Source organism: Ningiella ruwaisensis, from assembly GCF_004798935.1.
GTDB classification, from domain to species: domain Bacteria; phylum Pseudomonadota; class Gammaproteobacteria; order Enterobacterales; family Alteromonadaceae; genus Glaciecola; species Glaciecola ruwaisensis.
In genome coordinates this window covers 346030-403700 of record NZ_RAHT01000004.1, presented here as the reverse complement: position 1 = coordinate 403700, position 57671 = coordinate 346030, and the positions used below count along the sequence as shown (strand labels likewise).

General features: G+C 42.2%; 55 protein-coding genes and 1 pseudogene (2 of these 56 only partly in view). 16 read left to right on the top strand and 40 right to left on the bottom strand.

Translation table 11 applies throughout. The features are described 5' to 3' along the window. The 7 genes from D6V41_RS10885 to D6V41_RS10855 all read right to left on the bottom strand — a co-directional run. Positions 1–201, bottom strand: the 5' portion of a protein-coding gene (locus D6V41_RS10885; protein WP_136251526.1) for a cation transporter. 165 nt of this gene lie to the left of the window's left edge; the window shows 201 of its 366 coding nt (coding positions 1–201); it begins with the start codon at positions 199–201; its stop codon lies off the left edge, out of view. Positions 202–260: 59 nt separating this feature from the next. Next, on the bottom strand, positions 261–914 hold the full coding sequence (locus D6V41_RS10880; RefSeq protein ID WP_136251525.1) for a methyltransferase family protein: 654 nt from the start codon (positions 912–914) through the stop codon (positions 261–263). Continuing rightward, entirely contained in the window at positions 904–1200 is a 297-nt protein-coding gene (locus tag D6V41_RS10875) for a DUF2933 domain-containing protein (protein ID WP_136251524.1), read from the bottom strand. The genes D6V41_RS10880 and D6V41_RS10875 overlap by 11 nt, the downstream gene beginning before the upstream one ends. Before the next feature lie 29 nt (positions 1201–1229). Next, positions 1230–1583 carry a cupredoxin domain-containing protein gene (locus tag D6V41_RS10870; RefSeq protein ID WP_136251582.1) on the bottom strand — a complete coding sequence of 118 codons (354 nt, stop codon included), beginning with the start codon at positions 1581–1583 and terminating at the stop codon, positions 1230–1232. Positions 1584–1595: 12 nt separating this feature from the next. Further along, positions 1596–3947, bottom strand: coding sequence for a heavy metal translocating P-type ATPase (locus D6V41_RS10865; RefSeq protein ID WP_179952553.1), 2352 nt, complete (start codon positions 3945–3947; stop codon positions 1596–1598). Between the two features lie 473 nt (positions 3948–4420). Continuing rightward, positions 4421–5065 carry a hypothetical protein gene (locus D6V41_RS10860; protein ID WP_179952552.1) on the bottom strand — a complete coding sequence of 215 codons (645 nt, stop codon included), beginning with the start codon at positions 5063–5065 and terminating at the stop codon, positions 4421–4423. Position 5066: 1 nt separating this feature from the next. Continuing rightward, entirely contained in the window at positions 5067–6071 is a 1005-nt protein-coding gene (locus D6V41_RS10855; RefSeq protein WP_136251523.1) for an ImmA/IrrE family metallo-endopeptidase, read from the bottom strand. A 417-nt stretch (positions 6072–6488) separates the two neighbouring features. On the opposite strand from D6V41_RS10855, the gene D6V41_RS10850 reads away from it, so the two are divergent. Continuing rightward, positions 6489–7061, top strand: coding sequence for a sce7726 family protein (locus D6V41_RS10850; RefSeq protein WP_136251522.1), 573 nt, complete (start codon positions 6489–6491; stop codon positions 7059–7061). A 29-nt stretch (positions 7062–7090) separates the two neighbouring features. On the opposite strand, the gene D6V41_RS10845 is transcribed toward D6V41_RS10850, so the two are convergent. From D6V41_RS10845 to D6V41_RS10790, 12 genes are all read right to left on the bottom strand, one after another. After that, a complete protein-coding gene (locus D6V41_RS10845) occupies positions 7091–8041 on the bottom strand; it encodes a beta family protein (protein WP_136251521.1) in 951 nt (316 codons plus the stop codon). Positions 8042–8262: 221 nt separating this feature from the next. Continuing rightward, positions 8263–8616: a cupredoxin domain-containing protein gene (locus D6V41_RS18520; protein WP_136251520.1), complete on the bottom strand. Its 354-nt coding sequence runs from the start codon at positions 8614–8616 to the stop codon at positions 8263–8265. Between the two features lie 166 nt (positions 8617–8782). Next, positions 8783–9136, bottom strand: coding sequence for a hypothetical protein (locus tag D6V41_RS10835; RefSeq protein ID WP_136251519.1), 354 nt, complete (start codon positions 9134–9136; stop codon positions 8783–8785). Between the two features lie 94 nt (positions 9137–9230). Then, positions 9231–9650 carry a hypothetical protein gene (locus D6V41_RS10830; RefSeq protein WP_136251518.1) on the bottom strand — a complete coding sequence of 140 codons (420 nt, stop codon included), beginning with the start codon at positions 9648–9650 and terminating at the stop codon, positions 9231–9233. Between the two features lie 286 nt (positions 9651–9936). Continuing rightward, positions 9937–10419 carry a YybH family protein gene (locus D6V41_RS10825; RefSeq protein ID WP_136251517.1) on the bottom strand — a complete coding sequence of 161 codons (483 nt, stop codon included), beginning with the start codon at positions 10417–10419 and terminating at the stop codon, positions 9937–9939. A 46-nt stretch (positions 10420–10465) separates the two neighbouring features. Next, complete coding sequence (locus D6V41_RS10820) at positions 10466–11392, bottom strand: copper resistance D family protein (protein ID WP_136251516.1); 927 nt, start codon at positions 11390–11392, stop codon at positions 10466–10468. A 28-nt stretch (positions 11393–11420) separates the two neighbouring features. Then, the gene (locus D6V41_RS10815; RefSeq protein ID WP_136251515.1) at positions 11421–11843 is read right to left on the bottom strand and encodes a copper resistance CopC family protein; all 423 of its coding nucleotides are present in this window, start codon (positions 11841–11843) and stop codon (positions 11421–11423) included. A gap of 182 nt (positions 11844–12025) precedes the next feature. Then, positions 12026–15163 (bottom strand): efflux RND transporter permease subunit, encoded by a 3138-nt coding sequence (locus D6V41_RS10810; protein WP_136251514.1) that lies wholly within the window; start codon positions 15161–15163, stop codon positions 12026–12028. Continuing rightward, positions 15160–16992, bottom strand: coding sequence for an efflux RND transporter periplasmic adaptor subunit (locus tag D6V41_RS10805; RefSeq protein WP_136251513.1), 1833 nt, complete (start codon positions 16990–16992; stop codon positions 15160–15162). The genes D6V41_RS10810 and D6V41_RS10805 overlap by 4 nt, the downstream gene beginning before the upstream one ends. Next, a complete protein-coding gene (locus D6V41_RS10800) occupies positions 16989–18350 on the bottom strand; it encodes a TolC family protein (protein WP_136251512.1) in 1362 nt (453 codons plus the stop codon). The genes D6V41_RS10805 and D6V41_RS10800 overlap by 4 nt, the downstream gene beginning before the upstream one ends. After that, positions 18350–18874: a DUF411 domain-containing protein gene (locus tag D6V41_RS10795; protein ID WP_136251511.1), complete on the bottom strand. Its 525-nt coding sequence runs from the start codon at positions 18872–18874 to the stop codon at positions 18350–18352. Before D6V41_RS10795 ends, D6V41_RS10800 begins: the two co-directional genes overlap by 1 nt. A 96-nt stretch (positions 18875–18970) precedes the next feature. Next, on the bottom strand, positions 18971–19237 hold the full coding sequence (locus D6V41_RS10790) for a hypothetical protein (protein WP_136251510.1): 267 nt from the start codon (positions 19235–19237) through the stop codon (positions 18971–18973). Between the two features lie 398 nt (positions 19238–19635). On the opposite strand from D6V41_RS10790, the gene D6V41_RS10785 reads away from it, so the two are divergent. Together D6V41_RS10785 and D6V41_RS10780 are read left to right on the top strand one after the other, a co-directional pair. Continuing rightward, positions 19636–20319 (top strand): heavy metal response regulator transcription factor, encoded by a 684-nt coding sequence (locus D6V41_RS10785; protein ID WP_136251509.1) that lies wholly within the window; start codon positions 19636–19638, stop codon positions 20317–20319. Next, positions 20303–21700, top strand: a complete 1398-nt coding sequence (locus D6V41_RS10780; RefSeq protein WP_136251508.1) for a heavy metal sensor histidine kinase — start codon at positions 20303–20305, stop codon at positions 21698–21700. The genes D6V41_RS10785 and D6V41_RS10780 overlap by 17 nt, the downstream gene beginning before the upstream one ends. Positions 21701–22030: 330 nt before the next feature. On the opposite strand, the gene D6V41_RS10775 is transcribed toward D6V41_RS10780, so the two are convergent. From D6V41_RS10775 to D6V41_RS10760, 4 genes and pseudogenes are all read right to left on the bottom strand, one after another. Then, positions 22031–22537 carry an N-acetyltransferase gene (locus D6V41_RS10775; protein ID WP_136251507.1) on the bottom strand — a complete coding sequence of 169 codons (507 nt, stop codon included), beginning with the start codon at positions 22535–22537 and terminating at the stop codon, positions 22031–22033. Between the two features lie 32 nt (positions 22538–22569). After that, positions 22570–23886, bottom strand: coding sequence for a HEPN domain-containing protein (locus D6V41_RS10770; protein ID WP_136251506.1), 1317 nt, complete (start codon positions 23884–23886; stop codon positions 22570–22572). Positions 23887–24062: 176 nt separating this feature from the next. Further along, the gene (locus D6V41_RS10765) at positions 24063–25445 is read right to left on the bottom strand and encodes a PhoH family protein (protein WP_136251505.1); all 1383 of its coding nucleotides are present in this window, start codon (positions 25443–25445) and stop codon (positions 24063–24065) included. A 190-nt stretch (positions 25446–25635) separates the two neighbouring features. Further along, positions 25636–26478 (bottom strand): annotated as a pseudogene (locus D6V41_RS10760) (PIN domain-containing protein); the annotation flags it as partial. A 507-nt stretch (positions 26479–26985) separates the two neighbouring features. Between D6V41_RS10760 and rapA the strand changes: the two are divergent. From rapA to D6V41_RS10740, 4 genes are all read left to right on the top strand, one after another. Next, positions 26986–29880 (top strand): RNA polymerase-associated protein RapA, encoded by a 2895-nt coding sequence (gene rapA, locus D6V41_RS10755; RefSeq protein ID WP_136251579.1) that lies wholly within the window; start codon positions 26986–26988, stop codon positions 29878–29880. Positions 29881–29915: 35 nt separating this feature from the next. Then, positions 29916–30611, top strand: a complete 696-nt coding sequence (locus tag D6V41_RS10750; protein ID WP_136251504.1) for an RluA family pseudouridine synthase — start codon at positions 29916–29918, stop codon at positions 30609–30611. A 78-nt stretch (positions 30612–30689) separates the two neighbouring features. Beyond that, entirely contained in the window at positions 30690–31718 is a 1029-nt protein-coding gene (locus D6V41_RS10745; protein ID WP_136251503.1) for a DUF3530 family protein, read from the top strand. A gap of 126 nt (positions 31719–31844) precedes the next feature. After that, a complete protein-coding gene (locus tag D6V41_RS10740) occupies positions 31845–32171 on the top strand; it encodes a hypothetical protein (protein WP_136251502.1) in 327 nt (108 codons plus the stop codon). Positions 32172–32186: 15 nt separating this feature from the next. Here the strand turns inward: D6V41_RS10740 and D6V41_RS10735 are convergent, their stop codons facing one another. The 7 genes from D6V41_RS10735 to rppH form a co-directional block, all read right to left on the bottom strand. Further along, positions 32187–33152 carry a sensor domain-containing diguanylate cyclase gene (locus D6V41_RS10735; RefSeq protein ID WP_136251501.1) on the bottom strand — a complete coding sequence of 322 codons (966 nt, stop codon included), beginning with the start codon at positions 33150–33152 and terminating at the stop codon, positions 32187–32189. After that, positions 33149–34177, bottom strand: coding sequence for a response regulator (locus D6V41_RS10730; protein ID WP_136251500.1), 1029 nt, complete (start codon positions 34175–34177; stop codon positions 33149–33151). Before D6V41_RS10730 ends, D6V41_RS10735 begins: the two co-directional genes overlap by 4 nt. Positions 34178–34367: 190 nt before the next feature. Then, positions 34368–35219 (bottom strand): thymidylate synthase, encoded by an 852-nt coding sequence (locus tag D6V41_RS10725; protein WP_136251499.1) that lies wholly within the window; start codon positions 35217–35219, stop codon positions 34368–34370. Positions 35220–35223: 4 nt separating this feature from the next. Next, a complete protein-coding gene (gene lgt / locus D6V41_RS10720) occupies positions 35224–36072 on the bottom strand; it encodes a prolipoprotein diacylglyceryl transferase (RefSeq protein ID WP_136251498.1) in 849 nt (282 codons plus the stop codon). Between the two features lie 3 nt (positions 36073–36075). Beyond that, the gene (locus D6V41_RS10715) at positions 36076–36882 is read right to left on the bottom strand and encodes a sulfite exporter TauE/SafE family protein (protein WP_136251497.1); all 807 of its coding nucleotides are present in this window, start codon (positions 36880–36882) and stop codon (positions 36076–36078) included. Then, positions 36882–39179 (bottom strand): phosphoenolpyruvate--protein phosphotransferase, encoded by a 2298-nt coding sequence (ptsP, locus tag D6V41_RS10710; protein WP_136251496.1) that lies wholly within the window; start codon positions 39177–39179, stop codon positions 36882–36884. The genes D6V41_RS10715 and ptsP overlap by 1 nt, the downstream gene beginning before the upstream one ends. A gap of 42 nt (positions 39180–39221) precedes the next feature. After that, complete coding sequence (gene rppH, locus D6V41_RS10705) at positions 39222–39806, bottom strand: RNA pyrophosphohydrolase (protein WP_136251495.1); 585 nt, start codon at positions 39804–39806, stop codon at positions 39222–39224. A 93-nt stretch (positions 39807–39899) separates the two neighbouring features. Here rppH and mutH point away from each other — a divergent pair, with 93 nt between their 5' ends. Both mutH and D6V41_RS10695 read left to right on the top strand, forming a co-directional pair. Beyond that, positions 39900–40577: a DNA mismatch repair endonuclease MutH gene (gene mutH, locus D6V41_RS10700; RefSeq protein ID WP_421907804.1), complete on the top strand. Its 678-nt coding sequence runs from the start codon at positions 39900–39902 to the stop codon at positions 40575–40577. Positions 40578–40709: 132 nt separating this feature from the next. Next, a complete protein-coding gene (locus D6V41_RS10695; RefSeq protein ID WP_136251493.1) occupies positions 40710–40955 on the top strand; it encodes a YfhL family 4Fe-4S dicluster ferredoxin in 246 nt (81 codons plus the stop codon). A 19-nt stretch (positions 40956–40974) separates the two neighbouring features. On the opposite strand, the gene D6V41_RS10690 is transcribed toward D6V41_RS10695, so the two are convergent. Both D6V41_RS10690 and metF read right to left on the bottom strand, forming a co-directional pair. After that, the gene (locus D6V41_RS10690; protein ID WP_136251492.1) at positions 40975–41970 is read right to left on the bottom strand and encodes a virulence factor BrkB family protein; all 996 of its coding nucleotides are present in this window, start codon (positions 41968–41970) and stop codon (positions 40975–40977) included. 185 nt (positions 41971–42155) lie between these two features. Continuing rightward, entirely contained in the window at positions 42156–43043 is an 888-nt protein-coding gene (gene metF / locus D6V41_RS10685; RefSeq protein WP_136251491.1) for a methylenetetrahydrofolate reductase, read from the bottom strand. Between the two features lie 136 nt (positions 43044–43179). On the opposite strand from metF, the gene metJ reads away from it, so the two are divergent. Together metJ and D6V41_RS18360 are read left to right on the top strand one after the other, a co-directional pair. Further along, positions 43180–43503 carry a met regulon transcriptional regulator MetJ gene (gene metJ, locus D6V41_RS10680; RefSeq protein WP_136251490.1) on the top strand — a complete coding sequence of 108 codons (324 nt, stop codon included), beginning with the start codon at positions 43180–43182 and terminating at the stop codon, positions 43501–43503. 115 nt (positions 43504–43618) lie between these two features. Further along, complete coding sequence (locus D6V41_RS18360; RefSeq protein ID WP_136251489.1) at positions 43619–44257, top strand: Rho termination factor N-terminal domain-containing protein; 639 nt, start codon at positions 43619–43621, stop codon at positions 44255–44257. 75 nt (positions 44258–44332) lie between these two features. Here the strand turns inward: D6V41_RS18360 and D6V41_RS10670 are convergent, their stop codons facing one another. The 3 genes from D6V41_RS10670 to D6V41_RS10660 form a co-directional block, all read right to left on the bottom strand. Continuing rightward, the gene (locus D6V41_RS10670) at positions 44333–46630 is read right to left on the bottom strand and encodes an efflux RND transporter permease subunit (protein ID WP_241664517.1); all 2298 of its coding nucleotides are present in this window, start codon (positions 46628–46630) and stop codon (positions 44333–44335) included. A gap of 159 nt (positions 46631–46789) precedes the next feature. Then, positions 46790–47515: a tetratricopeptide repeat protein gene (locus D6V41_RS10665; RefSeq protein ID WP_136251488.1), complete on the bottom strand. Its 726-nt coding sequence runs from the start codon at positions 47513–47515 to the stop codon at positions 46790–46792. A 33-nt stretch (positions 47516–47548) separates the two neighbouring features. Further along, on the bottom strand, positions 47549–48208 hold the full coding sequence (locus D6V41_RS10660; protein WP_136251487.1) for a DUF2959 domain-containing protein: 660 nt from the start codon (positions 48206–48208) through the stop codon (positions 47549–47551). A 181-nt stretch (positions 48209–48389) separates the two neighbouring features. Here D6V41_RS10660 and pip point away from each other — a divergent pair, with 181 nt between their 5' ends. The 3 genes from pip to D6V41_RS10645 all read left to right on the top strand — a co-directional run bounded on the left by pip (position 48390) and on the right by D6V41_RS10645 (position 50779). Continuing rightward, a complete protein-coding gene (pip, locus tag D6V41_RS10655; protein ID WP_136251486.1) occupies positions 48390–49322 on the top strand; it encodes a prolyl aminopeptidase in 933 nt (310 codons plus the stop codon). Positions 49323–49359: 37 nt separating this feature from the next. Next, positions 49360–49797: a D-aminoacyl-tRNA deacylase gene (dtd, locus tag D6V41_RS10650; protein ID WP_136251485.1), complete on the top strand. Its 438-nt coding sequence runs from the start codon at positions 49360–49362 to the stop codon at positions 49795–49797. A 76-nt stretch (positions 49798–49873) separates the two neighbouring features. Further along, on the top strand, positions 49874–50779 hold the full coding sequence (locus D6V41_RS10645) for a bifunctional GNAT family N-acetyltransferase/hotdog fold thioesterase (protein ID WP_136251484.1): 906 nt from the start codon (positions 49874–49876) through the stop codon (positions 50777–50779). 4 nt (positions 50780–50783) lie between these two features. Here D6V41_RS10645 and D6V41_RS10640 read toward each other — a convergent pair whose 3' ends face one another. Then, positions 50784–51290, bottom strand: a complete 507-nt coding sequence (locus tag D6V41_RS10640; RefSeq protein WP_136251483.1) for a DUF3087 domain-containing protein — start codon at positions 51288–51290, stop codon at positions 50784–50786. A 93-nt stretch (positions 51291–51383) separates the two neighbouring features. Next, entirely contained in the window at positions 51384–52235 is an 852-nt protein-coding gene (gene rpoH, locus D6V41_RS10635) for an RNA polymerase sigma factor RpoH (RefSeq protein WP_136251482.1), read from the bottom strand. A 261-nt stretch (positions 52236–52496) separates the two neighbouring features. Here rpoH and D6V41_RS10630 point away from each other — a divergent pair, with 261 nt between their 5' ends. Both D6V41_RS10630 and D6V41_RS10625 read left to right on the top strand, forming a co-directional pair. After that, positions 52497–53741, top strand: a complete 1245-nt coding sequence (locus D6V41_RS10630) for an EAL and HDOD domain-containing protein (RefSeq protein WP_136251481.1) — start codon at positions 52497–52499, stop codon at positions 53739–53741. Further along, on the top strand, positions 53738–55000 hold the full coding sequence (locus tag D6V41_RS10625; RefSeq protein ID WP_136251480.1) for an EAL and HDOD domain-containing protein: 1263 nt from the start codon (positions 53738–53740) through the stop codon (positions 54998–55000). The genes D6V41_RS10630 and D6V41_RS10625 overlap by 4 nt, the downstream gene beginning before the upstream one ends. A 34-nt stretch (positions 55001–55034) precedes the next feature. Here the strand turns inward: D6V41_RS10625 and ftsX are convergent, their stop codons facing one another. From ftsX to ftsY, 3 genes are all read right to left on the bottom strand, one after another. Then, positions 55035–56015: a permease-like cell division protein FtsX gene (ftsX, locus tag D6V41_RS10620; RefSeq protein ID WP_136251479.1), complete on the bottom strand. Its 981-nt coding sequence runs from the start codon at positions 56013–56015 to the stop codon at positions 55035–55037. Continuing rightward, positions 56012–56701, bottom strand: coding sequence for a cell division ATP-binding protein FtsE (gene ftsE, locus D6V41_RS10615; RefSeq protein WP_136251478.1), 690 nt, complete (start codon positions 56699–56701; stop codon positions 56012–56014). The genes ftsX and ftsE overlap by 4 nt, the downstream gene beginning before the upstream one ends. Before the next feature lie 94 nt (positions 56702–56795). Next, positions 56796–57671: the 3' portion of a signal recognition particle-docking protein FtsY gene (ftsY, locus tag D6V41_RS10610; protein WP_241664516.1), read on the bottom strand. 420 nt of this gene lie beyond the right edge of the window; only the last 876 of its 1296 coding nucleotides appear in the window; the start codon falls outside the window, past its right edge; the stop codon is at positions 56796–56798.

Here is a 57671-nt window from a genome sequence, read left to right as displayed (position 1 = left end):
ATCGAGTTCACAATGTGTGGCATCATAACCAACATGAAGGGTGTTAGATGACTCCTCAAACGACACTGCGTCAACACCAATAGTTGAATCGATATCTCTGATAATTAAATCGATATTGTCGGAAGTCACCCCGGTCAACCGAAGGTGACGAATAACCAAATTTAATTCATTCACACCAACTCTATGATGTTTATTACTCATTGTTTTCTCCTGCCTATTAAAATGTTGAATTGTTTGACGGAAGCGATTTATCAAAAACGCTAATTGTCGTATTGGAGGTTTGAGCTGCTGAATTTAGGTAACCAGGCAGGCGTGGTCTCTTTATATGCTAAATAGCGCTCCCCAAATTCGGCTATCGCTGTTTTTTCTTCACGTTTGGCTAAGCGAATGTAGACTAATGTTAATATTGGAAACATGATTAACGTTGGGATTGTGGGCCATTGCAATAAAAAGCCAAACATAATGATAATAAAAGCTAAATACTGTGGATGGCGACATCTTGCATACCAACCTGTATTGGCGAGCGAATGGCTTTTCTGCGCACGATGAAGAACATTCCATGCAGAAGATAAAATAAAGAAACCAGCAATGATAAGTATATTGCTAATGATATGCAGTATGCTCCAATGAGCATCCCCCTCAAAACCTAAAATCGTTTGTAGCAAATGTCCATTTTCATGTGCTAGAAAATCTATGTTCGGATAAAGCTCTGTTAGCCAGCCTGACAAAAAATAGATGGTGAGCGGAAAGCCATACATTTCTGTAAACAATGCAAGAATAAAAGCGGAAAAAGCTCCTAAGCTTCTCCAATCAGTCTTTGATTGTGGTTTTACAAAGCTGAATGCAAAAAAAATAAAAATGGCAGAGTTTATGAAAACTAAACCCCATAGACCATAGTCAGACTCACCGTGCATCGTTTTCTCTCTTTTCTTCAATGTTGGTAGTTGTCTTTTGTTGACGCTCTTCTGTAAGTGTCATCTGCTCTTCTGTCTTTCTATGCTCGCCATCATGATGGCCGTGTCCATGACTCCCGTGCATAAAAAAATGCATAAAGGGGCAAAGTAGAAGGATCAGGTAAGGCAAATACGGCCACACATGCTCGCCATGCTCAAAAAATAAAAAGTAACTTGCCGCAGCAATAAGTCCCAGTGCAGCCCAGCCTGAGGGCGTTTTCCAAAATGATAATTTTGAGTCGCTCATATTTACTCTCCTATTTGAATGCTAACCATCTATTGAACAGTTATCTTCCCTTTATACATTTGCATTTGGCAGTGAAATGCGTACTCACCTGCTGGCAGCCCCGGAAGCGAAATGACTGTCTTTTTATTTAAAGGTAGTCGTTCTGAAATATCTAATTCGGGTATCGAAAGCATTTCTGCGCAAGGCGTTGCATCAGCTCTACGAAACACGATTTGCCTTTCTTCATTCGCTCTAATTTTGATGTGCGATGGTTGATAAATACCGTCTTTCACCAAGATCTCCAACGAACCTTCAGCGATACGAATACTTTGCTCTTTGTATAACCAAAACCACCAGATGATAAGAGCAATCAATACGATTCCTGTAAGGTTGATCCATAGCATTGTCACACTCTCCTAATGTTCTTTTGCTTTAAACAATCGCAGACGATTGGCGTTGGTAACGACGGTAAGTGATGAAAACGCCATCGCGGCACCAGCTATCACCGGACTTAATAAAAGACCAAAAAATGGATACAGAACACCGGCAGCGAATGGTATACCTGCAACGTTGTAAATAAATGCGCCAAATAGGTTTTGCTTAATATTGGTTAGAGTGGCTTTACTCACCGCAATTGCATCAGCAAGACCATGAAGAGAGCCCCGCATTAATGTAATATCAGCACTTTCAATGGCTACATCAGTGCCTGTACCTATTGCAAAGCCTACATCTGCGTGAGCCAATGCAGGTGCGTCATTAATTCCGTCACCTGTCATGCCCACAATTTCTCCCATTGATTGATACTCAGCGACTTTATTTGCTTTGTCCTCTGGCATAACCTCGGCCACAAACTCTGTGATACCCGCTTTTTCAGCTACTGCTTTTGCGGTTGAACGATTATCACCTGTGAGCATCACTACTCGTATTCCGTTTTTCTGAAGTCGCTTTATTGCATCAATAGAATCAGTTTTGATTGGATCGGCAACTGCGATTAGTGCAACAAGCGATGAATTAACAGCGAAATACATTGGTGTTTTAGCTTCAGAGGCTAAGCCTTGGGCTTTTTCGATGTAGTCGCTAATGTCAATATCACGCTGCTTCATTAGCTTTTCGTTACCGAATAAAAGGGTATCTTCCTCAAACTTCGCTTCCACTCCCTGTCCAGCAATGGAAGAAAACTGAGTCACTTTCTTAGGTTCTATATTTTTTGCTTTGGCACTTTCAACGATCGCCATTGCTAGGGGGTGCTCAGAGCCAGCTTCGATACTCGATGCGAGCATTAGCACTTGTTTTTCATTTTGACCCGGTGCTAGCAATACATCAGTTACCTTAGGTGCTCCCTCGGTAATAGTGCCTGTTTTATCTAGAATCATCGTAGTAATCTTACTGGCTGTTTGCAGCGCTTCGCCGTTTCTTATCAACACACCCGCTTCTGCGGCTTTGCCTACCCCTACCATTACGGACATCGGTGTCGCCAAACCAAGTGCACACGGACAAGCTATGATAAGAACCGTCGTTGCAGACACAATTGCGTAAGCAACAGCTGGAGATGGCCCAAAGTTTAGCCAAACTAAAGCGCTTATTACGGCAATAATCATAACGACGGGTACGAAGTAAGCTGAGATAACATCGGCTAAACGTCCTATCGGGGGCTTTGAATTTTGAGCACGTTTTACCATGTTGATGATTTGGGCGAGCGCCGTATCTTTGCCTACACGCGTTGCCTTGAAAATAATAGAGCCCGATTTATTAATCGTACCAGCGACGACCTCTTCTCCCTGTGTTTTTTCTACTGGCATCGGCTCACCGGTCAACATAGACTCGTCAACTGTGGAGTGTCCCTCTACGACCATGCCGTCTACGGAAATTTTTTCACCAGGTCTGACTCGAATCAGATCGTCGAGCAACACTTGTTCTATTGGTATATCTACATCTTTACCGTCTCGAATAGCACGAGCTGTTTTAGCTTGCAGGCCAATTAAACGCTTAATCGCTTCTGAAGTCTTACCTCGCGCTTTAATTTCAAGCGCTAAACCAAGATTGATTAAACCAATGATCATGGCAGTAGCTTCAAAATACACGTGTCTGGCCATTAGCGGCACGATATCGGGAGCAAACACAACAACCATTGAATAAAGCCAAGCGGTACCCGTTCCAAGGGCTATTAATGTGTCCATATTCGCAGAATGATTTTTAAATGAATTCCAAGCGCCCACATAAAAGTGTTTACCCGCAAAAACCATTACGCCAAGAGTCAGCAATCCGACGGTTAACCAAACGAGTCTTTCTGTAGTAGTTGTTACTGTCATTTCGCCAACGACCAGACTGTAAATCATCAATGGCACACCAAGCGACAACGCAACGGCCATTTCGCGCATTAATTTTTTGTAGTATTGCCAGTCGGCTTTTTCTTTTTCGTCCAGAGCTTCTTGCTCAGAATCGCTGTCGTCTAATTTTGCTTTGTATCCGGCTTTTTCCACCGCTTCTATAATATTTGAAACCGATGTATCTCCAGTTACCGTGACAACACGCTGAGCGAAGTTCATCTCCGCTCGTTTAACTTCAGGCAGATTGTTTAACGCCGCCTCAATTTTGTTGACGCAGCTGGCACAACTGGCTCCTTCAATTATAAATCGATTTTCTGATAGATTATTTGGCTCTTGTTTGGTTGTGTCTTTGACCTTAGGAGTTTCGCTCGCAGATTGGGCTTGCTTGTTACAACAACAGTTATTCGCTGTCTTTTCGGTAACTTTTTCAGTTGCTGTCATTTAGACTCCGTCGTGTTATTGGCGCGTTTAACTTTTTTCTGTGCTCTGCATTTGCATAGATTCATATTTTTTTGACTCTAATTACATAGTAATTAGGGGCAATACGGGAGCAAGACAAAAAGCAATAAGGTTGCTTTTAGATTAAACATAATGTTAACGGTGTAAGATGTTAGGAACACGGCACTGGCATTACAGTTTGATTACTTTTTTGTCATCTATTGGTGGTAGAGTATTGAAGTGGCGTTCAGAGCGTTTCAGGAATAAGTGAATTAGAACTGTGCGTTTTTTTTAATGATCATTAGACTTCGGTTCATGCATATTTAATAGACTAATTTCTTAATTGCTATCTATCTAGAGAATAGATATTTGGTAGGGGCGAAGGCCGTCAACGTGTTGTTTATTCAGCTCTAAGGAATAAGTAAAACACACCTTTAAAATCAAATTTATCTGAGTCTCCAGACAGGTTCACTATTTTATTTTATGACATTGCAATGCTTTTTATATGCAAAAACTAATGAACGGCAAGAGCTAGCAGCATCATTGATATAACTATCAATGGCTTCATCAACACATGATTCATTACAAAAACACACATCAAGTGCTGTATCAACCCCTGGCGTAGATCTTATCTTTGATACAACCGTTTTCCGGTCACTGCAATGCATTAACATTCGAACGGCTTCTTCCAGTACTAAAACTTCAACAGATGAAAAATTCAAGATTTTATTTTTAACTAAAGTATCAATTGCTCTTAATGCACGTTTATCACCGGTAAACAAACCTGAATTACTGTTTTCACTAGCGCTAATGGTCAATATCAGCTCACCAGCATCAAGGTGAGCATTACCTTGTTGCTGGATAAAATTAAACACTCCTTCATCAGATAAGTTAACCGGACTACTCTGTTCGATAAATCGCCTAATGCTATACAGTGAAACAGAGTTGAGCCCCATCTTTGCTGCTTGCTTAGGAGTATCGAGACCAGCGACATAGGGTAGCGCATCTAGATATTTAAATTCATAATTGGCTTGCTTAACGATATTTACCAGAGAGGAAAGGAGATCGTAGCGTGCTAATTTAAGGATTACATCATTGTCAGTGAAAATTGAAACGCCCAAATTATTTTCCCGATTGCATTGTCGTCAAAAACTCTCGGTCATCCATACGCATGTCCATACTGGACAAAGCGTTATCAAGTGAGCCTCTTAAAGTTGATATTGCATTACCTTTTTCCAAGAACTTGAGAGCTTGTTGCGCAAGGATCCAATCTCGTGTATGCCTTCCATAAGTAAGTGCAAAGTGCCCCGCATTTACGCCCAATAATGAAGAAGCACGCTTCGCATGTATTGCTAATTCAGCTGGTCTGCTTAAGCGACCAAGTTTCGACACTTTTTCTGATATATCTACGTTTTTTCGGAGAATATTTAAAGCGAACGCATCAGCTTCTTCCTCTTGCGTATCTGTTTCAACATCCAGAGACTCTCCCAATTCTGGAAGCAAAGAGTCAGTAATACTTCCATCACCTTTCAAATGACCGCTCACGATATGCCCAAGCTCATGTAACAAAACAAAAAGCTGAGTGGATGGGCTTTTGTGTTTATGTCCTAAAACTATCGCATAATAGTTATCATTTCTCATTACCATACCGGCTGGACGGGCTACGTTAGAAGGAAAATGGGAGACGTGAATGACGGGAATATTCGAATCCCAGAACACAGGTAATGCAGAACCAAGTGTTAAGTCCTCCAATGACCTTAGTGAGGCACACAATCTGGATAGCTCAGGGCTACGATCATTGTATTGAAGAGCGCCAATCAGCGTATTTGCAATTGCGTGGCAAAGATATGTTGCATCAGATAACTGAGATGCATCAATATGAGATCTCTTTTTATATTGCACTGAGTAATTTGAGGGAGAAAATGATACATAACCTTTGTCCAAGCTCACACTCACGCCCAAGCGCTGAGACATCAAGTTGACGAATTGCAAAAATCCTGAATTACTTTGAAGTAGCTCGTCATTCCACCAAACCGGAAGTATCCGCTTAATAGTCGCTTTGCTAACTCCAATATCCTTGATCTGGCGATAGATTGTAGACTTCGACGGAAGGTTAAATTCTGTCATAGCGTCCCTTAAATAATTATTGCGTAAGCTTACACGAATGTGCGGCTAATAACAGTTTTCCTATTTGCCTTGCATGCTCATCTGAACCGTTCCAAACAGTAGATAAAACCCTCATTAAGTAAGTATTAGTACATGGATTATTTATTAGATATCTTTTAGGTTCTATATCCAAATAATTGCATAATTGCATAAGTCCTTTAGTGAGTTTCCTTTGAGGCTTCATCAAATTCCTATAGACCGTCGACTGGCACATACCGACCTCTCTGGCTATAGATATTGTATTTCCACATCCCTTATCCTTAAGTGTTCTCAATATGTCGTTTTGTAATTTTTCTATATTCATTTTACTTTTATTTTTTGCATAATTAACTAATTATGCTAATATCATAATATAAATAAATCAAGTAGACTATCAGAATGACAGATCCTGAAATCAGACAGTTATTGTTCAGTCGACTGGCAAAGCGAAAGACTTTCGATGATTCGCAAATATGCGAAGAAATTCCTATTCAAAACGGCTTAGTCCGTGCTGATGTTGTGCTCTGCGGCAACAAATTGGAATGCTTTGAAATTAAAAGCCATAAAGACACACTCAAACGGCTTTTTGCGCAAGGCTGGCACTACGGGCAATGCTTTGATCAAGTAAACCTTATATGCGCAACAAAACATATAGACAAATCTTTGGGTATCATTCCGAGGTGGTGGGGTGTTTTTGAAGTTACAGGCTCAGGGAGTTTAACTATGTTACGAAAGGCTCAGAATAATCCCCAAATAAGTAGTCATGGGATGGCAGATTTATTAGAAAATAATAAAGCTAGAGAGATATTAAAACAATTCGGTTCATCTAAGGGCGTATCCCGAATGAGCCATTCTCAGCTGCAAAAGGCAATTGGAGAGCAGCTCTCTGTTTCTCAGTTGAGGGAGTTAACAAAACGCGCATTGATTGAGCGACAATCAACTCGTTGGCGTCCTAGTGAGCAAGTTGCTTGATCCCTTAATTTTTAAACTCTACCCAAAGGTTACCCGCCACTCAGCACTTGCGCAAAATGGTGATTCATAAATTCTGCAACGTGACCGGTCGAATTGCCGGGGCCAGCAAGCGGTGGTACAAGCGTTTTATTCATCCAGTTCTCGTCAGCCCAAGAAAACGCTCGTCCTTTGTAGCTGGGATGCATAGTCAAAAGCTCAGCCAATTCAATTATAGATGCAGTATCTTTTCCTTTTTGTCGCAATACTAGCCAATCGTCATCTAATGTATATCTAATTGCGATATGCCCTGAACGAAGTGTTTGAGTCGCATCCCATAGAGGACTCAATGTTCCATAATCCCCATAAGATATTTCAAAAGCCAACTTGTTTTTGACGCTCTCAAAGAGTCTTTTATCTAACCTGGGTAGCTCTTCTGCCCCGAGGACATCTTGCAGCGTTGTTGGAAACGCGCCAGTTGAAAAAACGATTTTCGGAAAGCCTAGTTTAAAGAATTCAGTTAGTAGTAAAACAATGTCGTTGTTGTCGGCTATTAGTTCTTCCGTTGCCTCAACAAAGTCAAAAAGAAGCAGGGTGTTATCCTTAAAAGCAAAAGCCGCTAAGGCAGAACGTACTGCGTTAAGTTTGCCAGAGCGAAAAGTCGATAAAGATTCCTTTATCTCAATACGAAATATAGGATTTGTCTTGAATGAGGGCAAAACACTCGAATGTAAATCGCTTATTGAAAGCGGATCAATGGCGAATGACAAATTTTCTTTGGCAATGAAATTTTGCGCAGAAGGTGACACTTCGCGCAACTGAAAGCGAGACATATCAATAATACTTTTATCTGGCCATACTTCTTTTACATCCGAAATCGCCTTTTCAAAAGATGCCGAAGACTCAAGGTTCCAAATTGGGCAAATTTGGTTTTGCCATCCCGAGGGGGCATGCTTCAACGCTTTGACTTCGCCTGCTTTTACTCGCAAATTTGGATAATACACACTCTCTCCTTTAAAAACTTGTCACGTCTTAGGTCGCATAAAAAATATAAGCGTATATTGTCTCGCCTTTTCTTAAAACTATCTCAAGAGACATTACTAGATGTGTTGCTGTCAAATGATCAATCAGCGTTAAGTCGTTAGTCAAGTTAAGATACACAATTCAAGTAAATTTATCGCTAACTTAATATTACTTTTTGCTCTTCGAGATAAATACACCCAAGCTACACAATTGTAAGCTTCCCAGAATACACATTCATCGCGCTATAAAACTCATACTCGCCTGGCGGATAAGCGGAAAAGTTCACCGATACTTGTTTATTAAGTTTAAGTCTTATCGATAATCCTAGCTTCGGAAAGAGCAGGTATTCAGAGCATAAATTTGAATCCGTTCTCAGAAAAACAATTTGATTAGCTTTACTAGCTTTCAATTTAACCCTTGCGGGTTGATACTGGAAGTCTTTTACCTCGACTAAGATGCTGTCGTGTCGCTGTAGCTGTCGCTTTTTAATGTACTCGCGAAAACTAAGTATTAGTAGTAAACATATTAAAAACAATGCGCCGCTAATCCATGGCATTTTAGAATCCTTTTATATAGTTCGCTGAACAGCTACTTTTTGATTATAAAGAAACGCTCGTTCGAGCGATATTTAAGTTAGTTGGTACGTCTTGATTTATCAGCAGAGCGAATGAAAAAAAATAGGGCAGCCATTGCTACCCTTTATTGGTTTGAGCAATGTCTAATTAGTTATCGAACTCCACCATATCATGTTGGTATATTTCTCCTGTGACCACACTAGCGGTTGCAAAGTGTTCATCCTGCTTTTCTCCAAACCTCACTTTTCCCACAAACTCACGAGAATAGCCAGTTTCACCCTCATTTATAACAAGCTTATCCATTACCGTTCTGTAAACGTTAAATACATCGCCTGTTTCGAGGCTTTCTGTGTTTGCAACGCAAATAACAAGAGTGTTGTCACCTTTGACACTAACAACTTGGCCGCTCATTACATAATCATGGTATAAACTGCTGGCACAACCGCTTAGAAGCGCAGTTGCGATTAATATCAGTGTCGCTAATTTAAGTGTTTTATTCATTTCAAATTCCTTTAATACGTTTATCCTTAGCTCAAAACGCAACTACCTTGCTATTAAGCGGCGCAAACCAGCATGCATATTAGTTGCTTGATATCTATTTGTGTTCATGAACCTTTTTGGATTTTTCTACGGTATGCCCCATCATTTGCTCCATCATTTTTTCCATCATCTGAAGGCGCTTTTCCATCATGGACATTTTCATTTCAGCAGACATTTCCTTGCCATGCATCATGCTTGAATCACCTTTAGAGTGATGCATCATGCCCATCATGTCTTGCATGCTTTTAGCATGCTCATTGAGCATTTGTTCTCTTTTCGCTGGGTCGTTTTCTTGTTTTATTTTCTCTAAGGTACTGTTCATTTTTGTGATGTGTTCATTCATCTTTTCCATCGATGCATCATCCATCATATTCATCGGCATATGCGATTTATCGCTGTGTTGATGCGCACTGGTGATACTTAATGGGGAAAACATCAAAAGTGAGGAAAAAGCGATTATAAGTAGGTTTTTCATATTCAATTTCCTTGTTGTTGAGTTAATGATTTCTGTCTTTCGATGCAAACAAAATCTGCTTCTTGCATCAAATTTTGCAATGTAACTGTAATTCAAAATAAACGTTGTTTCACGGCAGAAGCATTACAATTTGATTACCTTTTGGTAATCAAACTTTGTGTAATAATTAACTTGCAGACGGGTTAAGCGGACTAGCATGAAAATGCGAAAGGTGGAAAAACAAATTTTGGCAATAAGATAAACGCTGCCGCCCCATTAATAACAAGAAGTCGACAGCGCGGTGTTTTTAATTAGACCAATGAATATGCGTGATTTTCCAATCATCATTCAACTTTTCTAAACCTATGGTTTCGTTCCCAATATGGTTTACTTCTTTTCCTTTGTATTGCCCTTTCACCAAGCTTCTCGACAAAGATATTGCATGTGTGCCGTTTTCTTTTACATGATGCTCTATAAGCTCAATTTGCATTTGTGACAAATACTTCATATCAGAGAGCATATGATGACTTGCATACTCTTGGGCGCTTCGCTCCACACCCTTTCCTTCAAAAATTAAAACATCATCTGCCAAAAGGCTTGCAGCTAAGTCGCCATTCCCTGTTTCTAAAGCTTTATGAAATTTAAGCACTAACGTCGCTGCATCGGAATCTGTTCCGCTAAAGTACTGTGATTCTTCGTTGTGTTTCTCATCTCCATGAGCACTAACTACTGCACTAAATGACAATAGAAATGCAAAAACAGTCAAGGGTCTTAAAGCAGTCATTTTCATAAACATTTTCCTTTTCTTATTTTGGCGAAAACGCCGATTATTTATGTTAAAGATTCGGGCTCAGCGCAGTAGTTAACAGCGCTGTAAGAGACAAAATGAAAAGCCCAATAATGAACTCAAGTTTGATTGATTTGAGTAATTTAAAGCGCACATTTTGATCGTTAGTTAGCCTAGGTACCCAAAAAAGCTTATGCCCAGCTGCTAACGTGAGCACTAGAGCAACTGCAAAAAGTTTGGATAAAAAGGCAAGTCCATATTCGGTGAATATAAGGGTCGATGGGGAAGACAGTAGCTGTATCAACATTACTACACCAACCGTGACTAAGATAAACACCAACACTATGGCAATGTTACCGTAACGTTTCATGACGAAAGCTAATTCGGAGTGATTGAGTAATCTACAAGCAGTAATCAGTGGGTATAACGAGCCTACCCATGTCAAACCAATGAGGGAATGGATAACAATTTGAATTTCGCCCAACGTGACAAACTGACTAGCATGTCCGGTCAGGGAAAAAGTAAACGCTAGCGGCAATGAAAACATTGCGGTGCTTGTTAGCAGTAGCTTGAATGACGCTAAACTCTGGCCACGTTTGAGTTTTTGTAATAGAAACCACGTAAGCAACGCGAACAAAACAAAGATAGCGCTGCGAATTGCGGCAATAGTTCCTACCTGTGAGTGCCACATCATCTCCACCATGAAAGGAGAAAACATACCCGCTAATCCTTTCTCCGCCATATAGCCAGTCTGAAGAAAAAAACCAGCGACACTAGCAAAAAAACCAACAACTGAAAGGCGAAAAGAATAGTTTAAGGTAACCAGTTGCCAGCTTTTATGAGCCTTGAATGCTACGCGCTGCTTGCTGCCTTTTAAAAGTAACAAAGTAGCGCTAGAGCCCATAACACCCATCATCCCTAAATAGACTAGGAATTTGCCTAACACTAAAAATGCTGTCCACCATTCTGGCAACATATCGATTTACCTATTTAACTCTTAATAACTAATGAGTCATACCTGAATGATCCATCGAAGTATTTTTCATGTCTTTGTGCTTCATTCCTTTCATTTTTTTGCTCACGTGCACCATAAATGAAAGCTGTCCCTTCATTTTATGACCGTCATCTCCCATAATGGTCCATGAGACTACGTAAGTATCCACAGCAAGCAAAGGTAAGCTGAAACTATAGTTTTTGTTTGCGTCCATCGAAGGTTTAAAGCCAACATCCACAAGCTCACCTTTTTTACTTTTAACCTTTAAGTCAACAAGACGCACATCATCTGCAAAATTGAGAGCCAGGTTGTCTGGACTTTCCATCAACATAGCATTGTCTTTCGGCATTGATGAGGCCAACGATGTATGAGCATATGCTTGTATGCTTAAGCTCAGACTTAAAACGAAAAGTGCGATGATTATTGATTTCATATTATTTCCTTAATAGATAGTTTGTTTAAATGATGTAGTTGTTCTTGTTTGTTGTCGTAAAAAGTGAATCGTTGGTGATAGGCCGAATTTCACGGCCGCATAGTCGCGGGCGAAAAAGTTCGCCACGCTACTACATGTCAATAGTCCTCTTATGAAATGTCGTTCCTTGCTTGAAGCTAGCATCAGAAAGTATCCGGCAAGTGTTGAATTTGCCTTCTCTTCCACAGAAAATAAATTGCGGGTAAAACCAACAAGGTCAGTAGTAAAGCGCTAACCATGCCACCAACCATCGGAGCAGCAATACGACTCATGACTTCAGACCCAGTGCCTGAGCCGTAAAGTACGGGTAATAAGCCAAATATTATGGTCGCTGTGGTCATCATAACCGGTCGGACACGTAATCCAGAGCCATGAATAACCGCTTCAGTTAACATGTTTATGGTGGGTTTGACGCCCTCAGATTTACATTTTTCGATTAAGGCTTGATACTCCTGATTTAAGTAAACAAGCATAATTACGCCAATTTCTACGGCAACACCTGCAAGTGCAATGAAGCCGACGCCGACGGCAACTGAAAAGTTAAAACCCTCTATGTACATCAGCCAGATACTTCCCACCATAGACAGTGGTAAAGTCCCCATAATGATCGCGACCTCGATGAAGTTGCGAAAATTGAGATACAGTAAAATAACGATGATAGCTATGGTCAACGGAACCACATAGGTTAATTTCTCTTTCGCCCGCAACATATACTCATATTGGCCAGACCAGTTCACCGAATAACCTGCCGGTAAAACTAATTGCTCGCTCACTGCTTTTTGGGCTGAAACCACATAGGAACCAATATCTACACCATCGATATCCACATACACCCAGCCATTAAGTCGTGCATTTTCACTTTTAATGCCTGGAGGACCATCTTCAATATACACATCCGCCACATCGGCCAAAGCAATTCGTTTACCCTGTGGTGTAACGATAGGTAATAAAGATAAGGACTCAGGCGATGAACGATAAGACTGAGGATAACGAACATTTACAGGGTAACGCTCTAAACCTTCAACACTCTGAGTCACATTCATCCCGCCGATAGCACTTGAGACAACTTGTTGGACGTCAGCGATGTTTAGACCATATCGTGCTGCCTTTTCGCGCTGAATATCTACTTTGACATAACGTCCTCCTGCGACACGCTCAGAATAAACAGAGGCAGTGCCGTCAACATCGGAAAGTATAGTTTCAATTTGCTGTCCGATTTTCTGAATTTCCTTGAGATCAGGGCCACCGATTTTAATACCAACGGGCGTCTTTATACCTGTTGCCAACATGTCAATTCGAGTCTTAATTGGCATTACCCAAGCATTCGTTAGGCCCGGCAATTTGACCACTGAGTCAAACTCCTTTATTAAATCGTCAGTTGTTAAGCCTTCTCGCCACTCCTCTTTAGGTTTTAATTGAATGAAGGTTTCTATCATCGTTAAAGGAGCCGGATCGGTTGCGGTATCAGCGCGACCTACTTTCCCAAACACGGTTTCGACTTCTGGGACCGTTTTGATCAGTTTATTGGTTTGTTGCAACAACTCTCGGGCTTTGCCAATCGATATCCCCGCATAGGTTGTTGGCATGTACATCAAATCCCCCTCATCCAAAGGTGGGATAAACTCGCTGCCAATCTTGTTCACAGGCCACAAACCTATCGCTAGCACTAAAGCCGCAGCTAACATCGTTACCTTAGGGAAACGCAGAACAGTTCTAAGCGTCGGCATGTACAAAAAAGTTAAGAAACGATTGACTGGATTTTTGCTTTCAGCAAGTATTTTACCGCGCACAAAATAGCCCATAAGAACGGGCACAAGCGTAATTGCAAGAGCTGCTGAGGCTGCCATTGCATAGGTTTTGGTAAAAGCAAGCGGTGAAAACATGCGCCCCTCTTGTGCCTCAAGCGTAAACACAGGCACAAAACTGACTGTTATAATTAGAAGACTGAAAAACAATGCAGGGCCCACCTCAGATGCTGAATCCACAACTATTTGCCATCTATTCTCTTTGGTTAAGGGGGTGCGCTCCATGTGTTTATGCATATTCTCAATCATCACAATCGCCCCGTCGCTCATCGCACCAATAGCAATAGCAATTCCACCCAATGACATGATGTTGGCATTAATACCTTGCATGTACATCACGATAATTGCTGTGATAATCCCTACTGGAATACTAATGATCGCAACAAGTGACGAACGTACATGAAACAAGAATGCAATACACACCAGTGCAACGACGATAAACTCTTCCACTAATTTCGATGCAAGGTTGTCTACCGCTCTTTCTATTAGTGCAGAGCGATCGTAAACCGTGACAATTTCGACCCCATCGGGTAAGCCTTTTTTAAGGTCTTCAAGTTTTGCTTTGACGCCGTCAATCGTTTTTTGCGCATTTTCACCAAAGCGCATAACAACGACACCGCCAACGGTTTCCCCTTCACCGTTTAACTCAGCTACCCCCCTTCGCATCTGTGGACCAAGACGAACATCAGCAATGTCTTTTACCAAAAGCGGCGTTCCATTTTCGTTTACACCCAAAGGAATGAGCTCAATATCCCTTTTACTCTCTATGTAACCTGTGGCACGGACCATGTATTCAGCTTCAGCCATTTCGATGACCGATGCGCCTACTTCCTGATTGCCGCGCTTAATCGCCGTTTGAATGTGAGAAAGCGGAATGCCATATGCTCGCAACTTCTCCGGATCGACCTGCACTTGATATTGCTTTACCATGCCTCCAATAGCTGAAACTTCAGAAACGCCTGGCACCGTTTGAAGCTCATACTTAAGGAACCAATCCTGTAAGCTTCGTAGTTGGCTGATATCGTTTTGTCCCGTTTTATCAACAAGTGCATAGAGATAAACCCAACCCACGCCAGTAGCATCTGGCCCCAATTGTGGTCTTGCGTTTTCGGGTAGATTAGGAGCAACTTGCGATAAATATTCAAGCACTCGACTACGCGCCCAGTACAAGTCGGTGTCGTCATCAAAGATGATGTAGACATAAGAATCGCCAAAAAACGAATATCCTCTCACTGTTTGTGCCCCGGGCACTGACAGCATTGCGGTAGTCAAAGGATAGGTAACTTGATCTTCTACCACTTGAGGCGCTTGTCCTGGATAACTAGTTTTTATAATTACCTGTACGTCCGACAAATCGGGTAATGCATCAACCGGCGTGTTTTTAATGGCAAACAACCCACCACCCACGAGAATAAGCGTAGCCAGTAGAACAAAAAATCGGTTATTGACCGACCATCTAATTATGGCAGCTATCATTGATGAGCTCCTTGATGGTCTGAATGATTAGAATGATCCATGTCTTGGGTATCGTTCATGTCTGTCATCGAGCCCATGATGTGGACAGTTGCCACTTCAAAACTTCCAGAGTCGGTTTTGACAATTTCCATGTGCAGTGACATACCGGCTTTCAATTCTTCAATAGCAACGCTATCGGCAACATCGAAATCCATTGTCATACTCGGCCATTCCCACTCATCAATAGGACCGTGATCAACGTTGATTTTTCTGCTCTCCATCATCACGTTATTTATGGTTGCCTCTGTCCAAACCGACATAATAGGCTCTTCCATACTGTGCATTGCGTCATGACCTGAATCAGTGCTCTCCTCAGAGCTATCCATGTCATTCATCGAATCCATGATATGAACGGTGGTTACTTCGAAACTTCCAGAGTCAGTTTTAGTGATTTCCATATGAAGTGACATGCCGGCTTTCAACTCATTAATGTCGACGCTTTCGGCAACGGTGAAATCCATTGTCATGCTCGGCCATTCCCACTCTTCAATAGCGCCATGATCAACATTTATCATTCTATGATCTGTCATCACACTGTTTACGGTCGCCTCGGTATATACCGACTGCGCAGTCGCTTCAGGCTCCTCCATCCTTTTGAAATCAGAACTAATGCTGCTTTCTGAATCGAGTAAGAATTGTGCTGACGTAACGATTTTGTCGTTGAGTCTCAAGCCTGATAAGATCTCTGTATATTCATCAACTACCTGTCCTACTTCTACTGACACCGACTTAAACTTACCGTCTCCAAGTGCTAAAACCACTCTATCTTGGCTACCAGTTCTAATTACCGCCTCAGAGGGCACGAGTAAATTCTCACCTGTTAAATCGGAATGGATCGTTACCTGAGCGAACATGTTAGGTTTTAGTGCATAATCATCATTGGTAAATCTCAGCCTGACTTTAAGCGTCCTAGTCGTTTCATCTAGGGTTGGATAGATATAATCAACCTCTCCTGTCCACTCTTTACCTGGGAGATATTCTAAAGTCATAGTCACAGGCAAACCCTCTTGAATTTGAGCAGACTGTCGCTCAAACACCTCAGCATCGACCCAAACTTTATCCAAGGCACCAATTGATAAAATTGTCAGTCCTGGCTTTACGTAAAACCCTTGACGCACATTCAAGTTATCAACAAAGCCAGTTTGGGGTGCATAGAAGGTTATTGTTTGCTGAACTTTACCAGTTGAGATAAGCGATTGAATCTCAGATTCTGGCATTTGCAGCGCTTTTAACCTTGTTTTTGAAGCCTCTATCAGCTCCTTATTTGAGCGTTTTAAGGCAATAAGATATTCTTCTTGAGCATTTACAAGTTCGGGAGAATAAAGCGCGTATAGTGGCTCGCCCTTTTTGACATATTCGCCCGCTGCTTTTACGTATAGCTCATCTATCCAACCCTCTACCCTTGGGTGAATATGAACGAGTGTGTCCTCATTATATTGGATATAACCTACTGTTTTTATAGGTACGTGCAAAGACCGATTTTCCACTTTAGCAGTACGCACACCTAGATTGTTCACTACAGTTGGCGAAATCTTCACCGTACCTGGGCTATCGCCAGCGCCTTGTTCATCTTCGTAAACAGGTACTAAATCCATGCCCATAGGGGACTTCCCAGGCTCATCTCTTCTATAGTTTGGATCCATTGGCGCAACCCAATACAAAGGCTGCTTTTCTCCAGCATCCGCCGCACTATCATGTGAGTCATTTGAGCTTGGTAATATTGAGTAGGTAAGAGCTGTCATTACAGCGCCTGCTATCACGCCTATAGCGATTGCGTTAACAGTTTTCATTGGTTTGCTCCAAATTCAGATACAGCTTTAAGACTCTGCTCAGAAAAAAAGTAATTTAGTTGAATGTTTGTTTTAAGTAGTTCGACTTCGATTTCTAATGCGTCAATGCGAGCATTTAGATCAGCAATCCTAGCTCTCACAACTTCAGCAAAATCACCGTCATCATTGGTATAAGCCGTTAACGAGGCTTCGGCTTGTTCGCTTGATTGCTGGAGAATATTCGTGCGATATAAGGTCTGTCTCTCCAACAGCCGTTCTCTTGCTGCAAAAATGGATTGCATTTGAGCAAGCATGCCTCTAAGCACTAATCGTTTTTCAGTTTTAATTGCTTCTGATTCGTTAACGGCGGCGCTTACTTCTTTATCTTGTTTATTTTCTGTAAACAAAGGGAGGTCAAAGCTAACGCCGATTGAAAGAAAATCTGCTCGGCTTCTGTCCATTTGGTCATCTGCTCGATATGCATAACTGGCATTTACTCCCCATTGCGGCTTGTATTGTTGTTTCGCTAGTTTAATGCCAGTCTGACTAGACTTTATTCGGCTTTCAACAGCTCTTATAAGAGGGTGCGAGATGAGTATATTTGCCAACATTTGTTGATTATTAGCTTTCAATATCTTGTAGTAGGCGTTCTCTATTCCTTCAATTTCTGGCAACGTTTTTGGTAGTTCAAGAGAGGCAACATTTACCGAGTTATTGAACGCGCCTGAATCGCCGCCGGTCAACCATTCTAAAAGTTCGGCCGAGGCCCTTTCTTTTTGAGAAGATAGCTTTGTGAGTCTGTCTTCAAGTCGCGCTAGTTCCAACTGCGCTCGGATAATATCTTGTTGCCTGACTTTACCGACGGCAGAGGAGTAATTCGCTTCTGCAATTTCACTGAGTTGTTCAAACAAAGATCTGTCTTTCTCAATTAGCGAAATGCTTTGCTGTGCTAGATAAACGTCAAACCACTTAGTAGAAACGGCAACTTGTGTTTTGGCCATTCTGTCCAATCGCATAAATGGATGCTGCGTTGCCAATTCTTCGAGTTGCTTGCGTCTAATACTCAAGCTTTCTCCACGAGGAAACATTTGTGAAATGCCAGCTTTAATTTGAGTCATAGGCTCTTGGTCGAACGCAAAACCATCAGTAGGGACGTTTGCCAACCCTAAAGACACAACTGGATCAGGCAAAGTATCTGCGGCGATACTTGAAGAAATAGTCGCGTTTTCCCGATATTGGCTACCTTCCAACCACGGGTCCTTTTGGATAGCTTGGGCAACAGCCTGCTGCAAAGTAAGGGGGGTCTTTTGTTCTGCTAATATTTGACTACTTGTTGTAACAAGCAAAATTAGGCATGCAAAGCCTTTAAAAGCACTCATCAGAATTGCTCCTCATACGAATTCACCTCTGCAAAAACCTCTGCTGTACCGTCATCTTTGAGCAATAACACTTGATATGGTCTGAATTGATCGCCGTTCTCCATTCCTGGACTGCCAACAGGCATACCCGGCACTGAGAGGCCGATAGTTCCTTGCGGAACATTATCTAAGTATTTAACAATAAATTTGACGGGTATATGACCTTCGAAAACATACCCTTCAGTTGACACCGATGTATGGCAGGAGCGGTACATTGGTTCGATTCCGAGATCTTGTTTTTTAGTAGTGAGAAAAACAATATCATCTACATCGGTTTGGATGCCTTGCGATTCAGCATGATCAATCCATCCCTGACAACATCCACACGACTCGCGTTTAAAAACGTCCAACTTTAAACTCGACTCAATCTCTTGGGAATTGGTCTTATATTGTTCAGTAGTAACTGATTCTTTTGTGCATGCAACGACGATAGTCACTGAAATAAGCAGCACTAATATAGTAAAAAGCAATTTTATTGGCTTCATTTGATTTCTCTTTCTAACAATTTAAATGTCGGCCACAGCCTTTATTGGGCGGCGTTCGATATTGGAATTTTGACGAGCTTCGCCAAATTTTTGGAGTTAGGCTAAAGAGCGTTTTGGAGGACGTTGCAAGCGACCAAGGACAGCATCGTCTGCATCCGTGATAAAAGTGTTGGGCTTGAGGGATTTGAAGTCGATTGGAGTTAAAATGTCAAAATTCACGAGCATCGCGATGGACACAATGCCTAGTGGACAAGAACACCCGTCGCCACAGCAATCCGCGTCCATCTGACTCATCTCATTACTATTTTGTGATGAATTGTGGTCGTTATCCATAAGGTGTTGCTCATGCATGTCGTTTTGCATGTCGCAGCCAGGGCTGGACATCGCAAACGAATCTGCAACTTGAGTGCTTAAAAATATTATAAGCAAAACAGTTTTAATGCATTTACTGACCACACCGACCCTTAATGAATAATCTAATACGACTTTACTATTCTTGAAATAACTTTGATAAGGTATTCTAAATATAGTTCCAATTGAAGAGTATAGTTAAGCAACATGGCAGTGCGATTACCTGTTCATTACAATGTTGTAATCTAGTCAGAGCAATCGTTGGTTATTTTTATGCATTGGAATATATTGCTTGTGAGTGAGGTACGTTTTGTTGGCCCGAGTTGCAAGATCCAATCTCGAACACCCACTTATTAAACATTTAGCAACACTAAGTCCCGAAATCACATTAAACATAACGTGAGTGAACTATGAAAATTTTGGTAGTCGAGGATGAAAAGAAAATCGGTGACTATATAAAGCAAGGATTGACAGAGTCTGGATTTGTCATTGAGCTCGTTCGCAATGGTTTAGACGGTCACCATAAAGCGATTACGGGCGAGTTTAATTTAATAATATTAGATGTCATGCTACCAGATATTAATGGATGGCGGATTCTAGAATCATTGCGTCAATCTGGTAATCAAACTCCTGTATTATTTTTAACCGCAAGAGATAGTGTCAATGACAGAGTAAAGGGTCTAGAGCTGGGCGCTGACGATTATTTAGTGAAGCCTTTTGCTTTTGCAGAATTGTTGGCTAGAGTCAGAACCCTTTTTCGAAGAGGAAATACAGTAGCAACCAACCTGCTGCAAGTCGCAGATTTGCAAATGGACATCCCGTCTCGTGTTGTAAAACGCGCTGGCCAATCCATTAATTTGACAACAAAAGAGTTTTCGCTTTTAGAACTCATGGTCAGAAGGCAAGGAGAGGTGCTTCCACGCTCGTTGATTGCGTCTCAAGTATGGGATATTAATTTTGACAGCGATACAAACGTCATCGATGTAGCAATACGCCGCTTAAGAGCTAAAATTGATGATGAATTTTCCCCAAAATTGATTCAAACGGTTCGTGGTATGGGATACAAATTAACAACTGATGAAGAGCAAAATTAAAAGGCAAAAGCCGTACTCAATTTCCTTTCGAACAATGGTATTTGTGGGAATAGCTATTTTCGTGTGTCTAGGCATTATGGGCACACTAGTAGTCACCTCTATTGAAGACCATTTTCAAGAGCAAGATGCCGATGAGCTTAATGAGGTGTTTCATGCCATTAAGTTAAAGCTCGAAAAATCACATGTACAATCGGTACAACCTTCCAAGCTTTTATTCCAAGCAGTTTCAGGACATCATGGTGTCTACTATCATGTTGAGGATGACAAAGGAGATACGATATTTACAAGCGAAGGAGCTGACTTTTCATTCTTTCCTAAAACAGCCACAACATACACATCAATTAATCCGAAAGACATGTTGTTGTTTAGCGATGAAAACCATATGCATAGAGCCATTAAATTAAGTTTTAATACGCATGATACTAGCTATATCATCATCGTAGCGTCAAACATGGAATTCCACATGACGTTTATGAACAGCCTTTTAAAATCGATAATGGGCATCATTATTTGTTCGGGCATTATTACAGTATTAGCTGCGCGTTTTGCGATTTACAGAAGCCTATCACCATTAAGAAAGCTTACGCGAAAAATTGAAACTATCACCGCCGATAATCTTGATATACGACTTAACCCAGATGAGGTACCGGAAGAATTAATCACACTGGTAAATTCTTTCAACACCATGATTGAACGTCTTGAGGATGGCTTTGAAAAACTATCCCACTTCTCAGCAGATATCGCACATGAATTACGAACCCCAATTACTAATTTAACGACCCAAACCCAAGTGATGTTAGGACAAGTGCGGTCAACCGAGGAATATGTCGACATACTTTATTCTAATTTAGAAGAATATGAGCGCATGACGAAAATGGTGAGTGATATGCTCCTATTGGCTAAAACCGAGCACGGGCTTATCAAACCCGCAATTGAATCTTTAGATGTGCAAAAGGAAATATCAAGCCTGCTCGATTACTTTAATTTACTTGCTGACGAAAAGCACATAAATATCCAACTTACCGGCTCTAACCTTACTATTTACTGCGACAAAACTATGTTCCGACAGGCAATAGGAAATCTGATATCAAATGCGATAAGACACGCTCCTGATAATAGTACGGTAGAGATCAAAACGGAGTCCAAAGGAAAAAAGCAGAAAATAATGGTGTTAAATAGCGGGGAGAAAATTGAGCCTCAGCATATTCCTAAATTGTTCAATCGCTTCTATCGAGTTGACCCCTCTCGACAGAGAGATGGTCAAGGCACTGGCCTTGGATTAACCATTGCTAAGTCTGTTATGAAGATCAACGGAGCCGATATGTACGTTGAATCCGATGAAAGTAAGACCGTGTTTACTATGGAGTTTAGCGACACTTAAAAATAAGATGATGACGATGGGTAATCGTGTTTGAAAAATTGCTAATTTATCTTGGCTGTTTATTGAGGCCGCATTGTGAATGAAATTAAAACATCTGATTCACGCAAAGGCTAATCGGTTTGAGCATCAACTTTATCGATATGACAGTTGAATCAATAAATCTCCGTTTTCCACCCGTGAAAAGAAGAGACTAGAAGACTTGCCGGCCATGTCTTTAGTGGGTAACACAATCTGAATTTCGATGGCTACAGGACGTATTGTTGTGGCCCTGTCCATTTTTCTTGTGCCCATATGTCAAATTCTGTGAATGGCGTTAATGACACCGATAAGTCAGAGTCTTCTATGGGGCAATGCGTCTTCAGTAAAAGAAGAAAGAGGAATATACTTCGGGTGGCTCCCCAAAACAGTACCGTCCTTTTTTACTTTTAAGTCGCTTAGCTTCGCTATTAGCCTATCCCGCCCTACAGCACTAGGTATTATCGTAAATCCGAACGAGGCCCAAAATTTTATCCTGTTTGTTTGACAGTGTTTTAATAAGTCCGGCTCTCTTGGGTCATTTGCATCAGACATTTCACCACTCACCTCTATGTCGGCGGAGAGCTTAGCACGTAGGTATTGCACCGCAGTGTTGACTAACAAGCTACCAGTTCCTTTACCCTGGAGCTTAGAATCAAAGCCATTGCCTTGGATGTCCTCAATGAAGACGTAACTGGGAGTGTACTTAAGCATCATTTTTACGTAGCCGTCGGGTACTCGCGCTTCAACGTCTAAAAAGGGCGCATGATCATAAATACGCACACGTAATTCATCTTTACTCCACGATAAACAATTTTCCATTATTAACCCTTCTGAGGCGATATAAGCGACAGTTAACCAACATGAATATTATCTAGCCTTGTAGCCTCGCGCTCCAAAGATGCCAACTCGTGATAACCTCTTCGAGCGAGGGAAGTAGCAGCGAGAATGATGATACAGGTCAAGAAAGCTAATATAGTCACTTGATAATCATTAATACCTATGCGCACACCTCGATGGGCTATTTTAGACCTTAACGCGTAATATCTAGATACGGTTTTCTTAATACTTCGATAGTCTTTCAACTCTGCTATGTCCTCTTGCTTCATATCGATATCACCGTAAAGAAATAAAGAGGCAATTCCAATTGCATTTCTTTTCGTAATTTCCTCATTGCGCAACGTGAAAAAGCACTCCAAGCAAGACCATAATTTTAAAAATGCGGAGGGCAACGAACTATCTGAGTTTGCTTCGCCGAACCAGTAAAAAGATTTTACAATTGTTTCTTCAAGCTCCGTTCTGTCTTCTTTTTTGAGAATTTCCGGCAGGTGAGTAAGTGAGATCTCTGCTAAAAAGCCTTTGGTTATTTCTGTGTCAAAATATACTTCTCGTCTAGCACTGGCTGAGCTAGTTGAAATTAAGCGTCCATTATCCTTGTTCCAGCCAAAAGTAGAGCTTGGCTGGTAAGAAAAACCACCTCTACCTTTTATACTAACGTGAGCCTCCCTGAAGGCTCTTTTGAAATTCGCGCAAGCTAAAAGCCTCAGACATGAAAGACTTAAATTTGCATTGTCATAATACTTACTAAGCGCAACATCATGCTCGCCATAAGCACAACCTAAGAACACTAGTTTGCCAGTGATGGGGCGAACGAAGTTGTCCTCCCAAATATCTTGGAGTCTATGAGGTTTTACATCCTTAATGAGTTCTTTGTCGAACAATCTTAATGTACCAAACCCGAGATCGATGCAACACTCATAAGAAAAATCAAGTCCAGCAACTTCGCATACGAAGGTGTACTGTTTGATTGTTGCATCAATATCATCAAGAATACTGTTAAGATAATTCTCTTCATATACAGTGTTTTTTCGATTATAAAGAAGTTCTAGGCGCTTTCTGATAATACCTCGAATTTTTCTCATCGATACTAAACCGCGATAACGTTCGCTTTTGGCAAGTACCTCACAGATATCGGATTGAATGGTCATCCCGTAATTGGACAAAAACAAACTACCACCATCAACAGTGATGGACTGTTGAAAGGTATCCATCGATTTTATCTTTTCAATATCAAACGACTGGAAGCATTTACTCTTTGCCTGTTGAGGCAAAAGTCGCAACAGAGTTCTCACTTCTTTTTTGGACAATCCACTAGGAGTGCTATAGGTCATAATGATGCAACTTTGCTCGCAATTTTAATTAGCCTCAAATCCGTTTTAGTCTGCTAGACTTAAAGACCGTATGCTGCTCCGGTAATGAGGCTCTTTTACAAAAGACTGCGCGTTCATTCCGACGCAGGTCTCGGTAGAACTTCTGTTTACCAAAATGTCTACCAAGCAAAACTACACTACAGGTTCTGCTCAGTGAATTGTGCTAACGAGCTTCGCTCTACCTCATCAAAAATCAGTATGCTTCCTTTCTCGTAATTTCTGTAGATATTCACTGCTGCTGTTGCTCCACTGGATGCTGGCGTTACAAACTTGTCATCAATCTGCGCCAAGTTGCCCAAAACGATTGTCCGGCAATTCTTTCCGCCACGGCTTAACATCCCCTTCATCTGAGCACGGGTCATGTTTTGGGCTTCGTCAATAATCAAAACGGCATCATCAATCGAGCGACCACGAAAGTATGCCATTGAAGTAAATTCAATATTGGCTCGCTCAATAATGTGCTCAACAGTAGCGTAAATATTTGCATCATGATCATCAACTGAATGCATTGAAATTAACGCATCAGTAATACCGGCAAGTAAAGGCATTGATTTTTCCTTAAGGTCGCCAGGAAGAAAACCAGGATCTTCATCCATAAAATCACGGGACCTTACCACAACTATTTTCTTGTATTGTTTTAACTCCAGAACTTGGTGCAACGCAGCGGCTACCGCCAAAAAAGTCTTACCTGAACCAGCTGGACCAAGGATGATGTTTAAATCAAAATGAGGCTCTACTAACTGGCTCAGAGCAATAGCCTGTCTGGAATTTTTTGGACTAATTCCCCACACCGTATCTTGCTTTCGCGGAAGTAGTTTTGTGAAAACGTGCTCATTTGTCACTTCAGTAACTAAACCAATGTGACCTACCCCATCATACCAATACATATTGTATTGAACCTCTTCATTGAAAAGGTTTCTGTCAAGTTGATATACCTCTCCAGAGAGTTTAAAACTATCGTCTGACTTAAGACGATCGAACAAATCTCCATCAAATGCCTGCACACCGGTATACAGTAAATCTATATCTGATATTTGATGGTCTACAAGTACATCTTCGGCATCAACACCAATTGTTCTTGCCTTGAGCCGCATATTGATGTCACGAGATACTAACGTGACTTCCTGACCCAATACCTTTCGCATGTGAAGCGCATAATTGATAATTCGATTATCAGCATCGCTACCAATGCCATGCTTAAGTTCACTTTGAATATCTAAGTTGGTATCAACCCCTATAAACAACTTTCCTCTCTTAGAAGTTTCATTGGAAGGGAGTGGGATACCTTTTTCCATCTGCTCAGCACTATGACCATTGATAATGTCTTCAAGCATCCTTATAACGACTCTAGCGTCGGCACTAACACTTTTATCTCTTCTCTCTTTTAGGTTGTCTAACTCTTCTAACACCGTCAAACAGATATAAACATCATCTTTGTATGAAAGCAGACTCTTTGGATCATGAACAAGTGCCGATGTATCTAATATCCGTGGATTTCTATTCTCGTTTGAATTTTTCATTTTCGTCCCTCTTTGAGAATTACTATTTTGATTAGTCTAAAGTAAATGTTTGCTAGTCTTATTACGTAGTTATCAAAAAGAAACTAAATTGTCTGGGTTTGGGATAAAAGAATGACCACCGCATCTTTAGTGTATTCAAGGCTTTCAGATAGGTCTGTACAAATGTTGAAAAAAGTCTTGCAGTAATACCTGTCTTTCCTGAACCGGCCGGTCCTGTCAGCACAACCAAGTCAATGTGCGGATCAAGTAAGGTATGCATCGCCATTGCCTGACCGATATTTTTCGGCGTGATGCCCCAGGCGCGCCTTGACATCAAGCGTTCATAGCCTAAATCGAGCACGTCAATACTGCTATCGTCCATCGCTTCAATTATGCCGGCAAAGCTTTTCGCTTTATCCACTAAAAATTCATTAATATAGGGCTCTGGCACCAGAGATTTATCGAGCTTGTGGACGGTATCGCGCCCTTCCGTTACGCTTTCTACGCTTTTTACTTTCGCCCAAAATTCTCCTTCATATTCGTGATAGCCTTTAGTGAGATACTTAATATCGCTAATAAGCTGGTCGGTGCGATAGTCTTGCACCTTTGCCATGCCAGCCCCTTTTGCTTTTAAGCGCATGTTGATGTCTTTTGTCACTAAAATCACTTCGCGAGGGGCAAGCTCGTTTTGCAGGTGAAGTGCAGCGTTTATGATGCGATTGTCATTCTCATTACTGGTAAACACTTGCTGCGTTTCATGCATTTGCAAATCAGCAAAAATGGATAAAGACCCGGTAGGTGCGGCCTGCCCGGATCCTAAGCCAAGCATGCTCACGCCTTTTAGCATTTGTTCTGGCGATGCATCACGCAGCAAATCTTCCATCGCGCGGATAGACACTCTGGCATCTCTTGCCACGTCTTTTTTACTGTCTTTAATGTAATCGAGCTCTTCTAGAACGGTCATTGGTACAACCACATCATGCTCTTTAAATGAGGTAAACGCTAAAGGTTCATGCAATAGGATATTCGTATCAAGGACGAAGAGTTTTTTCATTTCTGAGCCAGCGTTTTCGCTATCGGGTGAGTTGTTTACAGCAAGTGACTCACTTGAGGAAGATTTTGTCGAAACTGATTTGCTCGAAGGTGTTTGTCTCGAAGATGTTTCGCTTTTCTTTTTTGGCATCCATGACTCCATGTTGTCATCGTTTATGCGATTTCATTACAAAGAGCTGACTAAGAAAATGCGCTTCGTCTTACTCTTCATTTAATGAATCTCTACAATAAACAAGTATGCTGGTTTTATCACGCACTTTTTTGAGAATTCATCCCAAATGAGTGGTTCTTTTTCTGTTGTTCGTATTTTGTTTAAAGTTTAGACAATATGCGACTGCAAAGGTGCAGTATCGCGCAGAAATTGCAAGAATATATGAGAGAAACACGGACTTTGGCTGACAGATACAAGTAAGCAGACTACAATTACTGATCACGATTGCTATGCAAATAATTTAAGAATAATAGGGCAGTTTTGGCAGACAAGATGGCAAAAAAGATGGCAGACAAAATGGCAGAAAAATCTCAGTTTACTGTTGGGCAAAGATGGCTAAGCAATACCGAAACTAATCTGGGCCTGGGCGTGATCATGAGTGTGGATTTTCGCTCGGTTACCGTGCTCTTTCCCGCCGTAAATGAAGAGCGGAATTACGCCATTTCTCAAAATGCGCTAACGCGTTTGCAGTTAAGTGAAGGCGAAACCGCCCCGCATGTTGATGGCTGGGAAATTGTCATCGAATCAATACAAGAGCGGGATGGTTTGATTGCCTATTCTGGCCCTCGTACAGATACTGGTGAACACGATAGCATCGTTGAAGTTGCTTTAGCTCATCACGTTAAATTAAATCAGCCAGAAAAACGCCTTGCCCACGGACAGCTTGATAACCCGAAATGGTTTGACACCCGTCTTGCCTGTTGGGAACAACAGCATAGTTTTGCCACTTCCGGTGCAGTTGGTCTGGTTGGTGCGCGTGTAGAACTCATTCCGCATCAAATTTATATTGCACATGAAGTTGGCTCGCGCTACTCACCTCGTGTGCTGCTTGCTGACGAAGTCGGTCTAGGTAAAACCATAGAAGCAGCCCTGATTATTCATCAGCAAGTGCTAATTGGACGTGCTCAGCGTATTTTGATATGTGTGCCTGATGCGCTAGTTCATCAGTGGCTGGTGGAGATGCTAAGACGCGTTAATCTGCGCTTTTCTGTTTTCGATGATGAACGCGTCGAGGCGGTCAAAGAAAGCGGTGAAAACCCCTTTGAGCAAGAACAGTTTGTATTGTGCTCGCAGCGTTTCATCCAGCAAGCTGAGGTATTGGAGCAGGCAACAAAAGTCACCTGGGATATTCTGGTGGTAGACGAAGCACACCATTTGCATTGGTCTGCAGAATCGCCTTCCGACGCCTACAAAGCGATCGAAAGTTTAAGCAAGATTGCAAAAGGTGTGTTGCTTTTAACGGCAACGCCCGACCAGTTAGGCCATCAAAGCCATTTCGCGCGTTTACGCTTACTCGACCCTGCGCGCTTTCACGATTACGACGCGTTTACCCGCGAGGAATCGCACTACACCGAGCTGGCAAAAGCGGTGTCGCCCCTTATTTCGCAAGAGCACGATCAACAGAATACTTCAGTCAACGATGTCGAAGTTAACGGGCTTAGCGATGAAAATAAAGCCCAACTTCGTCAACTTGCGCCTAATATTGACTTAGACCAACGGGACTTGAGTGATGCTGATGAACGCAAAAAGCTAATTAAAGAGTTAATTGACCAGCACGGCACAGGCCGGATATTGTTTAGAAACCGGCGGGCAGGTATTGAAGGCTTTCCAAAGCGGGTCGTGACCCCGCATCCTCAGCGCATTGTGAAAGAATATGATTTGGCACTTGCAATGGAAGACGATGTGAATCTGACCTTGCATCCAGAACGTGCCACTATGCTTGATGAAAAATGGCCCAGCTTTGACCCGCGCGTTTCATGGCTTATTGATTTTCTGCAATCCTGCGATGAGAAAGTCTTGTTAATTTGTGCACACGCTAGCACTGCTCTGCAAATTGCGGAATACATGCGAAATAAAACAAGCATCCGTCACACGGTTTTCCACGAGAATATGAGTATTGTGGAGCGCGATCGCGCCGCACACTTTTTCGCAACAGGCTCAGTGGGCGCTGCTACTTCCAAAGACGAACAAGGTGCGCAGATCATGCTTTGTTCAGAGATAGGAAGCGAGGGACGTAACTTCCAGTTCGCCCATCATCTGGTTTTGTTTGATTTACCGCTTAATCCAGACTTACTCGAACAGCGTATTGGCCGGCTAGATCGCATCGGACAAACAAAAGATGTCAATATCCACGTACCCTATTTTGAAAACAGTGCACAGGAAGTGCTATATAACTGGTATCACTATGGCTTAAAAGCCTTTACCCATACTTGCCCGGTAGGAAGTGAGGTATGGGAAACCCTGAAAGATGAATTACATGCGGCACTTGCTTCTCCTCACGATAAAGAAAACTGGCAGGATGTCGTTGAACAGGCAAGCACGCTCACGAGCGCTTTAAAAGCAAAAATAGAACAGGGCCGCGACAGACTGCTTGAACTTGCCGCGTCTGGCACTGATAAAGTAGATGATGTGATTGACGATATCATAGGCGCAGAAAACCCGGTCAAGATGCTGAAGTTTATGTCTCGCCTGTTTGATGCATTAGGTGTTGTTCAAGAAGATAAGGATGATTTTAGTTTTATTATCCGGCCTGGCGAATCTATGCTTTTTCCCATTCCCGGTCTGCCTGAAGAGGGTATGGAAATCACTTATAAGCGCAGTGTGGCCACACAACTTGAGCATATTACCTTTCTAAATGGCGACAGCGAACTGGTAACGCACTGTATCGATAGCGTGCTGACAGATGTGGTAGGAAAGGCCAGCATTTGTTTTGTAAATCACGATGACATGCCCACCGGTGCATTTTGGGTAGAGGCCATTGCGGTGCTTAATCCAAGCGCGGATGCAGATTTGCAGCTCTATCGCTTTTTACCGGCAACACCGCTTAGAGTATGCGTCGATGCGAAAAATCAGCTTTGCGACACGATGTTTGATCCCATATTTAAAGTAAAACCCAAAATGGCGCAGCAATTACTAGGTGCGCTGCAGGCGCAAATAGACCAAGGTATAGAGGCGCTTAAAAACCATGCCAATAAAGAGCTTGACGCAGTAAAACAGCAAGCACTGACGCAAGTGGATGAAGAGCTTGGTGATGAAATCCATCGAATGACAGAGCTGCAACAAGTGAATCCTGCCATTCGCGATGAAGAAATTGCGTTTCTTGTTCAGCAAAAAGCAAAACTACAAGATATTATACGCTCAGCGGAGCCCTATCTTGATAGTGTGCGCATTGTTGTCAATAATCGCAAATAAACACGCTCTGGACACAATCGGAAGTAGATAAAGCAATGGCCTTACTCGAATATTATCCGCCGACAAGGCCCTATTTGCATTTGCTCTATCGCGACGATGATATTCTCGTGCTAGACAAAGCGAGCGGTTTATTAAGTGTGCCCGGCAAAGCACCTGAACATAAGGATTCTTTGCAATTGCGTGTTCAGCGAGTGTTTCCAAGCGCATCGGTTGTCCATCGCCTTGATATGGCCACCTCGGGGATCATGCTTTTTGCCTTGAACAAAGACGCCCATCGACACTTATCCCGGCAGTTTGAACACCGTGAAGTGGATAAAACCTACATTGCTCGTGTGTGGGGAAAGCTGGAGCAGAAAAGCGGCTCTATCGATGCGCCTTTAATTTGTGACTGGCCGAATCGCCCAAAACAAATGATTGATTACGAAAGAGGTAAATCGGCGCTAACACATTTTGAATTATTAAAAAACGACGCATATTCTTCTTTGGTAAAGCTTAAACCCCATACCGGCCGGTCTCACCAATTGCGTGTGCATATGTTAAGTATAGGGCATGTCATTTTAGGTGATAAACTCTATGCACACGAGGAAGCTAAAAACGCCGCCAAGCGTCTACTGCTGCATGCGCAGTTCATTCGCTTTTCTCACCCTCGTCACAATAAACCTGTGAGCTATGAAAGTCTTCACCCGTTTGCTATAGAACCTCAACTCGGGAAAAGCGACAGCGCCAAATAGCACGCAATTTCCGGTACAAAAGTTCGTTAATTTGCCGATAAATCAATATCAATAGTTTATAATCGGAACCGCTTCTTAATGAAAGCTCTTCGCCCTTATCTACATGCAGTCAGGCTCAGCATCATTCTATGCGCGCTTATCTACTTTTTGAGCAGCTTGAGTGTGGTCAAGGCACAAGCTCCTGATGACGCTCAAAATGACGATACGAGCAAGCCAGTTACAGAGGGTCCAAAAAGTCTTTCCATGCCTGATTTTGGCGCAATGACCGTCGATGCAAAAACTCGATTGCCAGAAGGCGACTTTCAGTCAATCAATATCACTATCGATAACCAACAATACGCTTTTCCTATCATCATCACGCAAGCTAACACTCCGATCACCAAAGGCTCTATTGTCATTATTGCCGATGCGGCGCAGCAAAGCGCGCAGTACGCTAAATTTAAAGCCTTATCTGCCTATCTCAATTCCTTTGGCTGGCATACTCTGCTTATTCCTGCACCTAAACTAGAAGACACAAAAACGGCGCTGGACGTGAAGCTTGCTGCGATAACGCAGGACAATGCACAAAATACCAGCCCTGTTCAAAGCGCAGACGAAGAGACAGATAGCAATTCAATGGATGCTGAACAAATTCCTCAGGTAAATATTAATGCGTTTGTGATGCAGTCAAATTTTGATGAGTCGGTGTATGAAATTTACGAGCAATTTTTACAAACGCTTTTAAATACCGTCCTTAAATCCGCGCCCACCCAAGGATATCGTGTCTTTTATGCAAATGGTTTAAGCGCTTTACCTCTTTTAAAATTGGCGGGAGATAAGCTAGACGCTGACGCCATTGTGCTCGGCAACCCATACTGGCCGCACAAACAAATCAATGAGGAAATTGCTGAAAAGCTTGCTATTAGTCCTCTTCCGCTACTTGATGTAAATACTCAGCAAGATAATCATTGGAGTCAGGCCACTCAAGATATGCGCCTTACCCAGGCAAAAGTAAAGCTTAAAACTCATTACCGTCAACGCAAAATAGGCCTTGTTGCGCAATCACATATTTTGGCAGAGGATATTGCCAGCGAAATGCAGGCCTATTTTTCCTATTTAGGTTGGTGATGGCCCCACTACTTCAAATTTTTATCTCAATGCTTTTCAGATAGTTATAACAGATTGACTAAAGTCGCATGGCGATTCCCATGTAACGACTATACTGAGGGTACACGTTTAAAAAAGGCATATCGATTGTTAGTTAAAGAGTTTATCGACGAAAAAGCCAAACAGTTAGTTTTCTATTTAGAGTTGTACTGGCAGGATAAAGTCGCGTTTAAAGAGATGGATGCTTTTATTTGGGATGTCCTTGAAGAATGGAATTTGATTAAGAATACTGACTGTCAAATTTATACGCATAAAGAACGCGTGTTTTGGCATATTATCTACCAGGTGCAATACGTTGGCGGGCATAGTTTGCGCTTTGATGAAAGTGTTCGAGAAGAAATGGAAATTTTTAATTTGTATCTGAAAAACGAAAGGCCGTGTCCATTGGACGTAGTAGGCATGAGACCTCATTAATAAACACTGAATCGTTTAATCTGCCAGTAGCACGCAATTACGGCCAGACTCTTTTGCCCGATAGAGCGCCTGATCTGCAGCTTCTAGCCACATAAGCGGTCGTGTATATTTACTGTCAAACTGTGCGATCCCCGCACTGATGGTGAAATTTATCTCAACTTGTTCGTGTTTAACAAGGTATCTTTGTGACACTTTTCGAATGCGTTCACCAACAATTCTCGCCGTTTCAGTTGTGGTATCAGGAAGCAATACCACAAATTCCTCTCCACCATAACGTCCACAAATATCCGTTTCTCGTGTTGCCTTTTTAATTAGCATGGCCAGTGACTTAATCACTTGGTCTCCGGCCTGATGTCCGTGCGTATCGTTTACCTGCTTGAAGTGGTCAATATCCAGTATCAGAACAGAGATAGGCTTTTTGTTGCGTATTGTAAGCTTGTATTCCCGCTCAAAGCGCTCCTGCCAATAGCGTCTGTTAAATAAACCCGTTAGGTCGTCTACTCGACTGATCACCTCAAGTTCGTCGTTGAGCTTTTCAACGCGCTCTTTGCTCATGGCTTGGTCAGTCATATCGTATACGATGATACAAACTCGCTCTACCTCACCGCTTTTTGAGGGTACGGGCAAAATAGTAATATTCTGATACATATGATCTGAACTTGAGGTAATCGGTCTACTGGTGCCGAATTTAAACAAATATTGACGCTGCTCCCAGATCAAAAAAACCGGCGTTTGCATGCTGAACACGGCTTGGCATTTATTTTCAAACCAGCTTTTATCAATTTCTTTAAACGCCTCGAATAAATTCGTACCTTGTATCTGACTTGCTTCAATGCCGCTGTGATTTTCCATAAACTGGTTAAACTCATGGATGGTGAACTGTCGGTCAACCACCACAATTCCTACCTCTATTGCAGCAAGTATCGCTTGTTGCCAGTGCTCACTGTTTGCCGAAGCGTGTGCAGGTAAATGCTTACTCATCTGAGCATTCCCTCGCGCTGAGATTCAATCAAACGCGCAAATGCGGCATCAATATCCCTGTCGGGGATCACAAGTAATAATTCAAAGTTAATATTTTCGCTGGCAACGGTATAGGCAATTTCAATCACCAATACTTTCTCCCATCGGGTAATACTTCCATCAACGATATCGTTTACTGGGCAATGTACACCGAGCAAAATCGGGGAATTATGAGTAAAGCGAACGTTCATTTGCGAAGCAAGTGCATTTAGGCATGCCCCGATAATAATGTTCGACACGTCCATTAATGCTTCTATTGCTGCACCTTCACTATCAGACTTATCGCTTCCGAGTAATTGTTGAATCGAGGCAATGTTGGCATCGTTAAAAATAATAAGTGCTTCGCCTTTAATTGTTGGGCTCACAAAGCCTTTTGATACTGCAGAGACTTGCTGCTCAGTATCGATATGCGTAAGCATCATAGACAGCTCATTAGAATGCACAATGCTGATATTAGGAATAGGAAGATTGATAAATTTATTCAATAACCTGGCGAGATTTTCCCCGGCGCGTCCCATTGCCACGTTAGCGGTTTCCCGAAAAGCATCCAGCTTTTCTTCAATACTGTTTCCTGTGTTGGCATTTGTGTCAGATGCGCGTTTTCTAGCCGTCGAGGCGCCGTCATAAATGCCGTATTTCGATAAAATACTCACCAATTTGGCGTTGTCTATTGGCTTTCGGATAAAATCCAAAGCGCCCATACTTAGCATGCGCTCTCTGGCTTCTTCCTGAACATCTCCAGAAACAACAATGACCATGGTAGGAAGATCTCTGCGCCGAATCACTTCCATAGTTTGATAACCGTCCATTACAGGCATATTAAGGTCTAAAAACAGAATATCGCCTTTACCTGCCTCAATTTGACTGATTGCCTCTTCTCCATTTCCGGCATACGATACGTCAACATCCCAACCGTCTGGAAGGGAGCGGGTCATTGCTTTGCGAGCAAACGCCGAGTCATCGCATATTAATACCGGAATAGGCATTCATAGTCCTTTTGAATCAAACACGCGCTTTGTGAGCGCTTAGATCGTTCAGCCTTAATATTATTTGTAGCTACACAAACAATAAAAAACCATTAAGTTAATATGGTTATCGAATAATTTTCGCAAAAGTTTACTTATTTGTCGCAAAGTCGCAAGTCAGGACACTTGCGACAGTCACATTCGAAGCGTTCTAAACTGCAAAGGGATACTGAATTGCCTCGTGGTGCTGATAATTTTCAATAGAAAAGTCATCAGTAGACACCCAGGTTTCGATGTCTTCAAGGGTTTTAATTTTTGGATTGATCTTTAAAGAGGGCATTGGATATGGCTTGCGCTTTAGCTGTACGTCGCGCATTAACTCGTATTGATTACCATAAATATGCGCGTTGACGATTTTATGATATACATTACCTGGCTTGTGGCCGGTAATTTGCGCCATCAGGGCGAGTAATACAAAACACTGCGGCATATTAAAAGTCAGCCCGAGCGGGACGTCACAACTTCGCATATAGCTCGTTAAATGCAGTTCACCATCAAGCAATGAAAAAGTATGTGTATGCATGCAGGGACGTAAACACCCTAAATGAAATTCTCCTGGGTTGTAAAACGTGATAATCTCGCCTCTATCATCAATGCCATTGGAAAGGTTATTTACCACCTTTTTCAATTGATCGAAAGTGCTGCCATCAGGGCGCTGCCACTGCCTCCCCTGCACACCATAAACGCGCCCCATGTCATCTTCGCCTTTACGAGCAGGATTGTTCAGCCAGGCATTATTTTCGTTAGCATTTGCATTCCAGGTGTTACATCCGATTGCCCGAAACTGAGCGGCACTGTCGTAGCCACGTAAATAACCGAGTAATTCGGCAATGGCCGCCTTGTAAAAGCATTTTCGTGTGGTTACCAATGGAAACTGATTATTACCAACGTCGTATTCCAGGTCGGCGTTAATAAGCGTAAGACATTGAATGCCTGTGCGTTCGTTACTAACCCACTTCCCTTCATCAATAATGCGCTGACATAATCGTTCGTACTGATCCACTTACTTACCCTTTACTCTTATTATGTGATGCCTGCGTTGCGTTAGTGTTTTGGTGGGCAACGGTTGGCTGGTACTTGTAGGCATATACCACTAACCCGGCGCCTGCAAGCATCATAGGAATACTAAGCATCTGCCCTTGAGTAATAAGTGAGCCATACAAATTGGCTAAATGCTCATCGGGCTGACGGAAAAATTCAACAATAAAACGAAACAAACCATAGGCAAATAAGAATACTCCCCCGACCGCGCCCGTTGGCCTTGGTTTAACCGAATAAAGCCACACGATAACAAATAAAAGTACGCCCTCTAATGCAAATTGATACAACTGAGAAGGATGCCGCGGTTCTGGCCCTGCTCCGGGAAAGATAAACGCCCAGGGAACATCAGTCGTTCGCCCCCATAGCTCGCCATTGATAAAGTTGCCGATACGCCCTGCACCTAAGCCAATTGGCACAAGCGGCGCAATAAAATCCCCTACATATAAGAAAGACCAGCCCTGCTTTTTAGCATATAAAAAGGCGGCCAGAATCACTCCAAGGCAGCCACCATGAAAAGACATACCGCCTTCATTGATTTTAAAAAGATAAAGAGGATTATCTAAAAAGGCGCTAAAATTGTAGAACATCACATAGCCTACACGCCCACCAATGATGACGCCCATAAAGCACCAAAATAATAAATCAGAAAGCTGATCTTTACTCCAGGAAGTGCGCGGCAAACGTCGTGTGGCTAACCAATATGCAGCAGCAAATCCGACAAGATACATCAAACCGTACCAGCGTAATGCCAGAGGGCCTATTTCTACAATTATGGGATCAATTTGGGGGAAGACTAAGGCATTTCCTTGGGACATTACTTACTCAATTCCTATCATCATTCGAATGCTTACCAACACTAAAAACACAGCGAAGATGCGTTTAAGTTTTCTGGTATCCAATTTGTTGGTGAGTTTAGCACCAACACGGGCGGTAATCATAGAGGTGATTACAATTCCGAGCGTTGCGGGTAAATACACATAACCTAATGAGTAATCGGGTAAGTAAGGCTTCTGCCAGCCCGCAATAACAAAACTGATGCTTCCAAAAATTGCGATAAGAACACCACAAGCACTTGCACATCCAATCGCTGTTTTAATGTTTACCTGAAACCAAACAAGTGCGGGAACAATAAGTGCTCCACCACCTATGCCCATGAGTGAAGAAACAAAACCACTTCCTAATCCTACCCCTGTAAGAATGCCTTTATTCGTTTGATGTGCCGATACGCGATGACGATTAAACACCATTTGTAATGCAATAAGCACCACCAAGATTGCAAAAACCCGCTGCAACATCACGCCTGATATGCTTGCCGCAAACTGCGCTCCCAGAATAGCCCCTATGGCAATGCCTATGGCTGAATACTTAAAAATATCTCTGTCCAGGTTACCAAGTTTGTAATGCATACGTGCAGAGGACGCGCCGGTAAATATAACCGTGCTTAATGAAGTAGCAACTGCAATAGGCATCGCGTTTTCCACACTTAAACCTAGCAAGTGTTGGAACATGTATAGTGAAGCAGGGACAATGAGTAAGCCGCCTCCAATACCGAGCAAGCCTGCTAGTACGCCAACTACTGAACCAAGCAACATACAAAGAATAATGACTATTAAGGTTGGCTCCATTAAGCGCCAGCCCTGACTAAGCCACCAAGCTGCTTTGATTCAAGGTATTTATTTAAAATTTGCCGGACTCCCTCTGGCGTAGTCTGATGCAGTATATCAGGCAAAATAGCGCGTACTTCCTGAATATTGATATGCCTGATCACCCAGTTTATTTTGCGCAAACTATGCGCGTTCATGCTGAGTTTTCGGTATCCCATCGCCATTAACAGCACCGCTCCTAATGGCTCTCCTGCTAATTCGCCACAGACGGTGACAGGTACTTTTGCACTAGTGGCACTTTGAAAAATTTGATGCAAAGCCCCCAACACGGCAGGGTGATAACTGGAATATAAATTGGATACTCTGGCGTTATTCCGGTCTACCGCCAGTAGATACTGGGTCAAATCGTTTGTTCCCACCGAGAAAAAGTCAACGCGCTGCGCCAAGTGCTCTAATTGAAACATCACGGCAGGCACTTCAAGCATGATGCCGACTGCCGGTTTCGATAGCATTTTTTTCTCCGCCATCGCCTCTTCTTTCACTTCCAGGAAAGCTTGCTTGATCAAGCGCTTCGATTCGTCTACTTCATTTACACTGGTGATCATGGGAAGTAAAATGTGCAGATTACTCAAGCCAATACTTGCTCGCAGCATAGCTCTGACTTGCACCAGAAATATATCAGGATGGTCCAGCGTTAATCGAATACCGCGCCATCCTAAAAACGGATTATCTTCGTTAATTGGAAAATAATTGAGCGGCTTGTCTCCTCCCACATCCAGCGTGCGCATCGTAATTTCTTTGCTCGGATGCGCCGATAAAACATCTTTATAAAGCTCGTACTGCTCGCGTTCTGAAGGGAAACGCTCTCGCATCATGAATGGGATTTCCGTCCTGTAGAGTCCAATGCCATCCCCTTGTTTAAACTGCTCCATTTCTACGCTGGCTGTTAAGCCTGCATTCACCAGCAGTGAAATATGCTGCTTGTCTTGCGTAAGCGAGGGTTTATCACCGTCTTCAGCAATTTTACGATAAAGCGCTTCTTCTTCATCGATGAGGGCTTGATATTCATTTCGCGTTTTCTCATCAATATTGAGCACTACCTCACCGGAATATCCATCAATGAAGAGTTCTTTTGATTTAAGTAAATTAATAGAAACGCCTTGAAGCCCCATAACAGCAGGCACGCCCATTGCCCGAGCGAGAATGGCCGCGTGAGAGTTGTTTGAGCCTTTTATGGATATAATGCCGGCTAGTTTATCCCGAGGAAATTCGGCAAGCATTGGTGCGCTAACTTCCTGAGCCAATAAAATGCAGGGCGTATTATCTGGCGCGTCGCTGGAACTCGAAGACTCCTCCAATAAAATATTGTTCAGTATACGATTTGATAAATCGACGATATCGACAGCGCGCTCGCGCATGTAAGGGTCTTCCATGTTTTCAAATCGCGCAGCATAGCGTTCAACAACAAATTTAAGGGAGCTTGCAGCATCCCACCCTTCATGAATTTCTTTCTCAACTTCTCGTCCTAAACTATTTGCGTCCAGTAACTGATGATATAGCTGAAATATGGCACGCACGTCCTCAGGCAGGTTTTCACTCAAATCGCTCGAAAGTTCAGCAACTTGTTTTCGCGTGATTTGCACAGCCTCGCGGTATCGAGTGATTTGCCTCTCGGTATCTTCAGCCTTACGCGCAATTAACTGATTTAAGTCATGCTTGAAGTTTACAGCATGCCCTATTCCCATGGCCAATCCCGGGGCCCCGGGTATTCCGTTTACGGTACGGGGTAATAGTTGAGTGTCAACACGAGAGTCGAGTTGCATATTATGCAGACTTCCCCGCATTTCGGCGTTTACAATTTCAAGGGCAATTTGCGCCGCCAGGGTCACTAAAAAAGCTTCATCATCTTCGCTGAAACGACGGGTTTCTTTATGTTGCATGGTGATAACACCCAACACTTTTCGTTGATAGATGATGGGCGTACCAATGAAAGCATGGTAGTTATCTTCATGCACTTCGGGATAATGTTTAAAACGAGGGTGCGTAGGCGCATCTTCGATATTCAGGGGCTCTTCTCTGTCGCCAACTAAACCGATGAGTCCTTCGTTAAATCCGATAATGACTTTGCCCACAGCATCGGCATGCAGTCCATCTGTGGCGACTAAAACAAGATGTCTCTCAGCGTAGTTGGACAAATACAGGCTACATGAGTCAACCTTCATGGTTTTTTTAACCATGGTAACCAGTCTGGCAAGCGCCGAATCCAAATTAGGGCTTTGGCTCATCTCCTGAATAATGTGTTTCAGACTAGTTAACATTGAGACTCACTTTTAAAAGGTTTTCATCACCATTTGAACAAACTAGCGGCGTCCTCGCTTGCGATTCTTCTTTTTTGCACCGGCGGGTTTGTTCGCTGAGTTGTTCTTATTAGGCGATGTGTTTTTTTGCGATTGACTTACTCCGCCTTTATTCTGATTGAAGGCTAGGTGCGAGAATTCTTTTAAAACACGACGGTAGACATCGCGTTTAAACGAAACCACATTTCGCACAGGATACCAAAAGCTTACCCATCGCCAGTCATCGAATTCGGGGTGGCCGCTGGCTGCCAAGTCTACGTCCTGTTCTTGACAGTTAAGTGACAGTAAATACCACTTTTGCTTTTGACCAATACAAACAGGATCGCTTCCTTTTCGCACCAATCGTTTAGGAAGTTTGTATCTTAGCCAGTTTCGACTGACTGCAAGGATGCTTACATCTTTTTCTTTTAACCCAACTTCTTCGTACAACTCTCTGTACATAGCTTGTTCGGCTGTTTCGCCTTGGTCAATTCCACCTTGCGGGAATTGCCATGAATGCTGGCCATATCGTCTGGCCCAGAAAACCTGACCTGATTTGTTACAAATAATAATGCCAACATTCGCGCGGAATCCTTCGGTATCAATCACTTAGATTACCTAGCGCGTTTATACTTTAATATTTCATCATTCTTTCATAAACTTGTGCGTATTCAAAGCAAATGTTTCCATTAAAGGATGAATGTGCTCGCATCAGAATCACCCTCCAGTATTGATGAACTTAAAGCGCGCGCGCAGTCTATTGCCGGTTTGAGTTTTCAAGAGCTTGCAATACAACTAAATGTGGCTATTCCGAAAAACTTCAAACGACAAAAAGGCTGGACAGGGCAGTTAATTGAAAAAGCCCTTGGTGCCAGTGCGGGTAGCAAACCTCAACAAGACTTTCCTGATTTAGGCGTTGAACTGAAAACTTTGCCGCTAAGCTATTCTTTGTCTCCACTGGAGACAACATATGTTTGCTATGCACCACTGATGCACCTTAGTGGCTTGACTTGGGAACGCTCAAATGTTCGCAATAAGCTTCAGCAGGTACTCTGGGTACCCATAGAGGGAGAGCGTGAAATACCTGTGGCAGAGCGTCTGATTGGAAGCGCCTTTTTTTGGCGATTGGAGGGAGCTTTTGATGACATGCTCCGTCAGGATTGGGAAGAATTAATGGATTTAATCACGCTTGGCAAAGTTGAAACGATTACTGCCAGAACCGGCGAATATATGCAGCTTCGGCCTAAAGCAGCAGACGGTTCGGTGGTAACAGATGCTGTTGGCGAAGATGGCAGCATCATCAAAACACGTCCCCGCGGCTTTTATTTGCGAAAGAATTTTACGCAAAAGATTCTTCAAAGTGCCTTTCAGGTAGCATGATTAGTCGGCATTTATCGACTAAAACAAAGCCAATAATGTTTCGCTTGATTGATGAGGATCAAGTCCTGCGATGACCTGCAAGACTATACTAAGCCCGTAAGTCTGCCTAATTTAAAAAGCGAGGTTTATTTTATGGCTCTCTACATAACCGACGAATGCATTAACTGCGATCTATGCCCAAGCGAATGCCCTAACGAAGCCATAGACATGGGTGCAGAAATATATCAAATCAATCCTGATAAGTGCACCGAGTGTGTTGGACATTACGATGAACCTAGCTGTGTGGCGGTTTGTCCTGTTGAATGCATATTGCCCGATCCGAATCGAAAAGAAAGTCTGGATCAACTTGCAGAAAAATTTGCAGCGATGCATGCATAGAGTGTTGCAGTTCGTGTACTTATTTTTTGGCTAACACTTTCACATTTTCAGGTGTGTCTTCGTTAAGTTTTTTGACAACTTCATCGTTGACAACACCATACTCTTCACGATTCGCGTATTGTTCATAAGCAGCTTTTTCAGCAATTTCTTCTGCGTCGTCTGCTTCGTGGGCCTCGCAGGTGGTGGTAATTGCATAACTAAATACCGCTCCAACCAAAACCACTATCCAGCAAAGATAAACCCAAACAAACAAGATGGGCACAACCGCAAGCGCGCCATAAATAACCTGATAGGAAGGAAAGCTCGACACGTAAAATGCAAATCCTTTTTTAGACAACTCAAATAACAAGGCTGCAAGTACCGCTCCCCATATTGCATAACGCGCTTTCACTGGACGATTGGGTACAACCATATACAAAATCATGAAAGCACCAATGGAGGTTAATGTGGGTACCAGTTTGAGAAAAGCCGTACCGAACCCCGGCGTGTAATCATCTGCAAACGCTGCAATCGTTGCCAAGTAAGAGCTGACCGCAATCGATGAACCGATTAATAAGGGGCCAAGCGTAATAACCATCCAGTAGATGGCAAAAGTATAAATACGCGGTCGCTGAACCTTCGTTTTCCAAAGATGATTAAGCGTTTTATCAATATTTGAAATTAATAACAGAGCGACTATTACTAATGAAGCGATACTTACTGCTCCCATCCCGGATGCGTTATTCACAAACTCACCTATATGCGTTTGTACAACATCCCCTGAGGCTGGAACGAAATTACTGAAGATAAAATCTTCAAAGTGTTGCCTAAAATCAGAAAACGCGGGAAAAGCAGACATGATCATAAAAAACACCATGATCACGGGAACCAGAGATAAGAGGCTGACATAAGCCATATGGCCTGAAGACACAGTAATTCGCTGAACGCGTAACTCTTCAGTAAACGTTTTAAATATATCGATTATCAACGGCTTGCGCGATTGATAATAGCTGTTTAGCTTTGACGCTATGTCCATTTACAAGGCTGCCTGAAAAAGTGCCAGAAAAATATCCGCCGTCTCATTAATACCGCATTTGCTTAAAAACACTAGGCAATAATAATACGCAATGTTAACGAGGTATTCGCCTAGTTTACCTTGTATTACTGGCAAGTACCAAAACAAGTGTAGCAAAAGAAGTGCAAAAAGTGTTTAGTCGTTTTTTAGCTCTTTCTTCGAAGACCGAGCATATGGCAAATCGCAAAACTTAATTCACTGCGATTGAGTGTATAAAAATGAAAGTGCTTCACTCCTTCTTTCGCCAATACCTTTACCATATCCATAGCGATGTTTGCGCCAAGCAGATTTCGGGTTGCCTGGTCGTCTTTATCAAGGCCATCGTACATTTTATGTAACCAGCCAGGCACATGCACATTGGTAAATCCGGCGAAGCGCAGGAGCGTTTGATAATTTGTAACCGGTAATATGCCAGGGACGATATCTAAGTCGATACCCGCGGCAGCGGCACGATCTCTAAATCTTAAAAATACACTCGTATCAAAGAAAAACTGGGTGATTGCTTCGGTTGCACCTGCCTCGGCCTTGCGTTTTAAATTGAGTAAATCAAATTGGTCATTACGGGCTTCTGGATGTTTTTCTGGATACGCTGCAACAGAGATATCAAAGTCCGCAACCTCTTTTAATAGGGCCACCAAATCGCTGGCATACATATCCGTTTTGCTTACACCTTCGGGTAAATCACCGCGTAAGGCCACGATACGACGAATACCTGAATCCCAGTAGTCTTTAGCAATTTGACGCAACTCTTGTGGCGTGGCATCAACGCAGGTTAAATGCGGCGCAGCCGCAACGCCGTGCTCATTGTGAATTTGTTTCACAACCTGATGTGTCCGGTCCCGTTCGCCGCTATTGGCACCGTAAGTGACTGACATGTAGCTTGGATTGAGTGGCGCTAGGCGTTCAACAGACTTCCATAAGGTATTTTCCATCTCAGGCGTTTTAGGCGGAAAAAACTCGAACGAGACATCAATGTCTCGTAATTCTGATAGCGACTGATTAAGCGCGTCGACACCTTGTGCGTAAGAAACCATGATTCACCCTATAGACGTTTAGACGTCTAAACTACGCAAAGACCGTCTAGACGTCAAGCAGTTTACACGTCTAGATTGACCTTTTCGTTATTCCAGTTAGAATTTTCATATAACAAACTAAAACAGCGATAGTATTATGGCAAAATGGAACGGAGAATATATCCACCCGTACGCAGAGCATGGAAAGAAGGCAGAACAGGTTAAAAAAGTGACCGTTTCTATCCCCATCAATGTGCTGAAAGTGCTGACCGACGAGCGTACCCGTCGACAAGTGAATAACCTTCGTCACGCCACCAACTCCGAACTTTTGTGCGAAGCATTTTTGCATGCTTTTACAGGCCAACCGCTCCCAGACGATGATGACTTGCGTAAAGATAATCCTAATCGCATTCCTGCTGAAGCACGAAGGATAATGAAGGAAATGGGTTTGGAGCAGTCAATTATAGAAGACAATGAATAGTATCTCTGTTTGATTACAACACCTTGCCTGCCACCAGCTAGCCAGTTCATTAAGTAAAATGTAATCCAAAAGCGCTACGCTCCTTATAAATAGTAACAACTTAAAAGGAGTTACTATGTCATCAGCTGAAAAAACCGATCCAGAACTGTGGGAAAAAGTGAAAGAGGAATACATGGAAAGTGATAAAGGTGGTGAACCCGGCCAATGGTCAGCGCGTAAAGCGCAACTCGCCGTTCAGGAGTACAAAAAGCGCGGTGGAGGCTATAAAGATGATGGCCCCGACCAAGAGGATACTGATTTACACAAATGGACTAAAGAAGATTGGGGAACAAAATCGGGTGAAGCATCTGAGGATACGGGCGAGCGATACCTACCTAAAAAAGTTCGCATGTTATTGACGGAAGATGAATACGCACGATCAACGCAAAAGAAAAAAGACGGCAAGCAGCAGTTTGTAGAACAGCCGGATGACGTCAAAGAAAAGGTTGCGCATATAAAAGAACATGGCCCCACCAAAGACATGTTAATGGAACGTGCTCAAGACCTGGATATAGAAGGACGTTCAACCATGGATAAAGATGAACTTCTCGAAGCAATTGAAGAGGCTACCGACGAAAACGGCCGTGGAAAAGGAACGGCCGCCTCGCTTGAACAGAAAACAAAAGATGAACTTTACGAAATGGCAAAAGATGAAGACATTGAAGGTCGTTCTGATATGAGTAAAGATGAGTTGGTTGATGCTTTAAAAAAATAAGCTTACCGAGGCTGTCATGCATCAGTTTATAATGCTGCGAGTAGCGAAAGACGATCGCTACCCGACATTCCGGCATTAGGAACTTCTTGGTTTTGATCTGGCGTAAACACGGTGAAGCAAAGCGGGAAGCAGGGTAAGGTCAACTAAAAGCGCGACAATAATAATAACTGACGTGAGCAAACCCATTTCAGAATTAATAGCGAAATCTGAAAACGCTAAGACTGCGAATCCGGCTGAAAGCACTACCGTCGTAATTAAAAGTGCGGTTCCCACATTCTTAAATGCGAATTCCACGCTCTGTGATGCTGATAAGCCTTTATCAATCGCCTTTTTAAACTTACTTAAAAAATGTACGGTATCATCTACGATAATGCCTAAGGTCATTGTCAGTACAACGGTAAGTGCCATGCTGATGTAACCTGACCATAGTGCCCAAAACGCAAAGCCTATCATCGCGGGAAGTAAATTGGGAAGAAGGCTAATGAGTCCTAATTTAACACTCTTGAGTGCAAAGATAAGCAAACCTGAAATAAGTATCAAGGCCAACACCAAACCGCCAATCATACTTTGCATATTGGCTTTTCCGATGTGCGCAAATATTAGCGGTAAACTGGCGGCATCCACTTCGTATTGAGGTGCAATTTCACTCATGAAGTCTTTGGCTCTTTGTTCAAAACCGGTAAAGTCATTGCTCCCCAGGTTTTTAAGCGTCACCAGAATGCGGACGGCTGACTTATTAATATCAATTTGATTGTTTACGTCTAAACCGAACGGAAGTGACATTTCATAAAGTAGCAAATACTGCGCTGCCAAATCGCTATTTTCAGGCAAGCGATAAAATGCTTCGTCGTCTTGATTCATGTTTTTACTAAGACGTTTCATTACATCAGCAAAGCTTAGTACGTGGTCGACTTCTTCTTGTTGTTCTAACCAACGCGTGAATTCATCAATCGCCTGTAAAAATTCAGGTTGGTTTATCGCGTTGTCACCTTGTGCATAAACAGCAAAATCAATGGTGCTCAAGCCACTTAAATTCTCTTGCTGAAAGTCAGCGTCCTGCCTGAAGCTGTTATCCTCATTAAAGTATTCAATCGCAATATCGTTGAGCTCATTTTGACTGGCGAGATAGCTGCTAAGAGCGGTGATAACAATTGAAAAAACAATCAATATTGACGAAGCTCGTACGATTGAATCTGAAAGCCATGACCACAATTTGCTTTTCGACTTGGTTATTTCTTTTTTAAACGCGACTGGCATTAAATAAAGCAAAATTGGCAATAAAGTCAGAGAATAAATGCAAGCAAGTGATACTCCAATTGCCACTAAATTTCCCATATCGCTCAAGATAGGCACTTTTGCGAAATTCATCGTTAAAAAACCGATAGCAGTGGTTAAACTGGTGATAAAAATCGGTTTAACGTTAAGAGCAAGCGCGTTTAGAATGGCCGTTTTTTTATCGCTGCCCTGTTGCATCTCAACTCGCATTCCAGCTACAAGATGCACGCTATCGGCGATAGCGAGTGTCATGACAATCACCGGAACATTTACCGTTGCGATATTGATAAACATGCCAAGCCAACCACCTATTCCCATGGTAGCGCTAATGCTGATAGTGACGATAATTAAGGTTGCGACTGTTGCCCAGACAGAGCGCATTAGTACAATGAGCAAAAAAGTAATAACTATGAACATCAATGGAAATAAAGTTGTCGCGTCTTTTTGTGCAGCCAGAAACATCGCATCCGTCATAATGACGATACCTGAAAGGCGTATCTGGTGCTCAGGATATTCTGCTTGATAAGGAGCAATTAGATCGCGAGTAAATTGCCCAATTTCCGTAATTTCTTTCGTTTGGTCTCCATCAGGAAGCTGCACATTGATGTTGATCATTGCTACCTTTCCATCAACAGAGATGAGCTTATTTACTAAAGATTTTTCTGTAGTGCTGACTTTTTCAATCGTTTGTATTTTTTGTTCATCCAAGTCGCCAAGCTCAAGAAGTAGATCTTCCACAACCAAGTCGTCGTCTAATGCATACGTATGTTGAAAGTTTGTGATCGAATCCACGCGCGTGGAAAGTGGAATTTGCCAACTGGCATCAGTCAAATCTTTAATAAGTTTGAGACTTTGCGGATTAAATAAGTCGCCCTGCTCACGAGAAATAACGATTGAAACACTTTCGTTTTTTGTAAACACGTTTTGCATCTTTTCATATGCAACACGTTGTGGGTTATCTTCCTCAAAGAACACCTTGTAATCACCTCGAAAATAGAGGTTTTTGGCACCAATACTCGCAACGACCGTTAATATTAGTAAAAGGGTCGCAATCATCCAGGGGCGGTGAAATAATGAAGTAAAGGTAAACGCTTTCAACACAGTTCCATTAATTGCTTAGTTTGTTCTCAGTGTAACGGCGCTTTTCGGAAAATATTAATGAATTTATTTGCATCAAATCGATCCTTCTTACTAACGCTGTAGTGAGTGCTAAACCTTCAGTATAGACTACAAACACTGAAATTAAGCAGGGGCGATTTATTGTTTAGGAATGCTGCCTTGGATCGCCCTCTCTAAAAAATCAATATTCGCCTGAATTTTGTCAAAGGATTCGCAGTTATGGCACTTTTTCAGGAGTCGATGTAATTCTTGTAAATGATCTGACGCGCCTTCACTGTCGTCTCTGAGTAATTTCATTAAGGCCAAACGAAATACTGCATCGTGAAGTCGTTTATTGATGTTAACAGCGCGCTCAAAGTTCTCTTCGGCTTCTTCGCTTCTGCCCAGCTGAAGTTGAGACATCCCTACCATGTACAGTTGATAACCTCTATTTTCGCAGGTTTTATCACGAACAGGCGCACTTCCTCTCCCATCAAAACTTGATGCCATACTTGAAGTACTGTTTATGGGTGTTGATGGTGCGCTTCCAGATGGATTATTACTGCTTGCAGCGCCTGATAAAGACTGATTAATTTGTGCGTTTTGCATATCTTGAATAAACGCCCGTTTATTTCGCTCTACTCTTAGTGCACATTCTGCATTTTCGCTAAATTTAATTTCAGCTAATTCGAAATTGCCAGCAGCAAAAGCTTGCAACGCGGCATCACCAGCTTGTCCTGTAACTTCAATCTCTTCAACATCATTGTCCTGCTGATTGGGATTGGTGGGATTCCCGGACGACAAGCGTTCTTGAGCAAACACAGAATAGCTAAACAAGGCATAAATCAATATTGATAAGCACACCGAAGTAAATGAAGATTGCATAGTGATATTTACTCTTTATTGTCAACGAAGCGTTCAGTCGTTGCCACGAATGCTTGAAATGAAACTATCTGACTCCTCAATCGCCTGATTCATTTCTTTGATTAGCGCGTTCACATCAGTTTGAATGGTGTTTAGTTCGCCTTGTAGTGCGTTAATTGCGTTAGCATTGAGGTTGTGCTTTAAATACAGCACGTTATTTTGAAATGAGGCTAAAACCGGCTGCATGCTGGCTTCTACTTTTCGCATTGAGCTAAGTAAATTATCGTAACGTTTTTTGGTCGTTTTGAGCTTGTTGGCGCTATCGTTGCGCAGGCTCGGGTTGCTAATTAGCTCTAATTCTTCTTCCCATTCCCTGAAAAGAGAATTGGCGACAGATTCAATGCTGTCAATTCTCTGGGATACTTCTTCTGCGCTTTCTTTGCTGTCTTCATACTCATCGCTAAGCGCTTCATATACGTCTTGCAGTTCACCACCGTCAAAATTAATTAGCGCACTAAATTGCTCTAATGCATCAGCAAACTCTTCTTGCGCGTCTTTCTGCGAATCTTGAGCATCTTCTACCCTATCAACCAGAATATCGCGTTTTTCGACGCCTATTTTATCCCACATACTAAAATAGGCATCTTCAATGGCCGATTGACAGCCTGAGACTAACAATATTGACAAAACTGCCAGAAATATCTTATGAACCATTGTGCATCCTTTACCTGTAACAATATTTGTAAGACCTTAATAAGACCTAAACGAGCTAGCTATTTGTCGCATCAAATGAGCATAAAGCAATTCGTTTATCTTGGTTTTACTTTATTACTTAAAATAGTGCACTTAGCATACAGCAAAATAATAAAAAGCCCAAAAAGCGTTAGAGGTAACATTGTCGGTACAGTCACTCAAACTACCCGTGTCCAATGGCCACACACTTCACATTGAACTTGCTGGCAACCCAGAAGGCATTCCGGTTTTGTTTTTACATGGCGGTCCGGGCGCTGGCATCAATGGTAACTACCAATGGCCATTTAATCTTTCCCAATATCGTGTCATTGCCTTCGACCAGCGCGGATGTGGTCAGTCACAACCATTTGGTGATCTACAACACAACACGACGCAAGATTTGATCAACGACATAGAGGAAATTCGCAAACATCTTAAAATCGATAACTGGATGGTTTTTGGTGGCTCCTGGGGAGCTACCCTTGCACTTTGCTATGCGATTCATTATTCAGAATGCGTATTGAGCTTGATCTTAAGAGGTGTTTTTTTAGCACGGAAAACGGATTTTGACTGGTTTTTGCAGGCAAATAGCGGGGCCGCGCGTGTTTACCCCGACGCTTATCAACACTTTATTTCTCAAGTGGGCGACGCGTCAAGTTCAGACGAGATCACTCTGGCTTTTTACGATTTATTTACTAACAGTGATGAAACCATCTCAAAAAAAGCATTAAGTGCCTGGTTTAACTGGGAAGGGGCAATTTCTAAACTCATTCCTGATCAAAAAGACGCCTGCGAACATGCATCAAATCAACAAGTCAAAAGTTTGGCCTTGCTTGAAAATCATTATTTGAAACACCACTGCTTTATCGAAGAAAATTATATTTTGGAAAATGCTGCTCGTATTGCGCACATTCCTACTTATATTGTCCATGGTCGATATGACATGGTGTGCTCGGTATCTGCTGCATATGAACTTCATCATCAATTACCTAAGTCAGAATTACACATTATTGATGATGCAGGACATAGTGCCTCTGAACAAAATATAAGAAATAAACTGATAAATATTATGACCCAGCTTGAATCTATGAATTAAACTATGGTTTTGTCTGACGAACAAGGAGCAGTATCTAATGATTGGCCTTATACAACGTGTGTCTCGGGCAAGTGTTTCGGTAAATCAACAAGTGGTAGGAAGGATTAATCAAGGTATTTTGCTGTTACTCGGAGTTGAAAAGACTGACACGCAAGCAGCAGTAGAAAAGCTGGCGAAAAAAGTGACCCATTATCGTATTTTCAATGATGAAAACGGCAAAATGAATTTGAGTTTAATTGATATAGATGCAGAGCTTTTGGTCGTTTCCCAATTCACGCTTGTCGCCCAAACCGATAAAGGCAATCGCCCCGGCTTTTCACAAGGTGCCAGTCCTGAGCATGGCAAGGCCATGTATGAAGCATTTATTGCTCACACAGAATCAAACTATTTGCGTTGTGAAAAAGGGGTTTTTGGTGCGGATATGAAAATCGAATTAGTTAATGATGGGCCCGTCACCTTTCAATTTAGAGTCTGATTTTTTGCATTGATATATACTGTAATGCGTAATCGTATTAAACTAGCTTGTAGCAGTTTGCACAAGGAATCGTCTATTGTACACCGTTGAAAAACCGAAAACCGATGAAGAGCTAAAAGCCTACTTTGCCTTTAGGTGGTTGTGGTTGCGTGAGCCATGGGGTTATCCTGAAGGCTCGGAAAAAGACGAATACGAAAGCGTTAGTGAACATCGCGTTCTTAAAAACCAATCGGGTAAAATTGTCGCGTGTGGAAGAGTGCATTTAAATACCACAGAAGAAGCGCAAATTCGCCATATTGCAGTAGATAAAGAATATCGAAGAAAGGGCGTTGGTCAGATTATGCTAAACGCGCTGGAACAGGTCGCTCGCGATATCGGGGCAGAGCGTGCCGTTACCAATTCGCGTGAATCTTCCATCGAATTTTTTGAGAACTGTGGATTTGAGATAATTGATGAAGCCCCAAACGAACTGGGCAAGTTAAAACGAAAACAGATGCGTAAGCATCTATTTAATAACAATAACTTGGTTCTGCATCCTAAGTGGTGCCGGGAATTACAGAAAACCTGGCATGAAGAAATTCCCATCACTGAACATATGGGCATCAAGCTCTATCAATATACTGAGCGTACCATCGAAACCCATGCTTCTTTGAATAAAAACATCAACCTTCACGGTAGCATGTTTGCAGGCAGTATTTATTCGCTTGCCACATTAACAGGTTGGGGCATGATATTTTTGCAATTGAAACAAAAGCACTTAGCCGGTGAGATTGTTTTAGGAGATGGCTCTATTCACTATCATAAGCCCATTACAATGAAGCCTCGCGCAATATGCAACATTGAAACGGTGAGAGCAAAATTTGATTTACTGGCTCGAGGGAAAAAATGTCCTGTCTCGCTTCATGTAGACATTCTGGACGGTGATGATCAAGTGGCTGAATTCTCAGGTCAATACTGGGTTTTACCCAACGCTAGTAGATAAAAGTTCAGTACTTCTCCAACATTTCTATTTTAAAATTTTTAGGCTCTAACGTGAGTTGGTGCTCTTTCGCTAATGTATCAAGTTCCGCTTGTGCGACCGTCAGTTCGTCTATCACAATATTATTATCATCTAAGTTCCATAATAAGCGAGAACCAGAATAACTATACTGAAGAATGGTCATTGCATCGACATCACCTTGCTGCGCTGCATGTTTAATTTTATCGCCTTTTCGATTAATGCGATTCAGTACCTTTTTAAGCTCCCACACGTAAGTGACTTCTGTCATAAATGGATGGTGTTTTATTGACCGGAATATCATCGCCATTGCGATTACAGTAAGAATGACTCCAAGTAGATTCCAGTGAAAGTGACTGCCATCGGGATCAGGGAAAAGTGCGATTAGACTTTGCGATATCCCCAAACTGCCCGCCGCTAACGCAACAATACTCACAACAATGATGATGTTTAAATGCTTTCTGTAGCGCGCTTTATTTACGTCAACAAGTTCCATACAGGCGTCTTTAAGTAGCTCAATCAAGTTTTATTATATGAAAAATCCGCCGAAACGGCGGATTTTTAAAATATTATTAAATGCTTTTCTAACTTACAGCATTGCGGCTTGAAGCTTTTTCATTGCGTTCTTTTCAATTTGCCTTACGCGTTCAGCAGAAACTTGATATTCATCAGCTAAATCCTGAAGGGTTAGCTTGTCATCGGCTAACCAGCGCGTTTCAATGATATGTTGGCTGCGCTCGTCAAGGGTTTTGATTGCAGAGTAAAGGCGTTTAGTCGCAGCTTCATCCCAATCGTTATTGATGACAGTACTCTCAACGTCTGCCGATTTATCTTCAAGATACTGAGCGGGTGAAAAGGCTGTTGAGTCGTCATCATCTGCGCCTAAATCAAAGGCTTGATCCTGACTGCTCATACGAGCTTCCATTTGCAACACTTCTTTAGTGCTAACACCCAGTTCATCGGCTACTTTCTGAACTTCTTCATGCGTAAACCAGCCCAAACGCTTTTTGGCTTTTCGTAAATTAAAGAACAACTTTCGTTGCGCTTTGGTAGTAGCCACTTTAACTATGCGCCAGTTTTTAAGCACATATTCATGTATTTCTGCTTTTATCCAATGAACAGCAAAGGAAACAAGTCGAACACCCACGTGAGGGTCAAAACGTTTGACGGCTTTCATTAAGCCGATGTTGCCTTCCTGTATGAGGTCTGCTTGTGGCAATCCATATCCGGAATAGGATTTTGCAATATGAACCACAAAACGCAAATGCGACATAACCAGCTTACGCGCAGCCTCAAGGTCTCCGTTTTCAAACAAACGCAAGCCCAAAGATTTTTCCTCTTCTGCCGATAACATGTCAATGCTGGAAACTGCTTGAATATAACTTTCAATGCTTCCGCTATTAGGTACGGCTAGAGCGAGTGATTGCATTTTATCTTTCATTCATACCTCATTCATTTTGTAACAGTAGTTTGACTGTTCAAATGATCGATAGTTCGCAAGTTGTATCTAAAATTGATATCGAAATTTGACTTGGTAAATATAAGGACAGATTTCAAAAACTCAAGTAATAGATCAAATTTTTTTAACGTTATCGCACAAAACGAAGCATTTGTTAATTTCGATCACTGTGTAATAGAAAAAAGTAGGCGCCAATAAGGTATGAAACCCAGGATTTAACGCCCTAAAACAGGAAAAGGAAATATGTTCGCTTATGTAGCTCGACAAGCCATTTATGATACCGAAAAACGTGTTTTCGGTTACGAACTTCTTTTTAGAGATGGAGTAAGTAATTGCTTTCCAGATATTTCACCGGATGAAGCCACCAGCTCGATGTTGGCTGAAAGTCATCTATCAATTGGTGTTGAAAACATTAGTTTCAACAAACCGTCATTTATCAACTTTCATCAAGATACCATTTTGTATCGGTTTCCCTCGACGCTCGACCCTTTAAATGTGGTAATTGAAATTGTAGAAACCGTTGATATAGATACTGATTTTATTAAGGCCTGCGAACATATAAAAAATATGGGCTACAAAATCGCATTGGATGATTATGACTTTTCACCTGAATGGGATGATTTGATGCCATTGGTGAAGTACATCAAAATTGAAGCAGATATTATTGATTTAGCGAATCCATCTATTCAACGAAAACTCAAGCAGTTGCAAGCCCAGGACAAAATACTCATTGCAGAAAAAGTTGAAACAATAGAAGACTTTGAACGCTTCAAAGAAGCAGGGTTTGACTATTTTCAAGGTTATTTTCTATCTAAACCTGAAATTGTAAAACATAAGCGAATTGATATCGCTTCTTCATCAATCGTTGAGTTAGTTGCGATTAGCTCCGCGAAAGTGTTCGATTTTGACAAAATCAATGCTGTTTTTGAGAAAGACGTTGGGCTGACTTATAAATTGATGCGCTTTATCAACAACCCCTTGATGAACAAGCGCATGAAAATCAATTCGTTACATCATGCACTTCGTTATTTGGGCGAGGTTGAACTAAAAAAATTCATTGCTTTGTTAGCCATCGCGAACTTAAAGAGCCATAAGCCGGCTGATTTGATTGTTTCCTCTTTGGTGAGAGCCCATTTTTGTAAACTGATGGCCGCTGAAATGCAGGTTAAAGACAATCCACCAAGTAGCTATATTTTAGGTTTATTTTCTCACATGGACGCATTGATGGATTTACCCATGCCTGAAATTATGAAGTCCATGCCATTTTCCGACGATGTAAAGCTGGCGCTTTGTGAGATTCACACCGACAGTCAATTAGCATTACAGCTAAGAATTTGCTTTGCCTTTGAGCGAGCTGACTGGGCAGTAATATACGAATTAAGTCAAAAAGCTGGCGTTAAAGAGTCAGCGCTTTTTGAAATGTACTATGCCTCGGTAAAATGGGCAGATGATATGAAATCCACTTTTGATAGCAACGATAAGTCATGATTGTATTTGCCAGAGAGCCAGTTTTTGATTCCACACAACAGCTATTCGCTTATCAGCTTGTTTTTAGAGACGGCGACGAAGGTAGTTTGCCTGCGAGCCTGTTCGCTCAAGATACTGTAAAACCCCATGATCTTGACGAGGGCTTCAAAGACGGCGTTAGCGCTGGTTCATTAGTTGGATTAGATGAGCTACTAAAGGGCAATGTATCAATTATCAGCGTAAGAAAAGATGACCTGATTCACGGACTGCCTAATGAGTTTCTTCCTCAAGATACGATTATAGAAATAAGCGATATTAATGACGATGAAACGGCGCTTATCTCTGCGATACAAAATTTGCGAGAAAAGGGTTTTCGCTTTGTTATTCACAACAAAACACCTTTGTCGGAAATTTGCCTCTCGCTTGCTGATTATTTAAAAATCAATATTAATAACATTTCGTTGCTGGAACTTAAGCTACTGCAGTCAGAAATTGCTGAAAAGAGCATCAAAACTATCGCCACCCGCGTTGAGTCTCATACATTATTCCAAAAATGCATTGAAGCCGGGTTTGATTACTTTCAAGGCTTTTTCTTTTTATCCCGACCAAAACATTCGCAACAGGAATTACCTGCGAATAAGCTCAGCATGTTGGAGTTGATCGCTCTGACGTCGCAAAAAGAATTGGATACGGATAAGGTCAGAGCGATATTTGAAAAAGATCCAACGCTCTCCTATTTGCTTTTGCGTTTTATTAATAATCCGCTGATTAACAAATCTCATAAGATCAGCTCGATTAAGCATGCACTTAGCTATCTGGGCGAGGTCATGCTCAGAAAATTTATTGCTATCGTTTCTGTTGCGCACTTAAATCAGAATAACGTTCAGGAACTATTGCATGTATCACTTGTTCGAGCAAAATTCTGTGAGTTGCTAGACGACGAAATTTTCGATTCAAATGATGCAATGTCAGCCTTTATGGTCGGGCTACTGTCTTTGATAGATGTCATCTTACAACGCGATATGCGTGAGTTACTCAATCAAATTTCTTTATCAAACGCTATCAAACGCGCCTTGATTGAACGCAAAGGCCAATATGCATTGATATTAGCTTGTGTAAGGGCTTTGGAGTCCAGCAGTTGGATGTCATTAAAAGCGATTTCCAATAAGCTCGGGGTGACTGAAACACAGGTTCAAGCGCACTTGCATGATTCAATCTTATGGGCAAACAGTATTCATCAAGTAGACTCGCCGGTATTCCCTAGGGCAAAGACGGAATAATCAAATATGTGCACAGTAACCTGCACCTCAAGCGCTATTCTGGCTCAATCTCTTTAACGTGCCGTTTCACTGACAGCATCGAACCGAGTAAACCCAAGCCAATTGAAAGTAAAAGCATGATACCGAGCGCCTTGGCATCTAGTCCGGTGATATCAAATTTAACTTGATATAAGGCCATAAAATCTTCAAGACTCCAGCCTATCCACCACAAGATAGCGGAGACCGTTACCCATGCAATGACTCCACCGAGTAAACCAAACCAGAAACCGGTGTACAAAAAGGGTCTTTGAATAAAAGCATCTGTTGCTCCGACCAATTTCATCACTAATATCTCATCCCTGCGATTAAGTATATTCAAGCGAATGGTGTTTCCGATTATCAATACAACAGCGAAAAATAACAGCACCGCCAACAGAAAAACAAGCTCCTTGGCAATATCTAATAAGGCATAAAGTCGCTCTAGCCATTCAATATCCAGTTTACCCATTTCCACTTCTCGCTCTTGCCTTAATTTATCAAGAAGTATGGCTGCGGCAGTGGGTGTGGCGTGTTTCGATGTAGGCACCACTAACACAACAGCAGGAAGCGGGTTTTCATTTAAATATTCGATTGCATCTCCTAAGCCGGAAAGTGCCTTAAACTCTTCCAGCGCCTCTTCAGGGGATATATAGGTGACGCTTGCTATTTCATCCCATACCGATAAACGTGTAACGAGTTGTTGCGCATTCGCTTCACTTACCGAGTCGTTTAAAAAAAGCGATATTTCACTTGCCTGCTGCCATTGTTCGGAGATTTGTTCAGTATTCTTAACCAGGATATATAGTGTTCCAGGGAGAGTTAAACTGAAACCGAGCACGCCAACCGTCATAAGCGATGCAAAGGGAGTGCGATACAGTTCACCCAAACTATTTACAGCTTGACGAAGATGATCAGTAAAGAACATGACAAGGCGTTGAAAGGGGCCGACCTTGTCTATGCTTGCGCCTTGCTTTCTGCCTTTAAACAAGATACTCATAACAGAAGATCCTCCTCTGCCTGAGACAGGCCATCAGTAATCATCCGGCCATTTTTAAGCGTCAGCGTTCTGTATTTCATTCGGGCAATCAGTCCCAGGTCGTGTGTTGCGATAAAGACCGAAACGCCCGCCTGATTAAAATCTTCAAATAAACGAATGATTTCCATTGAGAGCTTAGGATCCAAATTACCTGTTGGTTCGTCTGCTAACAATAAAGGTGGCCGATTAACAACGGCTCTGGCGATGCCTACTCGCTGTTGTTCTCCGCCTGAAAGCGTAATAGGTAAGTTTCTCGCTTTATCCTTCAGTCCAACCATCTCAAGCGCGGCATCTACTCGTTTTGCAATCGTTTTGCGGGTGTGCCCTTCGATCACCAAGGGCAAAGACACATTGTCAAATACCGACTTATCCATTAATAATTGATGACTTTGAAAAATCATGCCGATATCTCGTCGAATATAGGCTATCTGTTTGCGAGTAATATTGTTTAAGTTGTGCCCGTTAATTAAAACATCACCTACGGTGGGGCGCTCCATGATGCTGATCAGCTTTAGCAAGGTGCTCTTTCCTGCCCCTGAGTGCCCGGTCAAAAATGCCATTTCACCTTGTTCAACGTGAAAACTGACTTTAGACAGCGCGTTTTGTCCACCGGGATAGGTCTTGCTGACTTGTTCAAACTTAATCATCTATTACTTCGCTATCTTAATTATTGTTATCTCGCCCGAATATCGTAGCGTGTATGCGGTATTAAATCAGCAATGATGAATCAATACTGCAAGGTTATTTTTGCGCATCATCGTCAAATAGAGCATCAACAAAGGCTTGAGCCGAAAAAGGACGCAAGTCATCTATTCCCTCTCCAATCCCAATGTATCTCACCGGAATCTTAAATTCATCTGCCAAGGCAAAAATAACACCTCCTTTTGCGGTGCCATCCAGTTTAGTCAAGTTAATCCCTGTTATTCCAACGGCGTCATTAAAAATTCGGGTCTGACTTACTGCATTTTGTCCAGTGCTTGCATCAAGGGTGAGCATAATTTCGTGTGGTGCCTGAGGTATTTGCTTTTTCATCACTCGAACCACTTTTTTAAGCTCTTCTATTAAATTATCTTTGTTCTGCAATCGTCCTGCGGTATCTGCAATAAGGACATCTGCCCCCTTTGCTTTTGCTGATGCTAATGCATCAAAAATAACCGATGCACTATCCGCCCCAGTCGGCTGGGCAATCACACCAATATTGTTGCGCTCTCCCCATACTTGCAGTTGCTCAACGGCTGCTGCACGAAAGGTGTCACCTGCCGCCAGCATAACTTTTTTCCCCTGTCCCTGAAACTGCTTTGCCAGTTTGCCAATGGTTGTGGTTTTACCTACGCCATTCACACCAACCATTAAAATTACAAAGGGGAGTTTATTGCCTTGTTCATCAAAACCCGCATCCATCTCCAAGTCCTGATTTACAGGCTCTAGAATATCGCGCATGTGCTGTTTTAGCATGGCGGCAAGCGCATCTGAGTTTTTCAATTGAGACATTTTGGCACTTTTTGTCAGATTGTTGATGATTTTAGTAGTGGTTTGCATGCCAACATCGGCTAACAATAACTGTGTTTCAAGTTCTTCGTATAACTCATCGTCTATTTCTTTACCTTTTAATAGCGC

Coding starts and splice junctions, on each gene's coding strand:
- ftsE (WP_136251478.1), bottom strand. CDS start 56,701: ATGATTAAGTTTGAACAAGTCAGCAAGACCTATCCCGGTGGACAAAAC.
- D6V41_RS10770 (WP_136251506.1), bottom strand. CDS start 23,886: ATGACCTATAGCACTCCTAGTGGATTGTCCAAAAAAGAAGTGAGAACT.
- D6V41_RS10660 (WP_136251487.1), bottom strand. CDS start 48,208: ATGGTTCATAAGATATTTCTGGCAGTTTTGTCAATATTGTTAGTCTCA.
- metJ (WP_136251490.1), top strand. CDS start 43,180: ATGGCAAAATGGAACGGAGAATATATCCACCCGTACGCAGAGCATGGA.
- D6V41_RS10630 (WP_136251481.1), top strand. CDS start 52,497: ATGTTCGCTTATGTAGCTCGACAAGCCATTTATGATACCGAAAAACGT.
- D6V41_RS10850 (WP_136251522.1), top strand. CDS start 6,489: ATGACAGATCCTGAAATCAGACAGTTATTGTTCAGTCGACTGGCAAAG.
- D6V41_RS10750 (WP_136251504.1), top strand. CDS start 29,916: ATGGCCTTACTCGAATATTATCCGCCGACAAGGCCCTATTTGCATTTG.
- D6V41_RS10690 (WP_136251492.1), bottom strand. CDS start 41,970: ATGGACATAGCGTCAAAGCTAAACAGCTATTATCAATCGCGCAAGCCG.
- D6V41_RS10805 (WP_136251513.1), bottom strand. CDS start 16,992: ATGAAAACTGTTAACGCAATCGCTATAGGCGTGATAGCAGGCGCTGTA.
- D6V41_RS10780 (WP_136251508.1), top strand. CDS start 20,303: ATGAAGAGCAAAATTAAAAGGCAAAAGCCGTACTCAATTTCCTTTCGA.
- D6V41_RS10865 (WP_179952553.1), bottom strand. CDS start 3,947: ATGACAGCAACTGAAAAAGTTACCGAAAAGACAGCGAATAACTGTTGT.
- rpoH (WP_136251482.1), bottom strand. CDS start 52,235: ATGAAAGATAAAATGCAATCACTCGCTCTAGCCGTACCTAATAGCGGA.
- D6V41_RS10775 (WP_136251507.1), bottom strand. CDS start 22,537: ATGGAAAATTGTTTATCGTGGAGTAAAGATGAATTACGTGTGCGTATT.
- D6V41_RS10830 (WP_136251518.1), bottom strand. CDS start 9,650: ATGAAAAACCTACTTATAATCGCTTTTTCCTCACTTTTGATGTTTTCC.
- D6V41_RS10695 (WP_136251493.1), top strand. CDS start 40,710: ATGGCTCTCTACATAACCGACGAATGCATTAACTGCGATCTATGCCCA.
- D6V41_RS10875 (WP_136251524.1), bottom strand. CDS start 1,200: ATGAGCGACTCAAAATTATCATTTTGGAAAACGCCCTCAGGCTGGGCT.
- D6V41_RS10765 (WP_136251505.1), bottom strand. CDS start 25,445: ATGAAAAATTCAAACGAGAATAGAAATCCACGGATATTAGATACATCG.
- D6V41_RS10745 (WP_136251503.1), top strand. CDS start 30,690: ATGAAAGCTCTTCGCCCTTATCTACATGCAGTCAGGCTCAGCATCATT.
- D6V41_RS10880 (WP_136251525.1), bottom strand. CDS start 914: ATGCACGGTGAGTCTGACTATGGTCTATGGGGTTTAGTTTTCATAAAC.
- D6V41_RS10855 (WP_136251523.1), bottom strand. CDS start 6,071: ATGACAGAATTTAACCTTCCGTCGAAGTCTACAATCTATCGCCAGATC.
- D6V41_RS10730 (WP_136251500.1), bottom strand. CDS start 34,177: ATGCCTATTCCGGTATTAATATGCGATGACTCGGCGTTTGCTCGCAAA.
- D6V41_RS10825 (WP_136251517.1), bottom strand. CDS start 10,419: ATGAAAATGACTGCTTTAAGACCCTTGACTGTTTTTGCATTTCTATTG.
- D6V41_RS10800 (WP_136251512.1), bottom strand. CDS start 18,350: ATGAGTGCTTTTAAAGGCTTTGCATGCCTAATTTTGCTTGTTACAACA.
- D6V41_RS10820 (WP_136251516.1), bottom strand. CDS start 11,392: ATGTTGCCAGAATGGTGGACAGCATTTTTAGTGTTAGGCAAATTCCTA.
- D6V41_RS10785 (WP_136251509.1), top strand. CDS start 19,636: ATGAAAATTTTGGTAGTCGAGGATGAAAAGAAAATCGGTGACTATATA.
- D6V41_RS10715 (WP_136251497.1), bottom strand. CDS start 36,882: ATGGAGCCAACCTTAATAGTCATTATTCTTTGTATGTTGCTTGGTTCA.
- dtd (WP_136251485.1), top strand. CDS start 49,360: ATGATTGGCCTTATACAACGTGTGTCTCGGGCAAGTGTTTCGGTAAAT.
- D6V41_RS10625 (WP_136251480.1), top strand. CDS start 53,738: ATGATTGTATTTGCCAGAGAGCCAGTTTTTGATTCCACACAACAGCTA.
- D6V41_RS10790 (WP_136251510.1), bottom strand. CDS start 19,237: ATGCAAAACGACATGCATGAGCAACACCTTATGGATAACGACCACAAT.
- D6V41_RS10735 (WP_136251501.1), bottom strand. CDS start 33,152: ATGAGTAAGCATTTACCTGCACACGCTTCGGCAAACAGTGAGCACTGG.
- D6V41_RS10870 (WP_136251582.1), bottom strand. CDS start 1,583: ATGCTATGGATCAACCTTACAGGAATCGTATTGATTGCTCTTATCATC.
- D6V41_RS10835 (WP_136251519.1), bottom strand. CDS start 9,136: ATGAATAAAACACTTAAATTAGCGACACTGATATTAATCGCAACTGCG.
- D6V41_RS10665 (WP_136251488.1), bottom strand. CDS start 47,515: ATGCAATCTTCATTTACTTCGGTGTGCTTATCAATATTGATTTATGCC.
- D6V41_RS18360 (WP_136251489.1), top strand. CDS start 43,619: ATGTCATCAGCTGAAAAAACCGATCCAGAACTGTGGGAAAAAGTGAAA.
- ptsP (WP_136251496.1), bottom strand. CDS start 39,179: ATGTTAACTAGTCTGAAACACATTATTCAGGAGATGAGCCAAAGCCCT.
- lgt (WP_136251498.1), bottom strand. CDS start 36,072: ATGTCCCAAGGAAATGCCTTAGTCTTCCCCCAAATTGATCCCATAATT.
- D6V41_RS10815 (WP_136251515.1), bottom strand. CDS start 11,843: ATGAAATCAATAATCATCGCACTTTTCGTTTTAAGTCTGAGCTTAAGC.
- D6V41_RS10640 (WP_136251483.1), bottom strand. CDS start 51,290: ATGGAACTTGTTGACGTAAATAAAGCGCGCTACAGAAAGCATTTAAAC.
- D6V41_RS10795 (WP_136251511.1), bottom strand. CDS start 18,874: ATGAAGCCAATAAAATTGCTTTTTACTATATTAGTGCTGCTTATTTCA.
- ftsX (WP_136251479.1), bottom strand. CDS start 56,015: ATGAGTATCTTGTTTAAAGGCAGAAAGCAAGGCGCAAGCATAGACAAG.
- D6V41_RS10810 (WP_136251514.1), bottom strand. CDS start 15,163: ATGATAGCTGCCATAATTAGATGGTCGGTCAATAACCGATTTTTTGTT.
- D6V41_RS18520 (WP_136251520.1), bottom strand. CDS start 8,616: ATGCCATGGATTAGCGGCGCATTGTTTTTAATATGTTTACTACTAATA.
- rapA (WP_136251579.1), top strand. CDS start 26,986: ATGGCAGAAAAATCTCAGTTTACTGTTGGGCAAAGATGGCTAAGCAAT.
- metF (WP_136251491.1), bottom strand. CDS start 43,043: ATGGTTTCTTACGCACAAGGTGTCGACGCGCTTAATCAGTCGCTATCA.